The organism is Nonomuraea sp. NPDC049158 (assembly GCF_040648335.1).
Classification (GTDB): domain Bacteria; phylum Actinomycetota; class Actinomycetes; order Streptosporangiales; family Streptosporangiaceae; genus Nonomuraea.
The window spans coordinates 1-55,834 of record NZ_JBEZDM010000054.1 but is presented as its reverse complement, the minus strand read 5'-3'; the positions used below and the strand labels follow the sequence as shown (position 1 = coordinate 55,834).

At 68.7% G+C, this 55,834-nt stretch carries 50 protein-coding genes and 7 pseudogenes; 29 read left to right on the top strand and 28 right to left on the bottom strand.

Annotation, left to right across the window (positions count from 1 at the left end; genetic code table 11):
• Positions 1-28: 28 nt before the first annotated feature.
• From AB0B61_RS53360 to AB0B61_RS53345, 4 genes are all read right to left on the bottom strand, one after another.
• On the bottom strand, positions 29-523 hold the full coding sequence (locus tag AB0B61_RS53360; protein WP_358449270.1) for a hypothetical protein: 495 nt from the start codon (positions 521-523) through the stop codon (positions 29-31).
• Positions 520-1,299, bottom strand: a complete 780-nt coding sequence (locus tag AB0B61_RS53355) for an ATP-binding protein (protein WP_358449268.1) — start codon at positions 1,297-1,299, stop codon at positions 520-522. The genes AB0B61_RS53360 and AB0B61_RS53355 overlap by 4 nt, the downstream gene beginning before the upstream one ends.
• A complete protein-coding gene (locus AB0B61_RS53350; RefSeq protein WP_358449266.1) occupies positions 1,280-1,777 on the bottom strand; it encodes a hypothetical protein in 498 nt (165 codons plus the stop codon). The genes AB0B61_RS53355 and AB0B61_RS53350 overlap by 20 nt, the downstream gene beginning before the upstream one ends.
• 108 nt (positions 1,778-1,885) lie before the next feature.
• The gene (locus AB0B61_RS53345; protein ID WP_358449264.1) at positions 1,886-3,457 is read right to left on the bottom strand and encodes a Mu transposase C-terminal domain-containing protein; all 1,572 of its coding nucleotides are present in this window, start codon (positions 3,455-3,457) and stop codon (positions 1,886-1,888) included.
• A 506-nt stretch (positions 3,458-3,963) separates the two neighbouring features.
• Here AB0B61_RS53345 and AB0B61_RS53340 point away from each other — a divergent pair.
• The 3 genes from AB0B61_RS53340 (at position 3,964) to AB0B61_RS53330 (ending at position 7,737) form a co-directional block, all read left to right on the top strand.
• Positions 3,964-5,115 (top strand): hypothetical protein, encoded by a 1,152-nt coding sequence (locus AB0B61_RS53340; RefSeq protein ID WP_358449262.1) that lies wholly within the window; start codon positions 3,964-3,966, stop codon positions 5,113-5,115.
• Complete coding sequence (locus AB0B61_RS53335; RefSeq protein ID WP_358449260.1) at positions 5,112-6,467, top strand: transposase; 1,356 nt, start codon at positions 5,112-5,114, stop codon at positions 6,465-6,467. The genes AB0B61_RS53340 and AB0B61_RS53335 overlap by 4 nt, the downstream gene beginning before the upstream one ends.
• A gap of 1,075 nt (positions 6,468-7,542) precedes the next feature.
• Entirely contained in the window at positions 7,543-7,737 is a 195-nt protein-coding gene (locus AB0B61_RS53330) for a hypothetical protein (protein WP_358449258.1), read from the top strand.
• 80 nt (positions 7,738-7,817) lie between these two features.
• On the opposite strand, the pseudogene AB0B61_RS53325 reads toward AB0B61_RS53330, so the two are convergent.
• Positions 7,818-8,603, bottom strand: a pseudogene (locus tag AB0B61_RS53325) (IS256 family transposase); the annotation flags it as partial.
• Between the two features lie 102 nt (positions 8,604-8,705).
• Positions 8,706-9,971 (bottom strand): hypothetical protein, encoded by a 1,266-nt coding sequence (locus AB0B61_RS53320; protein WP_358449256.1) that lies wholly within the window; start codon positions 9,969-9,971, stop codon positions 8,706-8,708.
• Positions 9,972-10,062: 91 nt separating this feature from the next.
• Between AB0B61_RS53320 and AB0B61_RS53315 the strand changes: the two genes are divergently transcribed.
• Positions 10,063-13,251 (top strand): Tn3 family transposase, encoded by a 3,189-nt coding sequence (locus tag AB0B61_RS53315; RefSeq protein ID WP_358449254.1) that lies wholly within the window; start codon positions 10,063-10,065, stop codon positions 13,249-13,251.
• 27 nt (positions 13,252-13,278) lie between these two features.
• On the opposite strand, the gene AB0B61_RS53310 is transcribed toward AB0B61_RS53315, so the two are convergent.
• A complete protein-coding gene (locus AB0B61_RS53310; protein ID WP_358449252.1) occupies positions 13,279-14,787 on the bottom strand; it encodes a hypothetical protein in 1,509 nt (502 codons plus the stop codon).
• Positions 14,788-15,026: 239 nt separating this feature from the next.
• On the opposite strand from AB0B61_RS53310, the gene AB0B61_RS53305 reads away from it, so the two are divergent.
• Positions 15,027-15,692 carry a recombinase family protein gene (locus AB0B61_RS53305; RefSeq protein WP_358449250.1) on the top strand — a complete coding sequence of 222 codons (666 nt, stop codon included), beginning with the start codon at positions 15,027-15,029 and terminating at the stop codon, positions 15,690-15,692.
• A 72-nt stretch (positions 15,693-15,764) separates the two neighbouring features.
• On the opposite strand, the pseudogene AB0B61_RS53300 reads toward AB0B61_RS53305, so the two are convergent.
• A pseudogene (locus AB0B61_RS53300) lies at positions 15,765-16,223 on the bottom strand (transposase); the annotation flags it as partial.
• 44 nt (positions 16,224-16,267) lie between these two features.
• Here AB0B61_RS53300 and AB0B61_RS53295 point away from each other — a divergent pair.
• Complete coding sequence (locus AB0B61_RS53295) at positions 16,268-16,423, top strand: substrate-binding domain-containing protein (protein ID WP_358449276.1); 156 nt, start codon at positions 16,268-16,270, stop codon at positions 16,421-16,423.
• A gap of 273 nt (positions 16,424-16,696) precedes the next feature.
• Here AB0B61_RS53295 and AB0B61_RS53290 read toward each other — a convergent pair whose 3' ends face one another.
• The 3 genes and pseudogenes from AB0B61_RS53290 to AB0B61_RS53280 all read right to left on the bottom strand — a co-directional run bounded on the left by AB0B61_RS53290 (position 16,697) and on the right by AB0B61_RS53280 (position 19,098).
• Positions 16,697-17,704, bottom strand: a complete 1,008-nt coding sequence (locus AB0B61_RS53290; RefSeq protein ID WP_358449274.1) for an allantoate amidohydrolase — start codon at positions 17,702-17,704, stop codon at positions 16,697-16,699.
• Between the two features lie 35 nt (positions 17,705-17,739).
• Positions 17,740-18,408, bottom strand: a pseudogene (locus AB0B61_RS53285) (urocanate hydratase); the annotation flags it as partial.
• A gap of 237 nt (positions 18,409-18,645) precedes the next feature.
• A complete protein-coding gene (locus AB0B61_RS53280) occupies positions 18,646-19,098 on the bottom strand; it encodes an Lrp/AsnC family transcriptional regulator (protein ID WP_358449248.1) in 453 nt (150 codons plus the stop codon).
• 124 nt (positions 19,099-19,222) lie between these two features.
• Between AB0B61_RS53280 and AB0B61_RS53275 the strand changes: the two genes are divergently transcribed.
• The 3 genes from AB0B61_RS53275 to AB0B61_RS53265 all read left to right on the top strand — a co-directional run bounded on the left by AB0B61_RS53275 (position 19,223) and on the right by AB0B61_RS53265 (position 21,689).
• A complete protein-coding gene (locus AB0B61_RS53275) occupies positions 19,223-19,843 on the top strand; it encodes a LysE family translocator (RefSeq protein WP_358449246.1) in 621 nt (206 codons plus the stop codon).
• A 38-nt stretch (positions 19,844-19,881) separates the two neighbouring features.
• The gene (locus tag AB0B61_RS53270; protein WP_358449244.1) at positions 19,882-20,337 is read left to right on the top strand and encodes a PaaI family thioesterase; all 456 of its coding nucleotides are present in this window, start codon (positions 19,882-19,884) and stop codon (positions 20,335-20,337) included.
• A gap of 122 nt (positions 20,338-20,459) precedes the next feature.
• Positions 20,460-21,689 (top strand): IS256 family transposase, encoded by a 1,230-nt coding sequence (locus tag AB0B61_RS53265; protein ID WP_358449272.1) that lies wholly within the window; start codon positions 20,460-20,462, stop codon positions 21,687-21,689.
• 191 nt (positions 21,690-21,880) lie between these two features.
• Here AB0B61_RS53265 and AB0B61_RS53260 read toward each other — a convergent pair.
• Positions 21,881-22,363, bottom strand: a pseudogene (locus tag AB0B61_RS53260) (tyrosine-type recombinase/integrase); the annotation flags it as partial.
• Between the two features lie 78 nt (positions 22,364-22,441).
• On the bottom strand, positions 22,442-22,633 hold the full coding sequence (locus AB0B61_RS53255) for a hypothetical protein (protein ID WP_358449242.1): 192 nt from the start codon (positions 22,631-22,633) through the stop codon (positions 22,442-22,444).
• Between the two features lie 161 nt (positions 22,634-22,794).
• Between AB0B61_RS53255 and AB0B61_RS53250 the strand changes: the two genes are divergently transcribed.
• The 7 genes and pseudogenes from AB0B61_RS53250 to AB0B61_RS53220 all read left to right on the top strand — a co-directional run.
• The gene (locus AB0B61_RS53250) at positions 22,795-23,442 is read left to right on the top strand and encodes a GntR family transcriptional regulator (RefSeq protein WP_358449240.1); all 648 of its coding nucleotides are present in this window, start codon (positions 22,795-22,797) and stop codon (positions 23,440-23,442) included.
• Positions 23,439-24,533 (top strand): threonine aldolase family protein, encoded by a 1,095-nt coding sequence (locus AB0B61_RS53245; RefSeq protein WP_358449238.1) that lies wholly within the window; start codon positions 23,439-23,441, stop codon positions 24,531-24,533. The genes AB0B61_RS53250 and AB0B61_RS53245 overlap by 4 nt, the downstream gene beginning before the upstream one ends.
• On the top strand, positions 24,530-25,747 hold the full coding sequence (locus AB0B61_RS53240; protein ID WP_358449236.1) for a Xaa-Pro peptidase family protein: 1,218 nt from the start codon (positions 24,530-24,532) through the stop codon (positions 25,745-25,747). The genes AB0B61_RS53245 and AB0B61_RS53240 overlap by 4 nt, the downstream gene beginning before the upstream one ends.
• 5 nt (positions 25,748-25,752) lie before the next feature.
• Complete coding sequence (locus AB0B61_RS53235; RefSeq protein ID WP_358449235.1) at positions 25,753-26,559, top strand: NAD(P)-dependent oxidoreductase; 807 nt, start codon at positions 25,753-25,755, stop codon at positions 26,557-26,559.
• Positions 26,560-26,574: 15 nt separating this feature from the next.
• Positions 26,575-27,864: an MFS transporter gene (locus AB0B61_RS53230; protein WP_358449233.1), complete on the top strand. Its 1,290-nt coding sequence runs from the start codon at positions 26,575-26,577 to the stop codon at positions 27,862-27,864.
• A 12-nt stretch (positions 27,865-27,876) separates the two neighbouring features.
• Positions 27,877-28,905 carry a hypothetical protein gene (locus AB0B61_RS53225; protein ID WP_358449231.1) on the top strand — a complete coding sequence of 343 codons (1,029 nt, stop codon included), beginning with the start codon at positions 27,877-27,879 and terminating at the stop codon, positions 28,903-28,905.
• Positions 28,905-30,818 (top strand): annotated as a pseudogene (locus AB0B61_RS53220) (FAD-binding and (Fe-S)-binding domain-containing protein); the annotation flags it as partial. The gene AB0B61_RS53225 and the pseudogene AB0B61_RS53220, both read left to right, overlap by 1 nt.
• A 77-nt stretch (positions 30,819-30,895) precedes the next feature.
• On the opposite strand, the gene AB0B61_RS53215 reads toward AB0B61_RS53220, so the two are convergent.
• Positions 30,896-31,732 carry a hypothetical protein gene (locus AB0B61_RS53215; RefSeq protein WP_358449229.1) on the bottom strand — a complete coding sequence of 279 codons (837 nt, stop codon included), beginning with the start codon at positions 31,730-31,732 and terminating at the stop codon, positions 30,896-30,898.
• Positions 31,733-31,815: 83 nt separating this feature from the next.
• Here AB0B61_RS53215 and AB0B61_RS53210 point away from each other — a divergent pair, with 83 nt between their 5' ends.
• Both AB0B61_RS53210 and AB0B61_RS53205 read left to right on the top strand, forming a co-directional pair.
• Positions 31,816-33,249, top strand: a complete 1,434-nt coding sequence (locus AB0B61_RS53210) for an NAD-dependent succinate-semialdehyde dehydrogenase (protein WP_358449227.1) — start codon at positions 31,816-31,818, stop codon at positions 33,247-33,249.
• 114 nt (positions 33,250-33,363) lie between these two features.
• Positions 33,364-34,203: a site-specific integrase gene (locus AB0B61_RS53205; RefSeq protein ID WP_358449225.1), complete on the top strand. Its 840-nt coding sequence runs from the start codon at positions 33,364-33,366 to the stop codon at positions 34,201-34,203.
• Between the two features lie 11 nt (positions 34,204-34,214).
• Here AB0B61_RS53205 and AB0B61_RS53200 read toward each other — a convergent pair.
• Positions 34,215-34,358: pseudogene (locus AB0B61_RS53200) on the bottom strand (hypothetical protein); the annotation flags it as partial.
• Between the two features lie 41 nt (positions 34,359-34,399).
• Here AB0B61_RS53200 and AB0B61_RS53195 point away from each other — a divergent pair.
• Positions 34,400-34,672: a hypothetical protein gene (locus AB0B61_RS53195; RefSeq protein WP_358449223.1), complete on the top strand. Its 273-nt coding sequence runs from the start codon at positions 34,400-34,402 to the stop codon at positions 34,670-34,672.
• Positions 34,673-34,852: 180 nt separating this feature from the next.
• Positions 34,853-37,921: a Tn3 family transposase gene (locus tag AB0B61_RS53190; RefSeq protein ID WP_358449221.1), complete on the top strand. Its 3,069-nt coding sequence runs from the start codon at positions 34,853-34,855 to the stop codon at positions 37,919-37,921.
• 142 nt (positions 37,922-38,063) lie between these two features.
• On the opposite strand, the gene AB0B61_RS53185 is transcribed toward AB0B61_RS53190, so the two are convergent.
• Complete coding sequence (locus tag AB0B61_RS53185) at positions 38,064-38,522, bottom strand: MarR family transcriptional regulator (RefSeq protein WP_358449219.1); 459 nt, start codon at positions 38,520-38,522, stop codon at positions 38,064-38,066.
• A gap of 166 nt (positions 38,523-38,688) precedes the next feature.
• Between AB0B61_RS53185 and AB0B61_RS53180 the strand changes: the two genes are divergently transcribed.
• The 5 genes and pseudogenes from AB0B61_RS53180 to AB0B61_RS53160 all read left to right on the top strand — a co-directional run bounded on the left by AB0B61_RS53180 (position 38,689) and on the right by AB0B61_RS53160 (position 43,659).
• Positions 38,689-40,302: a CocE/NonD family hydrolase gene (locus AB0B61_RS53180; RefSeq protein WP_358449217.1), complete on the top strand. Its 1,614-nt coding sequence runs from the start codon at positions 38,689-38,691 to the stop codon at positions 40,300-40,302.
• Positions 40,299-41,303 carry an NAD-dependent epimerase/dehydratase family protein gene (locus AB0B61_RS53175; RefSeq protein ID WP_358449215.1) on the top strand — a complete coding sequence of 335 codons (1,005 nt, stop codon included), beginning with the start codon at positions 40,299-40,301 and terminating at the stop codon, positions 41,301-41,303. Before AB0B61_RS53180 ends, AB0B61_RS53175 begins: the two co-directional genes overlap by 4 nt.
• Positions 41,304-41,319: 16 nt before the next feature.
• The gene (locus AB0B61_RS53170; protein WP_358449213.1) at positions 41,320-42,465 is read left to right on the top strand and encodes an FAD-dependent monooxygenase; all 1,146 of its coding nucleotides are present in this window, start codon (positions 41,320-41,322) and stop codon (positions 42,463-42,465) included.
• 151 nt (positions 42,466-42,616) lie between these two features.
• Positions 42,617-43,269: pseudogene (locus AB0B61_RS53165) on the top strand (DUF998 domain-containing protein).
• Positions 43,270-43,272: 3 nt separating this feature from the next.
• Positions 43,273-43,659 (top strand): hypothetical protein, encoded by a 387-nt coding sequence (locus AB0B61_RS53160; RefSeq protein WP_358449211.1) that lies wholly within the window; start codon positions 43,273-43,275, stop codon positions 43,657-43,659.
• 23 nt (positions 43,660-43,682) lie between these two features.
• On the opposite strand, the gene AB0B61_RS53155 is transcribed toward AB0B61_RS53160, so the two are convergent.
• The 6 genes from AB0B61_RS53155 to AB0B61_RS53130 all read right to left on the bottom strand — a co-directional run bounded on the left by AB0B61_RS53155 (position 43,683) and on the right by AB0B61_RS53130 (position 46,532).
• The gene (locus tag AB0B61_RS53155) at positions 43,683-44,657 is read right to left on the bottom strand and encodes a site-specific integrase (protein ID WP_358449209.1); all 975 of its coding nucleotides are present in this window, start codon (positions 44,655-44,657) and stop codon (positions 43,683-43,685) included.
• A gap of 131 nt (positions 44,658-44,788) precedes the next feature.
• The gene (gene mihF / locus AB0B61_RS53150) at positions 44,789-45,112 is read right to left on the bottom strand and encodes an integration host factor, actinobacterial type (RefSeq protein WP_358449207.1); all 324 of its coding nucleotides are present in this window, start codon (positions 45,110-45,112) and stop codon (positions 44,789-44,791) included.
• Between the two features lie 81 nt (positions 45,113-45,193).
• Complete coding sequence (locus AB0B61_RS53145; protein WP_358449205.1) at positions 45,194-45,613, bottom strand: hypothetical protein; 420 nt, start codon at positions 45,611-45,613, stop codon at positions 45,194-45,196.
• 23 nt (positions 45,614-45,636) lie between these two features.
• Positions 45,637-45,780, bottom strand: coding sequence for a hypothetical protein (locus tag AB0B61_RS53140; protein WP_358449203.1), 144 nt, complete (start codon positions 45,778-45,780; stop codon positions 45,637-45,639).
• Entirely contained in the window at positions 45,780-45,932 is a 153-nt protein-coding gene (locus AB0B61_RS53135) for a hypothetical protein (protein ID WP_358449201.1), read from the bottom strand. Before AB0B61_RS53135 ends, AB0B61_RS53140 begins: the two co-directional genes overlap by 1 nt.
• Before the next feature lie 276 nt (positions 45,933-46,208).
• On the bottom strand, positions 46,209-46,532 hold the full coding sequence (locus AB0B61_RS53130; RefSeq protein WP_358449199.1) for a hypothetical protein: 324 nt from the start codon (positions 46,530-46,532) through the stop codon (positions 46,209-46,211).
• Positions 46,533-46,710: 178 nt separating this feature from the next.
• Between AB0B61_RS53130 and AB0B61_RS53125 the strand changes: the two genes are divergently transcribed.
• Positions 46,711-47,052 carry a hypothetical protein gene (locus tag AB0B61_RS53125; RefSeq protein ID WP_358449197.1) on the top strand — a complete coding sequence of 114 codons (342 nt, stop codon included), beginning with the start codon at positions 46,711-46,713 and terminating at the stop codon, positions 47,050-47,052.
• A gap of 123 nt (positions 47,053-47,175) precedes the next feature.
• Here the strand turns inward: AB0B61_RS53125 and AB0B61_RS53120 are convergent, their stop codons facing one another.
• The 3 genes from AB0B61_RS53120 to AB0B61_RS53110 all read right to left on the bottom strand — a co-directional run bounded on the left by AB0B61_RS53120 (position 47,176) and on the right by AB0B61_RS53110 (position 48,937).
• Positions 47,176-47,406: a hypothetical protein gene (locus AB0B61_RS53120; RefSeq protein WP_358449195.1), complete on the bottom strand. Its 231-nt coding sequence runs from the start codon at positions 47,404-47,406 to the stop codon at positions 47,176-47,178.
• A gap of 295 nt (positions 47,407-47,701) precedes the next feature.
• On the bottom strand, positions 47,702-48,046 hold the full coding sequence (locus AB0B61_RS53115; RefSeq protein WP_358449193.1) for a hypothetical protein: 345 nt from the start codon (positions 48,044-48,046) through the stop codon (positions 47,702-47,704).
• Positions 48,047-48,304: 258 nt separating this feature from the next.
• A complete protein-coding gene (locus AB0B61_RS53110; RefSeq protein WP_358449191.1) occupies positions 48,305-48,937 on the bottom strand; it encodes a TetR/AcrR family transcriptional regulator in 633 nt (210 codons plus the stop codon).
• 100 nt (positions 48,938-49,037) lie between these two features.
• Here AB0B61_RS53110 and AB0B61_RS53105 point away from each other — a divergent pair, with 100 nt between their 5' ends.
• Together AB0B61_RS53105 and AB0B61_RS53100 are read left to right on the top strand one after the other, a co-directional pair.
• The gene (locus tag AB0B61_RS53105; RefSeq protein ID WP_358449189.1) at positions 49,038-50,303 is read left to right on the top strand and encodes an FAD-dependent oxidoreductase; all 1,266 of its coding nucleotides are present in this window, start codon (positions 49,038-49,040) and stop codon (positions 50,301-50,303) included.
• 17 nt (positions 50,304-50,320) lie between these two features.
• Positions 50,321-51,928: an FAD-dependent monooxygenase gene (locus AB0B61_RS53100; RefSeq protein ID WP_358449187.1), complete on the top strand. Its 1,608-nt coding sequence runs from the start codon at positions 50,321-50,323 to the stop codon at positions 51,926-51,928.
• A 124-nt stretch (positions 51,929-52,052) separates the two neighbouring features.
• On the opposite strand, the gene AB0B61_RS53095 is transcribed toward AB0B61_RS53100, so the two are convergent.
• The 3 genes from AB0B61_RS53095 to AB0B61_RS53085 all read right to left on the bottom strand — a co-directional run bounded on the left by AB0B61_RS53095 (position 52,053) and on the right by AB0B61_RS53085 (position 54,250).
• Positions 52,053-52,799, bottom strand: coding sequence for a site-specific integrase (locus AB0B61_RS53095; RefSeq protein ID WP_358449185.1), 747 nt, complete (start codon positions 52,797-52,799; stop codon positions 52,053-52,055).
• 17 nt (positions 52,800-52,816) lie between these two features.
• Positions 52,817-52,984, bottom strand: a complete 168-nt coding sequence (locus tag AB0B61_RS53090; protein WP_358449183.1) for a hypothetical protein — start codon at positions 52,982-52,984, stop codon at positions 52,817-52,819.
• Positions 52,985-53,239: 255 nt separating this feature from the next.
• A complete protein-coding gene (locus AB0B61_RS53085; RefSeq protein ID WP_358449180.1) occupies positions 53,240-54,250 on the bottom strand; it encodes a DUF4158 domain-containing protein in 1,011 nt (336 codons plus the stop codon).
• A gap of 201 nt (positions 54,251-54,451) precedes the next feature.
• Here AB0B61_RS53085 and AB0B61_RS53080 point away from each other — a divergent pair, with 201 nt between their 5' ends.
• Complete coding sequence (locus AB0B61_RS53080) at positions 54,452-55,129, top strand: GIY-YIG nuclease family protein (RefSeq protein WP_358449178.1); 678 nt, start codon at positions 54,452-54,454, stop codon at positions 55,127-55,129.
• The last annotated feature ends 705 nt before the right edge of the window (positions 55,130-55,834 follow it).

Genomic DNA, 55,834 nt, shown 5'->3' with positions numbered 1-55,834 from the left:
GGAACCTACCTCCGGCCATCTATGAAGATCAGCTTGCTAGGATGACGTCACTGGCTGCATGAAACCGGGTGTCCACACCCCGGGGGGAACGCCACGGGAAACAGGCCGCCCAGTCCTGTTCGGGCCGGGCATGCCAGACGACGATGAGTTTCGCACCGCTGTCGCACGCCAGTCGCACCAGGCGCGCCCGCTGGGCCGGCGAGAGCAGGTGGCCGCGTAAAACGATGATCAGCCAGACTCGGGCGCCGTCCAGCCACGCGGTGGCCGCGGCTGCGGCCTGCTCGCCGCTGGCGCGTCCCGACAAGCTGGCGGCCTGATGAGCCGGTTTGCCGAGCGCGATGAGCACATCCAGGCACAGGTGACCGTCCGTGGTGGTGCCGGGTGTGGGATGCACGGTGATGCATCCGCCGGCGGGGTCATGGGCGGCCAGCGCGTGATGGAGGCAGTCGGCATCATCGCGCGGATCGAGAACGATCGTCACCGGGGAGGGGACGACCGTCGGCTCCGGCAGGGCACGGCTCATATCAGGTGACCGCCCAGACGAGCGAACACCTTTCGGATCGCCACACGGTCAACACGTTCCTGACCATGCTGGGACAGCATGCGCAACAGCTGATGCGTGATCTTGGCCCAGATGCGGAAGTTGCCGCGCGCCGCGTGGCGGTAGACGAAGTCGATGTCGGCCCGGTCGGCTTCCGCCCAGAGCGGATGCCACGCCGGAATGACCTCCCGGACCTGCTTCTCGGTCAACTGCCGGTATTCCTGCCAGACGTACATGCGTGAGGCGAGCATGGGCTGGGAGTCCAACACCTCGTAGCATTTGTCTCCCCCCACGAACACGACCGCGAGGTCGGTATCGCGGTCATCCCACAGGTGACGCCAGTACTCGAAGCATTCGGTGGACAGCCATTGCGCTTCGTCGCAGACGAAGACACGGAACTCTTCGGCCAGCACGTTCCTGAGTAGCTTGTCGAACTCGGCCGGCCTGCTGGGCATACGGCCACCGATCTTCAGCGTCTCGAACAACTTGTGCCGGATATAACGCGGGGTGGGCCGTTCACGGAATTGGATGCGATGGGATTGGCCGGGCGCAAGGTCGCGCAGCGAGGCGTTGACCGAGAAGGTCTTTCCCAGCCCGGCATCGCCGTGCACGCACATCATCGCCCTGGCGTCGATCACCTCACGCAGGTTGCCTCGCGTCGTGAGGAGCGCGTCGGTCGCCACCACTTGCGCATGAGGAAGGTTCAGGTAGTGGTCGCTGGCTTCGGCGGGAAGCACATCAGGCACTTGCATCGGCATGGGGGTCTCCCGAAGCGGAATGGACGACGGAGATGAACAGGGTGTCGGCACGTTCACACAGGTAGTGCACGTATTCGGACCCCGTGGAGTGCAGATGTTGCGCCTGGTCGAAGACGACGACCCGCGATGCTTCCGCAAGGGCGTTGTGGATCAGGCGATCAACCGGGTGCGGGCGCCCGCGCACCGACCGATCCAGTCTTAGAGCCTCACACAACACGGTCCGAACCTGGACGGAAGAGGCGTAAGGCGGCAGCTTGCAGTAGCACAACCCCTGCGCGGCGTGCTCACGCAACCGGCTGACGATGCCTGCCCGCTGCTGGGCGTCTCCGTGAATGAAGAGCATCTTCCGGTCCTGCACAGCCAGGTCGAGCATGCCATCGGTGAGCCGCTGGATGGGAACGGAGAGCACTGGACCGTGCGGCAGGACCAGTACCTCACCGAACGAACGTGTCAGGAAGTGCACGTTGCTGGGCAGCATCGGGGGGCGGGGCACCATCATGGATCAGCCCTTCGACTCACAGCGGGTCGACACGAAGAAGCAGGCAACGGGGCAAGCAAACACCCGACCTCGGCAGCCCTCGCTGCTCTAGGCGGACGCCGCCTTCCGCTTACCACTAAGCGGGGACACCCACCCTGCGGGAAGGTCTTCATCGCGAGGTGGCGGCTCGACGATGGCCAGCGCGGCCATCGCGTCCTGGTTGGGCTCTTCACCCTTCTTGTTGGTTTCCTCGGCAGCAAGCACCGTCATGCGGCGCGGCGGTTCAGCCGAGGTGACCGGGCGGTAGCGCATCTTCATCACGCTCGCGGCCGTCTGCTGCGTGTTATTAGTCCGGCGCGTTGTCTTCGCCCGGGCGCGGTACATTTCCGCTCGATCGTCGGCGTTGGACCGGTCGGACAGGAACGCCGCCCCGAGGTAGCGGTCGTCGCGCGCGTCGAACACCTCCACCTCGTCCTCGTAGTGAGGCAGCAACCGAAGCTTGACAATCAGGCCCACCTCGTCGGTCATCCACGGTGCGACATAGCGGCGCTTCTTGCCCCGGTGGATGCCCTTGGAGGTGATGGTGCGCACTTTGCGGTCGTCCTCCAGCGTCAGCAGGCGGAGCTCCTCACGGCTGACCTCGGTGATCGGGGCAGGATCGTCGTGCCAGGCCTGGGCCGGCGTGGTGCCAAGGGTGTCGTTGACATGCTTGTTATTCCACCCCTCGACCCACTCCATCAGGAGGCCGACGAATGTGGTGAAGGGCAGCGGCGGCTGATCAGGGTCGTAGTGCTTACCGTTGATCAAACGCTGGCGGTGCGTATGGCGCGGCAGACCGGCGAAGAACATCTTCTCCACAGCGCCGTTCAGTGCCTCCACCGTGCCCTTGAGATGGGCCCGGTAGCCGGGCAGGGGATCGAGAACCACCGCGAGCTGGCCCAGCGCGACGGCCACGGCCTTGGACCCGAAATCCTTTCCTTGGTCAACGCGGATGCGTTCAGGCAACCCGCCGAACGGCAGGTGGGACTCGTCGGTCGACAGGGCGCTGCGCAGGGCGAGCAGCACGCTGGAGCGGTTGGGAGTGTCCGCACTCACCGCCAGCCCCGTTATGATCTTGGTCTTGGTATCGATGAACCAGGTCACCCAGGGCTTGAGCAGGCGTCCATCGAGCTCGACCTCCACCGAGGCCTCCACATGGTCGCCCTCCCACGCCGCGTTGCGGTGTAGCGCCGGACGCTGCAGGTAGACGAAGTGGGCTCGCTGGGCTCGCTCCCCATCGCGCAGCCCTGCCCGCTCGCCCGGGCTCAGATCGCGCATCACCGCCCGCCGCAGGGTACTCAGGCTGAAAGCGGGCGGCCCGCCGGCGTTGGCCTCCTCGACCAGTTCCCGGTGCACCGCCGAGACGTTCCCCTGCCAGAAGGCGTACTTGACCCGGATAGCTTCGGTGGCCTCGAACCGGGGGCGTTGCTTCCGCTTGGCCGCATTCGCCTTCTTCAGCCAGTTGTAGACGGTTCGCTCGCACCGGCCGAAACAACAGGCAACCGTGCGGACCTGCTCACTGGTCAAGCGGCCCTGGTCCTGGAGCGCAAGCAAGTGCCGCACCGCCGACGCGCGCAGCTCGTCTGCTTTCACCGCGGACGCGTCCTTGGCCGACTGGTCCACCGGCGTCGTGCGATTCATTCGTCCTCCTTCCCGGCCTCTGTGGCGAAGGATGCGCACCTGAGTCAATGGGCGGAGATTTATGCCATCGTTCTACCGTATTTCCCGAGCGCAGCATAGACCTTATACAAGATTTTTCCGGCGAAACCTCTCGATTTCCGCTCGCACCCGTCCGAAGATAAGAGCGGCCGTCTAACGAGCGCCTGGCACATGAAACTGAATTACATTCATTTCCACTGCGTGGACAGAGGGATCGGCGTGAAACGTCGCGAGTTCCAGAAAAGAACACGAAAGATAATCGTCTCTGCGCAACAGAGCGGAAAGCGCTCGGCAAAGCAAAGGGCGCCGGGCATCAACCGGTCCCCGGCCACCACATCGCTCGCCCGGCGGCCGATGCCGAAACTTCACCGGCCACCTGTCATCGAAGTCGCCCCGGTCCGCTCATCTCGCAGTGCCGCGCACGCTGGACGAATGCCGTGCCCAGCACCTCCTTGCCCAGTACCCCCGCGCCTCGCCCGCCGGGTGTCATGATGACGAGCCGTGGCTCACTGAAGGTGCTCGGCCCCCAGGCATCCTCGCCTGTCAAGACCCAGCCGTCGCCACCATCGCGCCTCGATCAGCGCCGCGCCGAAGACCACGACGCGATCGGCCAACTCGCTGACCGCTGGTGCCTGGCCGCGGTGCCCGACCTACCGCTTCGTCTTCCCCGCAAGGGAAGCGCGATTCCCGCCCGCACCGCTGGGGTACTGAACGCCCTCCTGCGCCGTATCGCGGTTCCTGATCTACTCCGCGCTGCTGGCCGCACGTGGCTGGGCTCGGACGAACATGGCTCCCGCACGACCCAGGCGAGCCACACGCGGGCCATGTCGTGGCGGTTGTGGTCGGTGCAGAGGCGAGGACTGCCCCTTGCCGATATCCCCCAGCAGGAGGCGCTGTCATATGCGGCCGGCACCTATGCCGCCGGGCTGTCGGCGGCCTCGTGCCGGCTGCGCATCGAGGTCGTGACCTCCTGGTACAGCTTTCTCCACGCCTGCGGCCTCACCACGCGCAATCCGTTCACCAGCATCCAACACCCGCCAGGTTCGCGTGCGGCCACCGGGCGGTACCCGCCTGCGGAACACCTTCACGACCTGCTCGCCTGGGCCAGCGTCCATGAAAGCCGCCGACAGCAGGCCTGGCTCGGCCTGTTGATCGGCACGGCCTGCAACGTCAGCCCGGCGCGAACCTGCTCACTTCACGACCTCACGCGCGGGGGTACACACCACCGCCTGCGTCGACCGGCACCTGATGGTAGGCATCGCCAGCGCGTCTACGACCTCGGACCCCACGTTTCCAGCCTGCTCAGCGCCTGCCTGCAACCGGGACGTACTCTCGGGCCGCTCTTCGTCGCCGCCCACGGGACGCTGCTGCGACCCTCGTACACCGGCGAGCTGCTCTGGCGCCTCGCACGCCAGGCCGTCATCCCTCTGGACGGTCCGGCCTCGCCAGCGGTCATGCGGCATAGCGTCGCCGCAGCGCTGATACGCGCCAGCAAGCCCTCGGCCGTGATGCGTGCCCTCCATGGTTGCGCAGCAGGGGACGACATCGACCGTGCCCTTGTCTGCAACGCGGCCCTGCAACGCTGGGACACCCACCTGGCCGCCGGGGTCGCACAACGCCAGAAGCGGTATCGGCGATGACTGACCCCGGCAGCCTGCAAGCATCGTCCTTCGTCAGCGCTTCGCCCGGAGCCCCGGCTCCCCTCATCCAGCCTCGAAATTCACCACCCAATTCACGCAACGGTCAAGGCGAGGCCGGTATCACCGAAATCATTGAGGCCCATGGTGGCCCGTTTTACTCCTTCGGCGCCATTCCCGGGCTTCAGCCGACTCGCGATTCCGCCAGCGATACGTTAACAGAAACGGTCCACCATGTTAACGCCCTCCTGTCATCCAGCGATAGGCGCATCAAACAAGCCCTGCATGCCTGGTTGCTTACCTACAAGTCCGCTACCACCAGACAAAACTATCTCAGAGGCTTAGCCGCTTTTCTGAGCTGGCTGCACGACACCACCATCGGATCGGATCTGTTCGGCCTCACCGCACACGACTTGGCAGCATATCGAGACCACCTCGTCCACATCCGGGCCACGCACCGATTAGCTGTCATCAGATCGTTCTACCAATTCAGCCTTCGCCATAGCCTTGTACCGTTTAATCCGGCCGCCGGCCTGGCCGTGCCCCCCGCTCTCCCCAAGGCCAAGTCGCCGCCCCTCAGCCCAGCCGAACGCCAACAGATACAGTCGGGATGCGCCCGTCTTGCGAGCAGATGGCCGAGGCACGCTGCGGCCATCGCCCTGCTCAATGACAACGACCTCACCATCACCCTCCTCGCCGGACTGGACACTAGCCAGGTCCTCGACGTCGCTACCCCGGACGGCGACCTCCGCGCTGTCATCGTCATCCCGCACAGCGACGAGCACGACGAGGTAATCCCCATCTCTGCCTCCACACGCGCCGTGCTGCAGTGCCTCCTGGCCACCCGAAGACCAACCGACCCGCTGATTCGACAGAGCGACGGCGGTCTCATCACCTACGAATGGATCAAGGCCGCCCTCATCGACATGGCCCGCGCCGGCGGCCTTCCTCGCGATCGAGTCAAGCAACTGCGCCCATCCATGCTCCGGCCAGCCCCTTCCGCCCCTAAACCGAACCATCCGCGACCACGCGCCGCGCCCATCTCCAAGACCTTGTGGAAGCAAGTGGCTGCCGTGCTGCCCCAACCCCAGTCCCGTCGTACCCAAGGCGGACGCATCGACGACCGCGTCGTTTTAGCCGGCATCCTCTACCTGATGGCCGGCGATAGGCCCTGGCACGAGGTTCCCACCTCCGCTATCGGATGCTCTTGGGCCACCTGCCGGCAACGCATCCTTGCCTGGACCGACGCCGACGTATGGCCCCGCATCCACCACCTCCTACGCGACGAACTCCGCATGACAGGCCGCCTGCCTCCAGGCTCCGCAACCACCGACGGACAGCCGCCCGGCATATGACGGCCCCAAGAGCGATCTTGGGTTGCCGCCCTCTTCCCGCAGTTCAGAGCCCCAATGAACTCTTCGGCACATTAGGCACGCACTGACTTCCAAGGCACGTGCGGTCGGGCTGTTGCGCTGGCGAGCGGGTGCCGCATCGTCAGGATGGGGCGAAGCGAGCCAAGAGACGTATCGCGATTGCCTCGACCCCGCTCCGGACCGATAGCCACCTCAGTTCGTGTGAGTGACTTTAATCGGCTTGGCGCCGGTGGCAGCGTCCCAGACCAGGCCACCTTTGCCGCCCGGCGCCCACATTGCGCTGTCACCAGTCGTTGCTCAGCCCCTGTTGATGATCCCATCTCGCCGGACTGCCTGCAAAGTGATGACCAACGCCAATGAAGCCATCGTGACCGTTTGGCCTTTGACATGCAGGTGTTCACAGGGCTGCACCGGGAAACGTCATCGAGACTGCAGCAGCGAGGAATACACACCAGAAGCGATCATTAGTATTGGATCACTGGAACCAGAGAACTAGCCGTTTGACCTGCGCACTGAAACGCTGTGACCAATGGCCATTGCAACTTTGCCGACCAGTCCCAGGGGCTATGGGTAGCGGCGAACGGACCCAGTGAAGCGCGGACCTATGACAGCGACCGCGTCACCCTGTGGCCCCGAACGCGTTCACGAACGTTTTCGCAGTCGTGCTTGGTACCGCTCTGTGAAGCGCTCTCCTCTCGGAGCTGGCTATCACCGGCCGACTTCCACCCGAAGTGCGCAGTCGCGGTCACCGTGAGGTTGTTGGGGGTGGACGTGCGGCAGGAGGCTTCCCTGACCCTCCTCGAGAACTCAGGGTGAAGGGGTGGCATGGACGACCGCGCGCTCATAGATCTGTGCCGCTCGTTGCCAAAGCTCTGCGTCTCGCGTGCCGTTGTTCTGCGTCACCCAAGACATGGGTGGTCTTCAGGCTCTCCTGCGGCTGTGGCTGTTAGCGTGGACGGCATAAGCCCCGGGATCGCCTCTGGCTTCATGCGTCCCGGGGCACCGCTGTGTTTGGTGCTTCGCTGCTGATGCGCGGTGGTCCCGTTACGGTGGCCTGGTGACCAAGCGTGGAGAGCCTGCGAGCGACGGACAGGTGCCCGTCCTGGGGGATAACGCGGTCCTGCACGCCTGGCGGCACTGTCCCGGCCGGGTGCGGACGAGCCTGGAGGAGTTCCTGGCCGTGTCCGGGCTGTCGGATCGTGAGCAGCACCTGCTGCGAGGGCACTACCGCTGGGACGACAGCGAGGCCTGACCCGCCTGATGGCCGCCCCTGGGCTGGGCCGCGCCCAGGGAGATGGTGTTTGAGAAGGCCACCTGTAACCCGGTGGACTATTAGGAGGCAATCGCCTCAATATTCACTTTAGCATCGTTTGTCTCATTTTTGGAATCGGTCTTCTTCCGGCATTCGGCGAGGATCTCCCGGCCCAGGTAGCGGCGTTGCTCGGTCCATTCGTCGTTCTGCTCGGCCAGCACCGCGCCGACGAGCCGGATGATCGAGTCGCGGTTGGGGAAGATGCCGACGACGTCGGTGCGGCGGCGGATCTCCTTGTTCAGGCGCTCTTGGGGGTTGTTGCTCCACGTCTGGCGCCAGACGGCTTTGGGGAAGGCGGCGAAGGCGAGAATGTCCTCGCGCGCCTCGTCCAGGTGCTCGGCCGCGGCCGGATACTTGGCCTCCAGCGTCTGCACGACGTGCCGGTGCTGGGCGTAGACGGACTCGGCGTCGGGCTGCTCGAAGACGGTGCGCAGCATGGTCGCCACCCACGGCTGCGCCGACTTCGGAACGCGGCAGAGCAAATTCCTCGCGTAATGGGTGCGACACCGCTGCCAGGAGGCGCCGGGCAGGGTGGAGGCGATCGCGTCGCGCAGCCCGGCGTGACAGTCGGAGGTGACCATGTGAACCCCGGACAGGCCACGGGCGACCAGGCCGCGCAGGAACGCCAGCCAGCCCGCGCCGTCCTCGCTGGAGACCACGTCCAGGCCGAGGATCTCCCGTTGCCCGCCGGCGTTGACGCCGGTAGCGACCAGGGCGTGCACCGTCACCGTGCGGCCACCCTCGCGCACCTTCTGGGTCAGCGCGTCGATCCACACGAAGGTGTAAGGGCCGCCGTCCAGGGGCTGGGAACTGAATACGTAAGAAAGGGGCCATGACCCGATCTTGGTAGTGCTTCCCCGCAGGTCGACGCCGGTTTCTGGTCAGGTAATGCTGCGCGGGTGAGAAGCTCAGGGACTGATGGCCAGGACCTGCAGTTTCGTGTTCGCGGCCTCATGAACCTCAGGTGCCAGGGGATCGGCAGTCAACTCCCGCAGACGCGAGCGGACTGCGGCCGTATCTGGCGCTGCCTCACACGCGCGCTGCTGAACCGTTGGCTCGCAATCGTCAAGTCCCTCGACCATGACGGCTTCGGCTTCATGCGGCGCACATCCCCGAAGCCCGTCCAGGAAAGCTTCCCGGGCAAGTGAATGAACCGTGCCTTCCCACGCGGCCATGAGCTCGCTCGCGGCTTCATGGATCCCCAACCGGCCCAGGCCTCGTGCTGGAACCTCGGCAGCGCACCATTCCCCAGCGACGACTGTGCGGTGCAACGCGGCCAGCAACACCGGCGCATCGCCCCGGTCACCGACCTCTGCCACCACACGCTCCCCGAACGCGACGAGTGTGTCGTCGCCGCTGCCGATCCACGTGCGGGCGCGTGGCAGCGCGTCTGGCCCAAGGTGGTGGAGCGCCTGTGGGATACCCGGCAGCCACCCGGCCGCGTTGCGTAGGCCGGGGTCTTCGGCGAAGTCGAAGACGATGCGATCGCCGCGCCTACCCAGTTCCTCCAGCGCCCGCCGCCGCTCGGAGCCGCCGGCAGCGACAAGCCCGATCAGGTCTTCGTTGTCGATGGCGACGATTTCGGGTCGTGTGCCGTGCCTGGCCGGTCCGGGTGAACGGGAGGCCTTGAGCTCGTCGATGATTCGCCGGACCCGTGGCTGGGACTGCGCGAACGTCGTCCACGGCTCCGTGTCGCACCAGATCGCCTGTGCAAGCTGGGCATCGTCGCGGTTGGCGATGATGTCGTCAGCGAGCCCGTCCCAGATGGCGGGAAGCTTCGTCGCCCCGCTGTCGCCGATCGCCTCCAGTGCCGTGGACCAATGCGGCCCATCGATCGCGTACCCGCGCAGCACGGCCGCCGCGTCGAGTCGACCGACCATCGGAAGCAGGGCAAGGACCTGCAAGGCAAGCTCAACCGGTTCGGCGTCCTCGCCGTCGTACGTGAGCAGGTGCTGTTGGATCGGTGCCAGTGGCAGGTCGAGCCGAGCGATGAGACCGGCGAGGTAGCTGTCGCGTTGATCAACTTGTCGGTCCCAGCGCGTGTCCGTAATCACGCACTCATACACCGCGTCGGCGGCGCCGGGGGCGGTCGACGTGCGATGCACTGCGGCACCGCGTCCCCGTTGGAGCTGACCGCGGAACGAGGCTGGACTGTCATATTCGATCATCGACATGCAGTATCCCCGTGGTGGAGGCGCTGAGCGAGCGAATAGCGGCCATGGCTATGATGCCCGGGGTCCTGTCGGTCGTATCTTCGAGGTGCGTGTGACGTCGATCGATCGCACCGCCTACCCGACGTTCAAGCGGATGGCGTCGCGTGATCTGGCCGACGCGTTCACCCCGTCGGACGACGAGATCGAGTGGGCGCGGGACAAGTCCTCGACCGACGCGCATCTGCTGGCCCTGATGGTGTGGCTCAAGAGCTACCGACGCCTGGGCTACTTCCCAAAGCTGGAGGACGTGCCGGACGCCGTTGTCGAACACGTCCGCGACGCGCTGAACCTCCCGGCCAGCGTCGCTGCCGAAGTGGATGCCGTGCGCACGGCGAAGCGTCAGCGCGATCTGGTTCGCAAGCGGCTGGGGGTGAAGTACAACTCCGCACAGGCGCGGGGCATCGCCGAGGAGGCGATCGAGCAGGCCGCCCAGACTAAGGACAACCCGGCTGACCTGATCAACGTGGCGTTGGACGTGCTGGTGAAGAAGGGCTGTGAGCTTCCCGGCTACACCACGCTGGACCTGTCGACGAAGACCATCCGGGCCCGGGTCAACCGGGGCTTCTTCGACGCCGCGGCGGGCCGGATCGATCCGGCCCAGCGTTCGGGACTGCACGCTTTGATGGTGGTGGATCCGGCGACCAGGCGCAGCGGCTTCGACAAGCTGAAGGATCCGCCGAAGGCGGCGAGCCTGAGGAAGTTCAAGCAGCGCCTGGAGCACACGCAGTGGCTGGACTCCTTCGGCCCCACCGAGAGGTGGCTGGACGGGATCCCGCCGGGGAAGGTCGGGCATTTCGCCGGGGAGGCCAGGACCACTACGGTCGAGGACTTCGTCAGGATCGGCGAGGCCAAGCGCCTGACCCTGCTGGCCAGCCTGATCCACGTGCTGCGTGCGGCGGCGCGGGACGAGGTCACCGACATGTTCTGTAAGCGGTTGGCGATCATCCATCGCAAGGGCAAGGACCGGCTGGAGGAGCTGCGCGAGCAGCACCGCGCCGAGTCCGAGCGGCTGCTGGAGGTCTTCGGCGAGGTCCTTGCGGCCGCCAAAGACGCGGCCGCCCCGACCGGGCCGCCGCCGGAGCCGGACCCAGAATCCGCCGACCCCGATACGGAAGACGCACGGGCCGAGGACGGCGAGGAGGTCGCCGACGACGCAGAGGATGACGAGTCGGCTGTCGTTGATGATGGCCTCGGTGAGGAAGGTGCGTCGCCCGACGTCAGCGGCGCGGACGAGCTCGCGGCACGAACCGGTCGGCTGGTGCTCAAGGCGCTGGAGTCCGCCGGCGGCCTGGAGCGCCTGGCGGCCGCGCACCAGGCGGTGGCCGCCTACCACGGCAACAACTACCTGCCGCTGCTGGAGCAGTACTACAAGTCCCACCGTGCGGCCCTGTTCAGCCTTGTCGACTCCGTCGCGTTCGAGGCGACCAGCGAGGACCGTTCGGTGCTGGACGCACTGGAGTTCGTGCGCGCCGTGCGCGCCCGCCGCGGGGACTGGATCGAGGAGACCGTCGTCCTGGGCTGCGGCAAGGACAAGACCGAGGTGTCCATCGACATCACGACGTTCGCCTCGGACATGTGGCGCAAAACCCTGCGGGACAAGCGTCGGCCCGGGATGCTCGCCCGCCGGCACCTGGAGGTCTGTGTGTTCTCCTACCTGGCCGCCGAGCTGCGCAGCGGCGACATCGCCGTGGCCGGCTCCGACTCCTACGCCAACCTGCACGCCCAGATGATGACCTGGGAGGAGTGCCGGGACGAGGTCGCGGACTTCTGCGCCCAGGCCGGCATCCCCACCGACGCCAAAGCGCTGGTCGCGTTCTATAAGAAGAAGCTCACCAAGATGGCCGCAACAGTGGACTCCGGCTACCCGGCGAACACCGACCTGCGCCTGGAGGGCGGACGTCCGGTACTGGCCCGGCGCAAAGGCGCCGAGCGGCGGTCCTCGGCGATCGCGCTGGAGGGCGCGGTGCTGGACCGGCTGCCCGATCGCAGCCTGCTGGACATCCTGGCCCGCACCGCGCACCTGACCGGCTGGCACCGGCACTTCGGCCCGGCCTCCGGATCCGACCCGAAGATCCGCGGCGACAAACTGGGCCGGTACGTCGTCACGGCCTTCGCCTACGGCGGGAACCTCGGCCCGACCGAGGTCGCCCGCCACATGCGCGGCGTGTCAGCACACGAGATCTACACGGCCGGCAACAAGCACGCCGACGGCGACCGGATCCACCGCGCCTCCGGCGACGTCATCAACGCTTTCGCGGCCCTGGACGTGGCGCGGATGTGGGGCGACGGATCGGTGGCCGCGGTCGACGGCTCGCAGATCGAGACGTGGGAGAACAACATCCTCGCCGAGACCTCGATCAGGTACGGCGGGTTCGGAGGCATTGCGTTCCGCCTGGTCTCCGACACCTACATCGCGCTGTTCTCCCACTTCATCCCCTGCGGGGTGTGGGAGGCGGTGTATCTGCTGGACTCCCTGCTGGCCAACGACTCGGACATACAGCCCGACCAGGTCCACGCAGATACCCAGGGCCAGAGCTTGCCTGTTTTCGGGCTCGCGGCTCTGCTCGGGTTCGACCTGCTCCCCAGGATCCGGAACTGGCACGACCTGAGTTTCTACCGGCCCACGGCTAGCACGATGTACAAGCACATCGACTCGCTGTTCGGCGACAACATCATCGACTGGGAGCTGATCGAGAAGCACTGGCCGGACCTGCTACGGGCGGGCATCTCGATCCGGGAGGGCCGACTGTCCTCGGTGACGCTGCTGCGTCGCCTGGGCAACCACTCCCGGCGAAACCGGCTCTACAAGGCGCTGCGCGAGCTGGGGCGGGTCATCCGGACGATCACGCTGCTGCGGTACCTGTCCGAACCCGGACTGCGGGATCAGATCGCGGCGGTCACCAACCGGACCGAAGCGTTCCACAACTTCTCCCAGTTCCTGATGATCGGCGGGCGTCTGATCGGCCACAACGACCCCGAATACCAGGAGCGGGTGGTGAAGTTCAACGAACTGGTCGCCAACTGCGCGACCTACTCCACCGCCCTGGACATCACCGACGCCGCCAACGCCCTGGCCGGTGAGGGTTATCCGGTCGACACCGACGACCTGGCCACGATCTCCCCATACGTCACTCCGACGATACGCCGCTTCGGCAGCTGGGTCGTCGATCTCACACCGCCCGCCCAGGCCCCGGCCACCCGCTTGGACCTGGAGTCCCGTGTCCTGTTCCGCGTGAGCTGAGCCGCACGCCCGCACAGACCATCTGGATCAGGGAATAAGCTCTCGCATCGCGGCGAGCGGCAACGACGGGTTAGCGGCCGCGGCCTCTACTACCTGCCAGTCTTCGTCGTGGAGTAGTTCGACGATCGCCGAGAGCGGCAAGGCGGGGTGGCGGGCGGCCAAGGGTCTGGCCTGGCGATCGTCGAGGCAGGCCAGCAGCGCCACGGCCGTGGCGCTGGGATGCCGAGCGATCTCGCGGAACGCCTTCTGCACCGGCGGCCGGTGCTGAGCAAGGTCCTCCAGCAACTGGGCCGTGGCGTCCGGGTTGACGGCCACTTTCGCCAGCACCCGCGCACCGTGGCGCGTGACCATCGCACGGAGCTGCGCCTCGGACAGGCCCGGGTGCGGCGCGACGGACTTGACCACCTTCGCATCGGGATCGTCGGCGAGCGCGTCACGGATCTCGAGTGACAGGTCGCGCCGCTGGGCGAGCAGCATGCGTACCGCCGGGATCGCTGACGCGGCCAGTGCCGTGACTTCGGCCCCAGAGGCAGATGCGATGCGCGGCAGGAGTACCGGGCCGATCCGGGTGTTGCCTGCGACGTCGGACAGAACGTCGAGCGGCAGCTCGGGATGGTGGGCAAGTCGACGCTGGACGTCGTGGCCGCGATCGGTGGCCAGGGTGCGGATCAGGTTCTCGCTGATCGAGGGGTTGTCCGCGAGTGTTGCGCGCACCCACGGGATGGGATCCTCGGCAAGCTGCGCGTACACCTGTGCGGGCAGATCGGTGCGGGCCGCCAACTCGACGCGCATCAGAGTCGAAGGATGGCTGACGAAGCCCACAACGGCGTCGACCGGGGCAGCCGGGTTCCGAAGCGCCATCTGCTGAATCTCCTGCGCAGCCGACTCATGGGAGCCATCGCAGGAAGCGCCCGGCGGCAGTGAGCAGTCAGATCGTTCGCAGCTCGGATCGTGAACGAACGGGACCGGTTCTCGATCACAGACCACGCAGGACCGCGCCGACGGCAGCCCGTCACCGGTCAGCAACGACGCCAGTACAGTTGCCGGCGTCCCTTCGTTGGCCGCCACCGAACGACGAACATCGGCATGCGAATGCGCCGCAAGCTCGCCAGCGATGTCCGCGGGCGCCCACAGCGCGAGCTCAGCGACCACCCGGACATCGGGGTCGGAGCCGAGTGTCTGCATCACATCGTGTGGCAGGCCGGGGCAGGCCGCCAGCTTCTCCCGCGTCTCCACCAGAGGATCGGCAGCGAGAAGTCTCGCCCACTCCGGCCTGCCGGAACGTTCTTCGAGGAGGGCGAGTGCGACACGTGGCTGGGCTACCGGATCGACGTCGTCGGCCGTGAGCCGCCCTTCGTGGGCGAGTCGTATGGCGGCTCCCTCGAAGCGTGACAGCGCGGCTACCTGCACGCGGCTGAGATCCGACCGGCAGGCCACGGCCTCGGCGACGTCCGCGTCCGCAGTCGCGATGAGCTGATCGATCAATTCGGGCGGTAGCGCCGTGTTCTCGGCCAGCCCGAGGAGAGCATGTCGCACAGGAGGAATCCTGCCCGAGCAGGAATCGAACGGCCATCCGAATACGACGCTTGCGCGGACGTTCCGCACTGCGAGCTCCCGTGTCCGAGGCCCGCGATGGAATCTAACGATCGTTAGATGCACGATCGGCCAGGCCCTACCGGATGCCCGATTCGACCCAGCCCGGCTGTGCATCAACGCGTGCATCAAAGGTGCTCGCGTCGTTGATTTGATGCACGGGTTTGATGCACACTCGGGCTATGACGAGGCGCCCTGCGAAGTCCGACGCCCGCCCGATCGACCACGGCCGCTTCGGATACGCCCGCGTGTCCACCCGAGGCCAGACCCTGGAGGTCCAGCTAGCCGCGCTGAACGAGGCCGGCGTCGCCGCGGCCAACGTCTTCGCCGAGAAGAAGTCCGGCAAGGCAGGCAGCCCCCGCCCACAGTGGGAGGACGTGCGTTCTCGACTTCGCCCCGGCGACACACTGGTGGTGAGCAGGCTGGACCGCATAGGCCGCGACATGCGGGAGATTATGGAGACCGCCTGGTCCCTGCAAGACCTCGGGGCCAAGCTGGAGATCCTTTCCGGGCCGCTCGCCGGCATCTACGACCCCCGCGGCATGGGACAGATCTTCTTCGCCGTGCTCGCCGGTTTCGCCCAGATCGAACGCGAGATGATGATCGAACGGACCCGCGACGGGCTCACCCTGGCCGCCGCCGAAGGTCGGCACGGTGGCCGCCCGGCGGTGATCTCCAAGGACATGATGCGCGTCGCGCTCGGTCGCCGGGCCGATGGCGAGTCCGTCACCAGCATCGCCAAAGGGCTGACGTATAAGACCGCGAGCGGCGAGGAACGGACGGTCTCCCGCCGCGCGCTCTACAACGCGTTCAAGGCTCACGACGCCGAACGAGCCTCGATCGCGTAGGCCATCTGAGCAGCACGTTTATGCTTTCAAGATCGGGTCATGGCCCCTTTCTCACGTATTCAGTTCCCACCCCTCCAGCGGCCGGCAGCGGAACTGTTCCACCATGCCGTCGAGCTCGGCGGCCATCGCCGAGACCTGCGACTTGGACAGGCTGGTGATGCCCATCGCCTCGGCCAGCTTCTCCACCCGCCGCGTCGACACCCCGAGCAGGTAGCTGGTGGCCACCACCGAGGTAAGCGCCCGCTCCGCCCGACGTCGCTTGTCCAGCAGAAAATCCGGGAAGTACGAGCCGGTCCGCAGCCGTGGCACGGCCAGCTCGATCGACCCGGCCCGGGTGTCCCACGGGCGGGTGCGATAGCCGTTGCGGGTGTTGACCCGCTCGCTGCTGACCTCGCCGTAGCTGGCGCCGCACAGCTGCTCGACCTCGGCATCCATCATCCGCTGCGCGAACTCGCGAATCATCGTCCGGAGCAGGTCCGGGCTCGCCGCGGCGAGAGTCTCTTCCAAGTACTCCCCGGCAGCGGGCACAATGTCATTGGCGGCCACTTCGTCCCCTTCGTGTTGATAAGGGCCTCATCGCTGAGGCGGCCCGACCCCCGCTGACGACCGTGGATCTGGCCCTGGAGGAAATCGGCCGTCGTTCTGCCGAGCTCCTGCTGGCCGCCATCGGTGGCGATCCGGCGCCGGGGACCCATGCCGTGCCCGCCCATCTGGTCGTGCGCGAATCCTGAACACCGAACGCTCCTTCGCCCGGCGGCCGCCCGGATCCACCTGTCAATCCTGCGGTAGCAGGCAACCATCGAAGGTGGCGATAGGACCGCCTACCACCGCTGCGCAGGTCACTTAGCACGCGGCCATGAGCTGAAGGCGTGGCTGAACACCTGGCCTGCCCTTCAGCAGGTGGCGTCCTGGGAGGGCATGCGAGGGTTGGCGGCCCCGGATCATGCTGGCCTGTGCCGAGGGCGGCAGCAACGTGGCGGTGGCCGCGCGGTTTCGGCTCGGCCTCAAGACCGTGCGCCGCTGGCGCGGCCGCGGAAGTGGGCCCGTTGCTCGTCGAACATCAGATGCTGTGGGAGCGAGCACGTACTCCATTCATCGGCGTGCCCATGGCCGAGGTGAGACGACAACGCGATCACGTAGAGGCACTCGTTCGGACACCGCCAGCTGCCGGCGAGGTCACAGCCGTATGGAAACGGCACAGTCACACGGGAGGCGATGGCGTTGGTGCCGTTGGGCTCGACGGAGATCTTCCCGAAGGTGGCGAGCGCCCCGGCGAGCCTGGCCTGCTCGCGCGCGTTCAGGACGGTGGCGGCGTAGGCCAGCATCGGGTCGCGACGGTCCTCTAGACGGGTGGTGCCCGCGTGGTTGGCCTCTCCGTGAAAGTCGAAGCGCCAGCGGCCGTGCGGCCAGATCGCCGACGCGACGCCGATTGGCGCGTCGCCCAGGTTCCGGCCCTGCTCGACGTGGAGTTCGACGTAAGCGCCGATACGCGCGAGCCGTTCGTCATCACGGCCGATCGCGGCGGGGTCGTGTCCCGCACGCTCCATCGCGTCGCCGAGCAGGACGCCGTCCTGGTCCCTGAGAGCCCGCGCGTGACCCGGCTCCAGAACCCCTGCCATCAACCGGGACCCGACGCAGGCCACGCCGAACCTGGCACCCTCCTCGTCACCGAAGTTGACGATCGCGAGCGGGCGGCGGCGGTCACCAGCGGTGCCCCGATCCCGGAGCGCGTCCAGGGCCGCGAACGCCGACACGACGCCGAGCGGCCCGTCGTACGCTCCCCCGTCAGGCACCGAGTCCAAATGGGAGCCAGTGACGATGGCGTCCCCCGCCGAGGGGTCGCCGAACCAAGCCCACTGGTTGCCGTTCCGGTCGACCTCATAGGTCAGACCCCGCTTCAGCGCCTGCTCCCTGAACCAGGCCCGGCATTCGCCGTCGGCCGCGTTCCACGCATGGCGACGATATCCGCCGGTCGCGTCATACCGACCGACGGGCAGGAGCTCGCGCCACATCCCCCGGAAATTGCCCTCAACCTGCGAAGGATCGATCACGCGTCGTCGCCCTCACGCATCGGGATCCGCACACCGCGCTCCTGGGCGACCTCCGTGGCCCGGTCGTAGCCGGCGTCGACGTGCCGGATGACGCCCATGCCCGGGTCATTGGTGAGCACCCGGCGGATCTTCTCGCCCGCGAGCGCGGTGCCGTCGGCGACCGTGACCTGCCCGGCGTGGATGGAACGGCCGATGCCGACGCCTCCGCCGTGGTGGATGGACACCCAGGACGCGCCGGAGGCCACATTCACCATGGCGTTCAACAGCGGCCAGTCGGCGATGGCGTCGGAGCCGTCGAGCATGGCCTCGGTCTCCTGGTACGGCGAGGCGACGCTGCCGCAGTCGAGGTGGTCACGCCCGATGGCCAGCGGAGCGGAGATCTCGCCACGGGCCACCATGTCGTTGAACCGGTCGCCGGCCTTGTCCCGCTCGCCGTACCCAAGCCAGCAGATACGCGCGGGCAGGCCCTGGAAGTGAACCCGCTCCCCCGCCAGCCGGATCCACCGGGCCAGCGACTCGTTCTCCGGGAACAGGTCCAGGATCGCCCGGTCCGTCTTGGCGATGTCCTGGGCGTCACCCGACAGCGCCGCCCAGCGGAACGGCCCCTTGCCCTCGCTGAACAGCGGCCGGATGTAGGCGGGCACAAAGCCGGGAAAATCAAACGCGAGTCGACGATGTCACCTCACGTGCCCTGACCACACGGCAAACAGCACGTGCGAGCCGGACTTCCCCAAACGACGATGTCGCGGCGATGGTGGTGGTGGGCGGTGAGCCGGGCCGCCGTCCGGACCGCGCTCGCCGACCTGCTGCCCGGGCCCCGTCCTATCTCCTGAGCACCCCATGGGCTCGGCTGACCAGAGCTTCGGCGCTGATGCCCGGACGAATAGTCCCGCGACCCTGTCCTACAGGGGCAGCGAGCGGTTCTCCACGACGCTTTTCATGATCAGGGTGGAGGTGAGGCGCTGGACGCCGGGGAGGGGTGACAGATGCTCGTCGTAGAGCTGCTGGAAGGCGGTCTGGTCGCGGGTGATGACGCGGAGCAGGTAGTCGGGGTCGCCGAACAGGCGTTGCGCCTGCAGGACGTGGGGGATGCCGGCGACGGCCGCCTCGAAGGCGGTGAGGGTTTCGCGGTCGGCGCTGCGCATGGTGACGAAGACCAGGGCTTCGAAGGTGAGGCCGAGGGCGTGGGCGTCCAGGCGGGCGTGGTAGCCGCTGATCGCGCCGGACGCCTCCAGGGCGCGCAGCCGGCGGTGGCAGGGCGAGAGGCTGAGGCCGATGCGTTCGGCCAGTTCGGTGACGGTCAGACGCCCGTCGCTCTGAAGCTCGGCAAGGATTGCGCGATCGACATCATCCATGGGGAAGATTCTCCCTCAGATGCGTCTGTTGGAGGGAGAATTTGGAAGCCTATTTCGGATGATTCGCCATAACCTTCTTCATAGGGCTTCTCGTCGTGGGGAGGCCGGTGAGAAGGGGTGGATCATGCCGGTGAGTGCGGTCGCCGCGTTCTGGGCGGTGTCCTTGCTGTTCGTCATCACGCCGGGAGCGGACTGGGCGTACGCGATCACCGCGGGACTGCGTCACCGCACGGTACTGCCGGCGGTGGGCGGGATGCTGGCCGGGCATCTGCTGGCGAGCGTGGTGGTGGCCGCTGGGGTGGCGGCGCTGGTGGCCTCGTCTCCGCTGGTGATGACCGCGCTGACCGCGGCGGGCGCGGCCTATCTGGTGTGGCTGGGTATCAGCGCGGTGCACCGCCCCTCGGTGCCGCGGGAGAGCGAGCCGGATCGGGTGGCCGACTCGTGGGTCCGGCAGGCGGTCAAGGGGGCGGGCGTCAGCGGACTGAACCCGAAGGTGTTCCTGCTGTTCCTGGCGCTGCTGCCGCAGTTCACCGTCCCGGGCGCGGCCTGGCCGGTGGCGGCGCAGATCATGGTGCTGGGCCTGGTGCACGTGGCCAGCTGCGGCGTGGTCTACATCGGGGTCGGAGCGGGGGCGCGCCTGGTGCTGGGCGCCCGCCCGGCGGCGGCCCAGTGGGTGACCCGCTTCTCCGGAGCCGCGATGATCGTCCTTGGCGGGGTGCTGCTGGTCGAACAGGTGGCCCCCTGACCGAGACCACAGCCCGCCCGGACGAAAGCGATAACAAGATGCAGGACGAGCAGGCCACCCCCGAGGTGCAGGCACGCATCCAGGAGAGTTTCGAACGCCAGGGCCTCATGCGCCACCTTGGCGCGCAGCTGACCCACATCGGGCCTGGCCGGGTCGTCATCACCCTGCCCGCCCGGCCCGAGGTGACCCAGCAGGACGGCTACATTCACGCCGGCGCCAGCAGCGCCATCGCCGACAGCGCCGGCGGCTACGCCGCCTACACCCTGTTCCCCGACGAGACCGCAGTCCTGACCGTCGAATACAAGATCAACCTGCTTGCGCCCGCCATCGGCGACCGCATCGAGGCCATCGGCACCGTCCTCAAGCCCGGCCGCACTCTGACCATCTGCCGGCTGGAGGTCTTCGCCGTCCACGACCAACAACGCACCCTCGTGGCCGCGGGCCAGCAGACCCTCATCCGCCTACCCCAACGCCCCACACCCGAAGACCGCTGACCCCGGCCGCGGGACTGTAAAACTAACGGCGGATCTGATGATCAAGGGAGACACACTTGATGTCCGAGACTGCCGTGGAGTCGCTGTCTATGAACGAAGTGCCTGCCGAGCCGGACCGCTCAATGACGGACGAGCAACTGATCTCGATGCTGGTGGGTCGAGCCCGCAGCGAGGGTCTGCAGCTGACCGGCGAGGGCGGGTTGCTGCAGCAGCTGACCAAGCGGGTACTGGAGTCGGCGCTGGAAGGCGAGATCACCGATCACCTCGGCTACGACCGGCACGACCCGGCCGGGAAGAACAGCGGCAACAGCCGCAACGGCAGCCGCACCAAGACCGTGGTGACCGACGTCGGCCCGGTGGAGGTGCGGGTACCACGCGATGTGGCCGGCACCTTCGAGCCCCAGCTGGTCCGCAAGCGGCAGCGCCGGCTGTCCGGAGTGGATGAGATGGTCTTGTCGCTGTCGGCCAAGGGCCTCACGCACGGCGAGATCTCCGCGCATCTGGCCGAGGTGTACGGTGCCCAGGTCTCCAAGCAGACCATCTCCACCATCACCGACAAGGTCATGGACGGCATGGCCGAATGGCAGAATCGGCCGCTCGATCGCGTGTACCCGGTCCTGTTCGTGGACGCGATCAACGTCAAGATCAGGGACGGTCATGTCGCCAACCGGCCCATCTACCTGGTCATGGCCGTCACCGTCGACGGTCACCGCGACATCCTCGGCATCTGGGCCGGCGACGGCGGCGAGGGCGCCAAACACTGGCTGGCGGTGCTGACCGAGTTGAAGAACCGCGGCGTGGACGATGTCCTCATGCTGGTCTGCGACGGCCTCAAGGGCTTGCCTCAGGCGGTGGAGGCTGTCTGGCCGCGCACCATCGTCCAGACCTGCGTGATCCACCTGCTGCGCAACTCCTTCCGGTACGCCTCCCGCCAGGACTGGGACAAGATCGCACGTGAGCTCAAGCCCGTCTACACCGCCCCGACCGAGGAGGCGGCGCTGGAGCGGTTCTACGAGTTCTCCGAGCTCTGGGGGCAGAAATACCCGGCCATCGTGCGCCTGTGGGAGACCAGTTGGGCAGAGTTCGTACCCTTCCTGGCCTTCGACATCGAGATCCGCAAGGTCATCTGCTCCACCAACGCCATCGAGAGCGTCAACGCCCGCATCCGTAAGGCGGTCCGCGCCCGCGGCCACTTCCCGAACGAGAACGCGGCCCTGAAGTGTGTATTCATGGCGCTGATGAGCCTGGATCCCACGGGCAAGGGCCGCAAGCGATGGACCATGCGCTGGAAGGCACCCTTGAACGCCTTCCAGATCGCCTTCGAAGGCCGCCTCACCCCCGCCAACCTCTGAACACTTCAACAACCAAGATCAGCCGTTAAGTTGACACTCCCCGGGCCGCCTTCAAGATCGCGATTGTGGCTTTTGGGCTTACCTTGGTTACACCCCCCGTAGTGATCGCCGAGAGCCGGGGGCGGGGTATGAGCGACTACCTGTTTGAGTTGCGTGGGATGGCGTCCAGGTGCCCGGCCTTGTGACGGGGCCTAGTGTCGGCGGCGGGGTGGGGCGGGGTGCTCGGTGACCTTGGCGATGGCTTTGGGGCCGGGTTTGACGTAGCGCATGGCGGTGCGGGGGTTCTTGTGGCGGGTCTTGCCCATGATGAGCTGCAGCGGTACTTCGGCGTCGCCGAGGTGGGTGGCGGCGCTGTGGCGCAGCTGGTGCAGGTCGAGGCTGGCGTATTTGTCGAGCAGGACGCGGGCGCGGTCGTAGCCGAGGCGGGCGCGGCCGGTGTGCGGGCAGATGTCGGCGGGGGCCGGGTGGCGGGCGGGGACGGGGCGGCGTTCGGACAGGAACAGCGGGCCGCGGGTGCGCGTGCCGCCGTCGGGGAGCCGGAGCAGGCGGGGCAGCAGGTGGGCGGTGCCGCTGTCCCAGTACACCCACTCGACGGCGCCGCCCTTGGACCGGACGGGGGCGCGGCGGTGCTCCAGGTCGAGGTCCTGAACGTTCAGAGCCAGGATCTCGGCCGCTCTGGCCGCCGTTTAATAGAGCATCCGCCACAGCGCCCGCTCACGCAGGGGGATGTCACGGCGCGCCAGCCCCAGCACTCAGCTGACCTGCGGCTCAGCGCTTATCGAGAAGTCTCGCGAGAAGTCTCGTCGGAATATGACCACGACCTCGACATAGGCCGGATACCACATGTTGAACATGACGCCCTGACCGTCGATCTCGTAGAAGCGAGGCGTGAACGCCTGGGCGAAGACCCCATCGAGGTCTGCCGAGCGCCCGATCTGGTTCATGGGAAGCCCTTCTCGGGGGCCGCGACTGCGCCGGATGTCGGCGAGTTGTCGATCGCGGGGGCCGTGGTGGCGAGCAGCCTTGCCAGGTCAGCGGAACTACCCGACAAACGGGACGGCGGCGACCATTGACCATCGGATGTACTTCATACAATATATTGTCTATGGATCTGGAGCATTCAGTTACGTCAGCACGGGATGCGGCGTATGCGTACCTCCGCAGCGGGCTGGTAGAGGGACGCCTCCGCCCTGGGGAAATCCTCGACGACGCCACGATCGCCCAGGAGATCTCCATCAGCAGGACTCCGGTCCGAGAGGCGCTCATCCAGCTGGAGCGCGAAGGCATGGTGACCGCCGCGCCGCGTCGCAGGCCCAAGGTGGCCGGGGCCCAGCCGGATGACCTGGCATCGATCATCGCGCCGCTTGGCACGCTGCAGGCGCTGGCCGCTCAACTGGCCGCGCCGTACGCGACCGACGACGACGTGGTCGCTATGCGCAGCCACAACGACGAGCTGCTGCAGGCGATCGAGGACGAGGACACCCGCAGGGCACGCCTGGCGGACATGGCCTTTCATCGTGTGCTGGTGAGCAGGGCGGGCAACCGGTTCCTCACCTCCTATATCGACTCGCTGGAGATGCACACCAGCCGTGTCATGTCTCTGTATTTCCGCAACCGCGGACCTGATGGACAGTCCGCCCGCGAGCACGCCGAGATCATCCAGGCCGTTCTCGATCGTGACGCGGGCGCGGCAGCCAAGGCTACGCGCAGCAATTACCTGCGGGGGCTCAGCCTGGTCGGGGAGGAAGAATGACGGTTCGCTCAGTGATCAGGGTCGTCGAGGACTTGCGGGCCGACCGCCGCACTGACCCCGATGCCGTCAATCTATCCTCCGACACCCAGACCAGGCCGACCGGCGGCATGCGGCAGGCCATCGCGCAGGCGGTCGTCGGGGACGAGCAGACGCGCTCCGATCCGACGACTTTAGCCCTGGAGGAACGGGTCGCTGACCTGCTCGGCCATGAGGCGGCCGTCTTCCTGCCCTCGGGCACCATGTGCAACGAGATCGCGGTGCGGCTGCACGTGGGTCATGCGGGTGACGAAGTCCTGGCCGAGGCGTCGTCCCATCTGATCAACGCCGAAGCCGGCGGTCCGGCCGTGCTGTCGGGTGCGGTGCTCACTCCTGTTCAGGGTGAACGTGGCGTCTTCACTGGTGACCGATTGGCGAGCATGATCCGGCCGCCGGGCAACCGGTACGCGCCAGTCACTCGGTTGGTGTGCGTCGAGCAGACCGCCAACGCCGGTGGCGGGCGCGTCTGGCCGCTGGACGTCATGCGGCAGGTCGTCGAGGTCGCGAGGGAGCGCGGGATCGCCACCCACTTGGACGGTGCGCGCCTGCTGAACGCCTCAGTCGCCGACGGGGTCGACCCGCGCACATACGCGAGCCTCTTCGACACCGCCTGGATCGACTTCTCCAAGGGCCTGGGCGCGCCGGTGGGCGCGGTGCTCGCGGGCAGCGCGAGCCTCATCGAGCAGGCCTGGCGGTACAAGCAGATGTGGGGCGGCGCGCTTCGCCAGTCGGGCATGCTCGCCGCCGCGGCCCTGTACGCGCTCGATCACCATGTCGAGCGGCTGGCCGTGGACCACGCCAACGCCAGGGCGCTGGCCGAGGGGCTGGCCGGCATCGACGGCATCGACATCGACCCGTCACACGTGCAGACCAACATCGTGTATTTCGAGGTCGACGACGCCCCCGGCTTCGAGGCGGGACTCGCCGCCCACGGTGTGCTCGTCGGCGCCAAGGGACCCCGCCGCGTCAGAGCCGTCACCCACCTCGACATCACGGCGGACGACATCGCCACCGCAATCGCGGCGGCCGAGGCAGTCATGGGAGAACGACGATGATGCACACGGACCCCAGGCCGGATTCGGTGGCGAACCTGCCACGTCTGGCCGCGGTCTTCGCGGAGGCGGGAGTGGACGCGCTTGTGGCCTCCAGCGTGGAGAACGTCATCTACCTCACCGGCTATGAGCATTGGCCACTGCACGTCTTCCGCGAGCACAAAGTCTTCGCCGTGGTGCGGGCCGACGGGCGCCGCGCCCTGATCGCCCCCCGCAACGCGGGCGAGTACCTCGCCATGTCCCCACCTGACGACTGCGATCTGTACACCTACGGCGACTTCTTCGTCGCGTCCGCCCCCTTCGAGGAGCTCTCGACGGTGGACCGGGCGCTGATGGCCGTCAGGCAGGAGCCACCGCACGAGGACACTGCAGGCCAGGCGCTTCGGCGGGCCCTGCGTGACCTGGGCGTCGACAGCCGGCGGGTGAGCATCGACGGCCAGGCGATGAGCGCGAGCGCGCGATCCTGGCTGGCCGAGAGCCTGTCAGCGGTCGCCGATGTCGACGGCAACGAGCTGATGCGCGCCGTACGGCGGGTCAAGACGGCGACCGAGATCGAGCGCCTTCGCGAGGTGGCGACCGCCACCGAGGGCGCGATGCGCTTCATGCTGGAGAGCGTGTCGGCCGGCGACTCCGAGCTCGACCTGGTCCGCCGCTTCCAGCACGCGGCGCTGGAACGCGGCATCGAGCCGGGACACTGCGAGACCAACATCGGGGAGCGCGCGGGCGGCTGCTTCCCACCCGACCGCGACATCAGGGTGCGCAAGGGGGTGGCGATCAGGTCCGACTGCGGCGGACGGCTGCGCGGCTACTGGGCCGACACCGGACGCAACATCTTCGTCGGGGACGTGCCAGGCGAGCTGGTCAAGGCGCTGGACGCGACGCGAGCCGGCATGGAGACCCTGGCCGAACTGGTCAGGCCGGGCGCAGTCGTCTCGGAACTGGCGGCGGCGGGCATCGACGCTGTCCGCCGAGCGGGGCTCCCCGAGTACCGGCGTCACCACGTCGGGCACGGAATCGGCCTGGAGATGTACGAGCACCCCATCCTCAGCCCCCGACCGGGCGGCGAACGCCACACCCTGATCGAGGGCGAGGTCATCAACCTCGAAGTGCCCTTCTACGCCGTGGGCGTCGGCGGTCTCCAGTTGGAGGACACGGTGGTCGTCACCGCGAAGGGCCCCGAGTTCCTCACCTCCGGCCCGAGGACGTGGGCACCGTGAGCGGCATGCCGGCCCGCGTCCTGCTCACCGGAGCCGGGGGCGCCATCGGCACATCGCTACGCGGAACCGTGCTCCGCAGGATCGCTCACGTCCGCCTCTCCGACATCCGCCCCGTCGGCACAACGGCAGGACACGAGGAGTTCCTCCAGGCCGACCTCACCGACCTCGACCAGGTCAGGGCGGCTGTCCGCAGCATGGACGCGGTCATCCACCTCGGCGGCGTCGCCGACGAGACCAGTCTCGCCGCACTCAAGGGCCCGAACCTGGAGGGCGTCTACAACGTGTTCGAGGCCTGCAGGCTCGAGCGGGTGCCACGGGTCGTCAACGCCAGCTCCAACCGGATCACCGGCTTCCACCCCGTGGACCGGACACTCGACGGGACGGAGGCCGTCCGCCCCGACGGCCTGTACGGCGCGGCCAAGGCGTTCGGGGAGGCGCTGGCGAGCCTGTACGCCGACCGGTTCGGCCTCGACGTCGTCTCGGTCCGCATCGGCTCCTTCGAGGAGCGGCCCTCCGAACCGCGCCACCTGCACACCTGGTTCAGCCCCGCCGACGCGGCCCGGCTCTACGAGGCGTGCCTGGCGGCGGAGGCCGGGTTCGGCCACGTCATGATCTACGGGGTCTCACGCAACACACGCTCGTGGTGGTCGCAGAACGCGGCCGCCAGAGCGCTCGGCTACGAGCCGCAGGACGACGCGGAGCACTTCGCGCACCTCCTGCAGCCGTACACCGAGCATCACCAGGGGGGTCAGTACACGCACTACGAATACGGAGGCTGGGCCGCCAGACCGGGCGCCGACTCCACTCTCTGATCGAAGGATCGCACCATGCTCCCACCCCCCGCCCAACCCACTGCCACGCGTAAATCGCGGGTGATCGCCGCGGCTGCGGTCGGCACCATGCTGGAGTGGTACGACTTCTCCGTCTACGCCGCGCTGGCGACCTGGATCGCGGCCGCCTTCTTCCCCACCGGCACTCCCGGCGTCTCGCTGTTGAGCGCCCTGGCGGTGTTCGGCGTCGGCTTCCTGTTCCGCCCGCTCGGCGCCGTGGCCTTCGGCCACATCGGCGACCGGTACGGGCGCAAGGAGGCGCTCGCGCTGACCATCATCGTGATGGGCGTCTCCACCGCCCTGCTGGCCGTCGCCCCCACCCACGCGACCGCCGGCATCCTCGGACCCGTGGTGCTGGTCGTGGCCCGCTGCGGGCAAGGCTTCTCCGGCGGCGGCGAGTTCGCGGGCGGCGCCTCCTTCCTCATCGAGCACGCGCCGCAGGGCCGCCGGGGCTTCTACGGCGCCATCCACTACATGGCGCTCATCGGCGGCAACCTGGTCGGCGCCGGCATCGTGGCGGGACTGAGCTTCTCCCTCACCCAGGCGCAGATGGAGACCTGGGGATGGCGGGTGCCGTTCGTGATCGGGGCCGTCGCGGCCTTCGCCGGTGTCTACATCCGCCGCCGCCTGGGCGACACCCCGGTCATGGAGGGGGCCAAGAAGCAGGACGACATCCCCCGCTCACCCTTCATCGAGGCGCTGCGGAGCGACGGCCGCGCCGTCCTGCGCGGGATCGGCCTGGTCGTCGGGTTCACCATCATGAGCTACACCTACGTCAACATGCAGTCCTACATCGTCACCGTCTCCGACCTGTCGCAGGGCGCGGCGGTGGCGCTCTACAGCCTCTCGCTGATCGTCCAGCTCGGGGTGATCGGCCTGTTCGGCCGCCTGTCCGACCGCATCGGCCGCAAGCCGGTGCTCATCGCGGGAGCGGCGCTGATGGTCGTGGCCACCTACCCGAGCTTCCTGCTCATCTCCTCGGGCTCCACCGGCTTGATCCTCGCCGGGCTGATGCTCATGGCGGTGGCGATCGCGGTCTACGCCGGCCCCTTCACCACCGTCATCACCGAGCTGATGTCCAGGCGCACCCGCTACACGGCTCTGGCGGTCAGCTACGGCTTCGCGGTGGCCGTCTTCGGCGGCACCGCCGGCTTCGTGGTCGCCTGGCTGCGGCAGGCGATGGGCTCCAGCCTCGCGCCCGCCCTGTTCGGCGTCGTGGCGGCGGTCATCACCCTCATCACCGCGCTCACCACCCGCGAGACCCGGTTCGCCCGGCTCGAAGACTAGGAAAGGCCCGCCATGACATCCGGATCGCCGGCCGGTGAGACGGTCATGACGATCGGTGGCCCCGTTCCCACTGCCGACCTCGGCATCACCCTCATGCACGAGCACCTGTTCATCAACCAGATGCGGGAACAGCGGCGAGCGGGGCTCGTCAACGACCTGGACATGATCGTGCGTGAGGTCGGCAGGTTCGCCGGTGCGGGCGGCGGCACCATCGTCGAGCTGACCGTGGCGGAGCTGGCCGACGGCGCCGCTCCCGACCCGGCGGGCTCCCACAACCGCGAGGAGGCGGGCACCGGCTGCTCGTACGGCAGCGCCCGCCCCCTCGCCAACGTGACCGCGCTGGCCGAGGTCGCGGCCAGGACCGGCGTCCGCCTGGTGCTGGGAACGGGCCACTACCGCGACCCCTACCTGGACCGAGACTGGTTCGACCGGCACTGCGCCGACAGCATCGCCGACGAGCTCGTCCGGGACATCAAGGAGGGCATCCCGGGGACCGGCGGCGTACGCGCCGGCATCATCGGCGAGATCGGCGCCGACAAATGGTATCTGTCGGCCGCCGAGGAACGTTCCTTCCGCGCCGCGGCCCGGGCGCACCGCCGTACCGGTGTTCCGGTGACCACGCACGCCGCGCGGTGGCCGGTGGGCCTGGTCCAGCTCGACCTGCTGTGCGGGGAAGAGGGGGTGCCGCCGGAGCGGGTGATCATCGGTCACGTCGACACGGTGAAGGCGCCCCTGGAATACGCGCTTGAGCTGGCCGCCAGGGGAGCCTGGGTGCAATTCGACAACCTGCGCTCACGCCGCCCGCAGGACCTCGACCACCTGGCCTCCCGCGTCCTGGGCTTCGCCAGGGCCGGGCGGCTGGGCCGGCTGCTGCTCTCGCACGACCTGTGCACCACCGCCGACTGGCCGGACGAGGGCGGGGTCGGGCTCACCCACCTGCTCACCACCGTCCGACGGCACCTGGTCGCCGCGGGCCTGGAAGAAGAGGAGTTCGACCAGCTCATGATCGACAACCCGCGCCGCGCGCTGGCGGGCGCGTGATGGACGCCGCCACAACTGCCGTGTCCGCGCTGCGGGAGAACGGGGTCCAGGTCGAGACGGACGAGCGGCGGATCGCGGAGTACTCCTACGACGCGTCCAACTACCGCGTGCGGCCCGCCGCGGTCGCCTTCCCCCGCGACGCCGGCGAGGTGGCCCTGATCGCACGGCGGTGCCAGGCGGCGAACCTGCCCCTGACCGGCCGCGGCGGCGGCACGTCCATGGCGGGCAACGCGATCGGCCCCGGACTCGTCATCGACTTCTCCCGGCACCTGAACAGGATCCTGGAGATCGACGAACGGCAGGCGACCGCACGCGTGGAGGCCGGTGTCGTGCTCAGCGACCTGGCGCGCGAAGCGGAGGCCGCCACCGGCGGGCGGCTGACGTTCGCGCCCGATCCCTCCTCCAGGACCAGGGCGACCATCGGCGGCGCCGTCGGCAACGACGCCTGCGGCAACCGCTCCGTGCGGCACGGCAGGACGTCCGACCACGTGCTCTCGCTGGACGTGGTGACCGCCGACGGCCTGCGGCTGACCGCGCACCGCGGCGGCCTGACCGCGACCGACCCCGACGACACGGCGTCCGTGCGCAGGGCCGCCGAGCTGTCGGCCGGGCTCGGCGAGTTGGCCCGCCGCCACCTGGCCGCCCTACGCACCGAGCTGGGCCGGATCCCGCGCCAGGTGTCCGGCTTCCACCTGGGGCACCTGCTGCCGGAGAACGGCTTCGACGTGGCGCGCTCCCTGGTCGGCAGCGAGGGAGCGTGCGTGCTGGTGGTCGCCGCCACGGTCCGGCTGGTTCCAGTGGCGCCCGCGACACGGCTGCTGTGCCTGGGCTACCGGGACGTGGTGGAGGCGGCCATGGACGTCGAAACGATCTTGCGGTGCCGGCCCACCGCCGTGGAGGGCATGGACCAGGTGATCGTCGACACGATGCGGCGGCGGCGCGGGCACGAGTCGGTCAGCGGGCTGCCGGAGGGCGAGGCGTGGCTGTACGTCGAACTCGACGGCGACGACCTCGCCACCGTCGCCAACTCCGCCGCCGACCTGATGCGCCGCCTGGCCGCGGCCGGCCGGCTCGTCGACGGGCGCGTGGTCGACAGCGCCGACGATCGCGCCTCGCTGTGGCGGGTGCGCGAGGACGGCGCCGGGCTGTCCAGCCGGCTGCCACCGCCGTCGCAAGACGAGCCGTCGCGGGATGAGTCGTGGCCCGGTGAGGAGTCATGGCCGGGGTGGGAGGACTCGGCCGTCGCACCGGAACGCCTGGCGGCCTACCTCGCCGATCTGCGCGAGTTGCTGTCCGAGCACGGGCTGCGAGGGGTGATGTACGGGCACTTCGGGGCCGGCTGCGTGCACATGCGGGTCACCTTCGACCAGCGCACGAGCCAAGGCAGGCGCGTGATGCGCGACTTCCTGCGCGCCGCGGCGGAGCTCGTCGTCTCCCACGGCGGCTCCCTGTCCGGTGAGCACGGCGACGGGCGGGCCCGATCCGAGCTGCTGCCGCTCATGTACTCCGCCGAGATGATCGCTGCCTTCGAGGAGTTCAAGGACCTCTGGGACCCCGACGGGCTGCTCAACCCCGGCACCATCGTGCGCGCGGGCAGCCCGACTGTCGGGCTCGTGCTCGCCGAGGTGCCGGACCGGCGCTGGGACACGGCTTTCGACTTCGCTCCCGCCCGCGGCGTCGCCCCCTTCGCCCATGCGGTCCAGAGCTGCGTGGGCGTGGGCCGCTGCCGTACCACCGGCGGGGGTTTCATGTGCCCGAGCTACCGCGCCACCCGCGACGAGAAGGACTCCACCCGCGGCAGGGCACGGGTCCTGCAGGAGATGCTCAGGGGAGGCACCGGCTGGCGCTCGGACGACGCGCGCGAGGCACTGGACCTGTGCTTGTCCTGCAAGGCATGCTCCAGCGACTGCCCCGCCGGGGTCGACATGGCGACCTACAAGGCCGAGTTCCTCCACCACTACTACCGGGGACGGCCACGCCCGGTCTCCCACTACAGCCTCGGCTGGCTCCCACGGTGGCTGCGTGTCACTGGACGGCTCGCGCCTGCGGTGAACGCGCTGCTGGCCACCCGGCTCGGACCCCACCTGGCCCGGCTCGGCGGCGTGGCGCCCGGCAGGGCCCTGCCCCGCTTCGCCGGAAAGCGAGAGCTGAGCCGCGCGCTCGGCCGGCCGGGCCCGTCCGGCGGGCGCGACGGGCTCGTGCTGGTCGTGGACAGCTTCACCAAGGGCTTCCGCCCGCACGTGGCCGGCGCGGCGGCGCGAGTGCTGCGCACCGCCGCGGACTCCGTCGAATGCCGGAGCGACGTATGCTGCGGCCTCACGTGGATCTCCACCGGGCAGTTGCGCGCCGCCGCCGAACGGCTCAGCCGGACGGTCGCGCTCCTCGACGACGGCACCGACCGGCCCATCATCGTGCTCGAACCGAGCTGCGCGGCGGCTCTGACCAAGGACCTGCCCGAGCTCGTCGGCACCGCAGCCGCCCGCAGGGTAGCCTCCCGCGTGCGCGGCTTCTCGGCGACGGTGACCGAGCTGGTCGCGGCAGGCTGGCGGCCCCGGCCCGCCGCCGACCGGGCGCCGGACGGCGTAGCGGTCCAGACCCACTGCCACGAGTACGCGATCCTCGGCGCAGCCCACCAGCGCCAGGCTCTCCAGGCGGCCGGCGTCACAATCGTGCAGGAGTCGGCCGGCTGCTGCGGCGTGGCGGGCAACTTCGGCTTCGAAGCCCAGCACTTCCAGATGAGCATGCGGGTCGCCGAGCAGTCCCTGGCCCCCGCCCTGCGCGCCACACCCGGCCTGCCGGTGCTGACCGACGGATTCAGCTGCCACATGCAGGTGCGCCAGCTCGACCCCGGCCGAACGGCCATGCACCTCGCCGAGCTGCTCGACCCGCTCCAGAAGAAAGGCACCACCCATGACCACACACGGCCTGTTCATCGACGGCACGTGGGGCCCGTCCGCGTCCGGGCGGACCTTCGCCGTGGAGAACCCGGCGACCGGCGAGACCATCGCCATGGTCGCCGACGGCGACGGCACCGACGCCCGTCGCGCCATCGAGGTCGCGGGCGCACGGCAACCCGACTGGTCGCGGAGCGCACCGCGCGAGCGCGGAGAGATCCTACGCCGCACCTACGAGATCATCGTGGACCGCACAGACGAGCTGGCAGCCCTCATCACAGCCGAGATGGGCAAGCCTCTGGCCGAAGCGCGCGGCGAGGTGATGTACGGCGCCGAGTTCTTCCGATGGTTCGCCGAGGAAGCGGTCAGGATCGGGGGCGACCACACTCTCAGCGGAGACGGCCGCACCCGCATCCTGGTGACCAAGGGCCCGGTCGGGCCGTGCGTGCTGGTGACCCCGTGGAACTTCCCGCTCGCCATGGGCGCGCGCAAGATCGGCCCGGCCGTCGCCGCCGGTTGCACCATGGTGTTCAAGCCGGCCGAGCAGACGCCGCTCACCTCACTCGCCCTGACCCGCATCCTCACCGAGGCGGGACTGCCGGCGGGAGTGCTGAACGTCGTCACCACCTCCGGCCCCGGCGGCGTGGTCGGCCCGTGGATGCGCAGCGGCATCGCCCGGAAGATCAGCTTCACCGGGTCCACCGACGTCGGCAGGCTGCTGCTCGCCCAGGCCGCCGAGAACGTGATGCGCTCGTCCATGGAGCTGGGCGGCAACGCGCCCTTCCTCGTCTGCGAGGACGCTGCCCTCGACCGCGCCGTCGAGGGCGCCGTGACCGCGAAGATGCGCAACATGGGCGAGGCGTGCACGGCCGCCAACCGGTTCTTCGTCCACCAATCCGTGGCCGGCGAGTTCAGCGCCAAGCTGGGCGAGCGCATGTCGGCGCTCAAGGTCGCCGACGGCACGACCCGAGGAGCCGAGGTCGGGCCGCTCATCGACCGGGCCGGGCTGGAAAAGGTCGAACGGCTGGTGGACGACGCGGTACGGAGGGGCGCGTCGGTCATCGTGGGCGGATCGCGGCTCAGCGGCCACGGCTACTTCTACGCCCCCACGGTGCTTGCCGACGTGCCCACGGACGCCTCGCTGATGTCCACCGAGATCTTCGGCCCCGTGGCGCCGATCATCCCGTTCGACGACGAGGACGAGGCCGTGCGGCTGGCCAACGACACCGACTGGGGATTGGTCGGCTATGTGTTCACCACGGACCTCGACCGCGCCTTCCGGCTCGGCGAGGCGCTGGACGTCGGCATGGTAGGTGTCAACACCGGCCTGGTCTCCAACCCTGCGGCCCCCTTCGGTGGTGTCAAACATTCCGGCCTGGGCAGAGAAGGCGGACGAGCCGGCATCGAGGAGTATCTGGAGAGCAAGTATCTGGCCATGCCCCGTTCCTGATGGCACCGTCAGACCGCTGCGAAGGAACACCCTCGAACAGCTAACAAGGCGAGCTGGGCTGGAACCGGGAAGCTGATTTCCCAGTTCAGGACCTATATGGCGGCTGGTGCCACGTTGGTTAACGACACCCCAACAAACACCTGGAACGCCCGCCGCGCCGCCGTACTGTCCTGGCTGGCCTGGTGCCGCGACCGCGGCCACGCCGCCCCGGCCGTACCCGCCTGGGCCAGGCGACTGGCCGCACCTGACAGCCAGACCCCCGCCCGCTCCAAGACCGCGATCGACCGGCTGATCATCCGCCGCGACGTCGGCGTCCGGGAGAAAACCCTCTACAGGCTCCTGTATGAGACGGCCGCCCGGGCCGAGGAAATCCTCACCCTCAACATCGAGGACCTGGACCTGACGGCCCGCCAGGCACGGGTCAAGGCCAAGGGCGCCCACGCCAAGACCCGCCGCCGCGGTCAGGCCCGCGAGGACTTCGTGCTGGAGACCGTCTACTGGGACGCCGGCGCCGCTCGGCTGCTCCCTCGCCTGCTCAAAGGCCGCACCCGCGGCCCGGTCTTCGTCACCCACCGCCGCCCCGGCCCCGGCAAGGTCGTCAGCCCCCGCGACGTCTGTCCCGACACCAGCCTGGCCCGCCTGTCCTACGGCCAGGCCCGCGCCCTGCTGGACGAGCACACCGCGCTGAACGGTCCCGGCACGGGGTGGGACCTGCACGAATTCCGCCACTCGGCGCTGACCCACCTGGGCGAGGCGGGCACCAGCCTGCTGATGCTGATGGCCAAATCCCGGCGCAAGAAACCGGAGAACCTGCGGCGCTACTTCAAGCCCTCACCGGACGCCATCGCCGAGATCACCAGCCTGCTGCCCCTCGGACCAGCGGCTGACCCGCTCGACTTGCTCAAGCAAGATCGCGATTGTGGGTTTGGGCTTACCTTGGCTACACCCCAGTAGGGCGCCACGATGACGGCGCCGGGCCGGCACTGCTCGATCCAGGCGTACGGCAGCGTGTGGATGCCGCAGGTGACGTGCACGCCGTCGAAGGGGGCACGGTCAGGGCAGCCCGGCCTGCGAGTAGGAGCGGTACGGCGAGCCGGGGTTACTGTCACATTCGTTGACAGTTGACGTCTGAGCAGGCAAGTCTTGCCCGATGGCGGAGTCTGAGGGTGTCGCGTTCGTCCGGGCGGATGTTGAGCGGTTCTGTGCGGAGCTGGTGGGGGTGGCGCCGGCGATCAGGCTGGCCAGGCTGGCGGAGTTGCGGGTGATGCTGGAGGACGTGGTGGCGACGGCCTCGGCGGAGGCGATGGCTGATGCGCGGGATGAGGGGTGGGGGCTGCGTCGGATCGGCCGGCAGATCGGGATGTCGCATGAGCAGGTACGACGGACGCTGACCGAGCCGTCGCCCGAGCCGGAGCGCGCCTGAACCTCCCCTGCGGAGACCGTGAACGCCTCGCCCTGCCCAGGCTGGGGGCGAACATCTCGTTTCATGATCAATATCTCAGATTCGCTCCGGCCTGACACCTCGAAGATCATCTCGGTGTCACACTTTCGGCAGATAACGGGCCGGCGACCCAGCCTGGCCCACAAGCGTCGGGAGTCTGTGATGCCGGTCAACTTCCTCACCGAGGACCAGCGCAGCAGGTGGGGCAGATTCAACGAGGCCCCCGACTTCACCCAGCTGGGCGGGTTCTTCCATCTGGAGGCTGCTGACCGGCGGCGGGCGATGGCGGCCAACGGTGCCCGTAACCAGCTCGGCTACGCCATCCAGCTCGGGACGGCCCGGTTTTTGAATTGCTTCCTGCCCGATCCGGAGGATGTGCCGGCTGTGGTGGTCGACTACGTCGCCGAGCAGCTCGGCCTGGACTCCTCCGCGCTGAAGGGGTACGGGGAAAAGGAGGCGCGCTGGGATCATCAAAAGCAGATCCGTGAGGCCTACGGCTTTGAGGTGTTCGAGGAGCACGCGTTCGCGCTGGCGTGCTGGATCTACCGGCGCGCCTGGTCGAACAACGAACGCCCGATCGTGCTGCTGGACCTGGTCACCCACCGCCTGGTCGAGGCGAAGATCTTGCTGCCCGGGGTCAGCACGGTGGAGCGGATGATTTCGGAGATCCGCGAGCGGGTCGCACTACGCCAGTACAAGATCCTCGCCGCTCTGCCCAGCCCGGGTCAGAAGAGTGTGCTGGAGGAGCTGGTCACCGTGGCCGAGGGGCGGCGGATCTCCGGGCTGGACCGGCTGCGTAAAAGTCCCACCGACGTGTCCGGCGCGGGAGTGGGCAAGGCGCTGGAGCGGCATGTGGAGTTGCGCGGCCTGGGCGCGGCGGGGTGGGATCTGTCGGCTGTCCCGGCCGGGAAGGTCGCTGCCCTGGCCCGTTTTGCCAAGGCCGCCCGCGCCAAGGCGGTCGCGGATTTGGCCGGGGACCGCAAGCTGGCCACCCTGGTCGCCTTCGCCGCGGTGATGGAGCCGGTCTCGGCCGATGAGGCCATCGAGGTGTTCGATCTGGCGATGGGCGATCTGGTACGCACGTCGGCGTTCAAGGCGGGCAAGGAACGGCTGCGTACGCTCAAGGACCTGGACACCGCCGCGATTGTGCTGCGCGAGGTGTGGCTGGCGATCCGGGATGTGGCCGCCGACCCCGATGGCGACGTGCGGGCCGCGCTGGACGGCATGGATCTGCCGGCCATCCATGCCGCGGCCGACACGATCGGCGAGCTCGCGCAGGAACCCGATGAGGACTTCCAGGACCAGCTGCTGCAGCGCTACGCCACCATCCGCCGGTTCTTGACCAAGCTGCTGAAGGTCATCGACTTCCACGCCGGCGCGGCCGAAGCCGAGCGCTCCGGCGCGGGTCAGGGCACGCGCCGCGGCTTTGAGCTGCTGGAGGCGATCGACTTCCTCAAAAGCCTGGAGCGGCGCCGCAGCCCCGTACGCCCGGAGGAGGTGCCGTCGGCGCACCTGACCTCCGCCTGGCACCGGCGGGTCTTCCCCAAGCGGGGGGAGAAGGCCGGCGAGGTTAACACGCTGGCCTACACGGTGGCCACCGTCGAGCGGCTGCGCGAATGCCTGCGCCGTCACGAGGTGTTCGTGCCCGGCCTGCCCAAGTGGGGCGACCCCACCGCCGGGCTACTGGCCGGACCGGCGTGGGAGCGGGCCCGCGCCAAGGTCTGCCGCGATCTGGGCCTGTCGGCCGAGCCGGGCGCCGACACGCAGCGGTGGGCGCGCACCCTGGACTTCGCCTACAAGCAGCTGGCCGCGGGCCTGTCCGGGGAGGAGGGCGTCCGCAACGAGTGGCTGCGCATCGAAAAATCCCCCGAAGGCAAGGACCACCTGGTCCTGACCGGGCTGGAGGCGCTGGACGAACCCGCCACACTGACCGCGCTGCGCGCCGACGTCGAGACCCGCATGCCCATCGTCGACCTGCCCGAAGTGCTGCTGGAAGTGCATTCGTGGACCGGCTGCCTGGATGCCTTCACCCACGTGTCCGGCGAGGTGCCCTCCAGACGAGAGGACATGGTCAAGTCGATCGCCGCCGTCTTGGTCGCCCAGGCCATGAACGTCGGGATGCGGCCCGTGGCCAGCGACCACGAACCCGCGCTCGCTCTGGACCGGCTGTTTTGGGCCGAGCAGAACTACATCCGCGCCGCCACGCTGACAGCCGCCAACGCCACCCTGGTCGACTACCACGCCCAGCAGGAGATCGTGCAGACCTGGGGCGGCGGCGAACTGGCCTCAGCCGACGGGCTGCGCTTCGTCGTCCCGGTCAAGACCATCAACGCCGGACCGAACACCAAGTACTTCGGCAAGGGCAAAGGCGCGCGCGGCGTCACCTACTACAACTTCACCTCAGATCAGTTCACCGGCTTCCACGGCATCGTCATCCCCGGCACCCCCAAGGACTGGTACTACATCCTGGAAGGCCTGCTGGAACAGGAGACCTCGCTGCGGCCCACCGAGGTCGTCTCCGACACCGCCGGCGCCTCCGAGCTGGCCTTCGGCATCTTCCGGCTGCTGGGCTGGCAGTTCTCCCCACGCCTGGCCGACGTCGGCAGCGCCACCCTGTACCGGGCCGATGCGGCCGCCTTCTACGGCCGTCTCAACACCATGATCAAAACCCGGGTGAACATCGGCCTCGTCAACGACCACTGGGACGACCTGCTGCGCGTGGCCGGCTCGCTGCACACCGGCGCGGTCCGCCCGGCCGAGCTGTTTCGCTACCTGACCGGCGGCGGCACCCCCACCCCGATCGGCCGCGCCCTGATGGAGCTGGGCAAACTGGATCGCTCGGTCTACCTGGCCTCCTACTTCAACGACGAACTACTGCGCCGCCGGGTCAACACCCAGCTGAACCGGCAAGAAGCCCGCCACACCCTGGCCCGCAGGATCTTCCACGGGCAGAAGGGTGAGCTGCGGCAGAAGTACAAGGAAGGCCAGGAAGATCAACTAGGAGCTTTGGGCTTGATGACCAATGTCTGCATTTTGTGGAACACGGTCTACACGGCTCGGGCGCTGGAGCAGATCCGCGCCGAGGGCAAGAAGATCGCCACCGTGGACATCGCCCGCCTGTCCCCGCTCGGTTTTGAGTGGCTGAACTTCCTGGGCCGCTACAACTTCTCCCTGCCCGAAGCCGTCCGCGAGGGCAACTTCCGGCCGCTGCGCGCCCCCGGCCAGCAATAGCTTGCGGTGAGGCGTTTCGAGCGGCAGGCCGACAGCCACATGATCTGGTTCGGCCCTGACTACTCCCGCAGCGCCACGAAGATCCGCGAATTCCTCGCCGCGGGCTGAGCGCGGCTACCGCTTCTCGAGTCTCGGACTGGGGTCAGCCGGTCTGCTGGTGCCAGCGGTGCAGCAGGGCGGGGAGCTCGCCGAGCAGGAATTGGTAGAAGGCGTGCATCTGCGCCAGGCGCTGATGGGCGGGGTCGCCCTCATGGGTGGCGGCGATTCCGGCGGTCGCGGCCTGGAGCATGGCCTGGATGACGGTGTTCTGGCTGGTGAACAGGGTGGCCCAGGCGTCGTCGCGGAGCCGGTAGTGCTCACGGCGGCTGCCGGGTGCGGGCAGGCGTTCGATCAGCCCGACCGTGAGCAGCGATTTGATCGCGCCCGAGACCGACCCCGCACTGGCCTCCAACCGCTCGGCGATCTCGCCGGCGGTGACACTGTCCTGGTCGGTGAACAGGAAGACCGCCAGGGTGCGCGCGGCCATGCGCTGGAGCCCGCCCTCGATCAGCGTCAGGGCCAGCCGTTCCGCCGCGCGCCACTGTTGAAGCCTGTCGTTCACATGCGCCTCCGTCACAGCAGACAGAGTATCGAACACACTGACCCTTCAGAAATTTCTGAAAAGCCGGTATGGTCCTCGTATCGGCCTCTCGCGAGGTTCGATGGTGTGCCGGGAAGCCTGGTCGGCGACGTGAGGACCCTCACGTCACGACGAGGAGATGATCCCGATGACCTTGCTCAGCCGCTTGTACGGTGTGCGCCCCGCCCCGCGTCACCGGGTGCGTGTACGCCGGAACGTGGAGATCCCGGCCGCCGATGGTGTGCGGCTGCTGGCCACGCACTACTACCCGGCGGGCCAGCGGCGGCCGCCGCTGGTGCTGCTGCGCAGCCCGTACGGCCGGGGCAACGCCCTGGACGCTCTGCCGGCGCTGCTGGCCGAGCGCGGCTACCAGGTGCTGTATCAGAGCCTGCGCGGCACGGCAGGCTCCGGCGGCCGCTTCGACGGGTTCGTCATCGACCCGGCCGACGGCGATGGCACGCTGAGCTGGCTGCGCGCCCAGCCGTGGTTCGGCGGCGAGCTGGCCACGTGGGGCGCCAGCTACCTCGGGTTCGTGCAATGGGAGCTGGCCGCCCGCGACATCCCGGAATGGAAGATCGCGCTCATCCAGGACGCGCCGTCGTCGTTCGCCGAAGGCTTCATGTACCCCGGCGGCGCCTTCGCGACGGGCAACGCGCTCGGCTGGGTCCAATTGGTGGAGCGGATGTTCACCGGCGGGTACGGCATCACCCGACAGCTGGCCGGCTTGGTCGGTGCCGTGCGGCGCCTGTCGCGGGCCACGCTCACCCTGCCCTTGCAGGAAGCCGACCAGGCGCTGACCGGGCACCCGGTGACGTGGTTTCGGGACTGGGTCGGCCACGCCCCGGGCGAGCCGTACTGGGCGAGCACCGACCACCGCGCCAACACCGCGCGCATGCCGCCGGCGGTGCACTTGCAGGGCGGCTGGCACGACTTCTTCCTGCCGAGCATGCTGGCCGACTACGCCGCCCTGACCGGGGCCGGGCGGCAGGTACGGCTGTTGGTCGGCCCGTGGGGGCACGGCCGCGGCCTCTACACCCGCCAAGGGCTGACGGACGCGCTCACGGCGCTGGATGCCGCGCTGCTCCGACGGCAGGCGCCCTCGGGCGTGCGGCTGTTCGTCACCGGTGCGGGCCGGTGGATCGACGCCCCCGGCTGGCCGCCCGCGCACGAGCCGACCCCCTGGTACCTGCATCCCAAGGGGCAGCTCAGCCGCACCCCGTACAACAGCCCGGCGGAGCCCAGCCGCTACCGCTACGACCCCGCCGACCCCACCCCGACCGTCGGTGGCACACAGGTGGGCCTGTCTGCCGGGGCGAAGGACAACCGCGCCGTAGAGGCCCGAGCCGACGTGCTGACCTTCACCACCGCGCCCTTGCCCGACGACGTCGAGGCAGTCGGCCCGGTCCGCGTGCGCTTGCACGCGCGCTCAGGCAACCCCAACGTCGACTACTTCGCCCGCTTGTGTGATGTGGACGCGCGAGGCCGGTCGATCAACGTCTGCGACGGGATCGTGCGCCTGCGCGACCCGGGCGACATCCGCGCCGTCGAGATCGTCTTGTGGCCGATGGCGCACCGCTTCCGGCGCGGCCACCGCATCCGGCTGCAGGTCTCCAGCGGCGCCCACCCACGCTTCGGCCGCAACCCCGGCACCGGCCAACCGCTTGCGACCGGAACCAGCCTGCGCGCCTCCGATCACGAGATCTTCCACGACCGCCAGCACCCGTCAGCCCTCTGGCTGCCCCTCACCCTTGGAGCGTCATGAAACTGCTCGTCCTCGGCGGCACTCACCATGTGGGCCGCGCCATCGTCGAGGCCGCGCTGCAGCGCGGCGACGAGGTAAGCACGCTGAATCGCGGCCTCAGCCGCGAGCCCGCGCCGGGCGTGCGGGCGCTGCTCGCCGACCGCACCGACCCCGAAGCCGTGCGGCAGGCGCTGGCGGGTCAGGAGTGGGACGCGGTCATCGACACCTGGGCCTGGGCACCCTGCGTGGTGCGCGAGAGCGCCCAGCTGCTGGCCGATCGCGCAGGCCACTATGGGTATGTCTCCAGCCGCGGCGTGCACCGCTGGCCCTGGTCGCCCGGAGCCGGCGAGCACGCTCCGCTCGTCGACGGCGACCCCGCCAGCACCGACGACGCCGACTACGCCGGCGCCAAGCGCGGCGGCGAACTCGCCGTCCTCGAATCCTTCAGCGGACGCGCGTTGCTGGCCAGGGCCGGGATGATCCTCGGCCCGTACGAGGATGTCGGCCGTATCCCGTGGTGGCTGCGCCGCCTGGAAAAGAGCGGACGCGTCCTGGCTCCCGCGCCCGCCGAGACGCCGCTGCAGTACCTCGACGTCCGGGACCTGGCCGATTGGATGCTGCGCTCGGCCGAACGCGGCCTGAGCGGCGCCTTCACGACCACCGGTCCCCCCGGCGTGATCACTATCGGCGACCTGCTCACCACCGCGCTGCAGGTCACTGGGTTCGACACCGAGCTCGTGTGGGCGCCACCAGAGCTGCTCGGCCAGTACGGGCTGCCGCTGGGCATGGAGCTCGGGCTGCGGCTGCCGGACGGCAGCGCGCCGAGCGGCATACACGACGCCGACGTCAGCGCCGCCTTGGCCGAAGGGCTCACCATGCGGCCGCTGCACGAGACCCTCGCCGACACCTGGGCCTGGCTGCAGGCCGAAGGCGACCCGGTGCCCCGCGCCGACGCGCCCTCCCCGGACACCTGGCTGGATGCCGCTGCCGAACAGCGGCTGCTCGACCACCTCGCACGTTAAGGAAGATACGACTTTCATGCGCGCCATCATCATCGGAGCCGGCATCGCCGGCCTGGCCACCGCCCTGCGCCTGCACCAGATCGGCTGGGAGACCCTCATCGTCGAACGCGCCCCCGCCCGGCGCGGCGGCGGCTACGCCGTCACCTTCGGTGGCATCGGCTACGACGCCGCCGAACACATGGGCATCGTGGAAGACCTGCTGAAGAAGGGCTTCGTCACCGACGAGCTCGTCTACCACAAGCCCAACGGCGAGCGCCGCTTCTCCCTGGACCGCGCCACCATCGCCGCCACCACCGGCCCCCGCTCGATCACCATCCTGCGCGGCGACCTCGAAAGCGTCCTGTACGAGAAGGTCGAGGCCCATGCCGAGATTCGCTTCGGCGCCACCCTGACCGCCGTCGACCAGGACGAGCGCGCCGTGCGCGTGACCTTGACTGACGGCAGCGTCGAGGAGGGTGATCTGCTGGTCGGCGCCGATGGCCTGCACTCGGCCACCCGCGCCCTGCTGTTCGGCCCGGAGGAGGAGTTCCTACTCGACCTGGAGCACAAGGTCGCCGTCTACATGCTCGACCAGCGCCCCGCCACCATCGCCCCCGGCGCCACCGGCACCCTGTCTTCCGGTGGCCGCACCGCCGCGGTCATCAGCATCCCCGACGGCCGCAACGTCGCCTTCTTCGGCTACCGCACCGACCACGCCCGCCCAGGCGAGGACGTGAGCACCGAACTGCAGCGCGTTTACGGCGACCTCGGCTGGGTCATCCCCGAAGCCCTCACCGGCCTGCAGCGGGCCGAATCGGTCTACTTCGACACCATCAGCCAGGTCGTCGCACCGTCCTGGAGCAAAGGCCGGGCAGTCCTGCTCGGCGATGCCGCCTGGTGCGTCACCCTGTTCGCCGGATACGGCTCCTCCCTGGCCGTCGGCGGCGCCGACCGACTCGGCACCGAACTGGCCGCCCACCCCGGCGACCTCCCCGCCGCGCTGGCCGCGTGGGAGGCCGCCATCCGGCCCGAAGCCGAACGCAAGCAGAAACTCGGCCGCCGGGTCAAAGGCGTCTACGCCCCCACCAGCCCACTGCTGCTGTGGCTGAGCCTGCTGCCCTTGCGCCTGGCCGCACTCCCGCCGGTGCGCCGCTACATGACCCGCCGCTTCATCAAAGGCTGACGTCGTAGGGCATCTGGCCGGGTGGGCGGCCAGGTGCTACCTTTCAGACGACTGCAGGAACGCGCCCCGAACGGGGACGCGCACGTCGGTGAGCCGGGAAGCCTGGTCGGCCCGCGATCTTCCAATCGCGGAGCTTGGAGGCTGCTCCCCGATGCGCCCGACCACCACCCTCCTCGGCTGCGGCATCGCCGCCGGAGTCCTCGTCCCGGTCCTGATCCTTGCCGATGGCGCCACCCGGCCCGGCTACAGCCTCTGGCATCACGGCGCCAGCCAACTCGGCACCGGCGAACGCGGCTGGCTGCAAACGGTCAACTTCGTGATCGGCGGACTGCTGCTGCCCGCCTTCGCCGCGCGCTGCGCCACACGCAACCATCCGCACGCGTGGCCGCCTGGGGGCCGATCCTGCTGGCGGCCGCCGGCTTGGCGCTGGCCGCGGCCGGGATCGTACCCACCGATCCCGCCCTCGGCTACCCGCCCGGGCAGCCTGAGACGGTCACCGCCGCCGGACGCGTCCACGGGCAGGCCGGTCTGGTGCTGTTCGCCGCCTTGGCGGCCGCGCCGTTCACGCTGGCGCGGCCCCTGCGCGGTGGCAGCCGCGCGTGGGTGGCCTACTCGCGCTGGTCTGGCGGCCTGGTTATCGTCTGCGCGCTCGCCGCCGGCGTCGTCTTCCGCCTGGATGTGCAGGGCGTGCTGCGGCCCGCGCCCGCCGGGCTACTCGAGCACGCCGCCCTGCTGGTCGGCTTCGCCTGGATCATCGCCGCCGGCGTCCGCCTGCGCAGCTCCAAGACCGCCGTGGAGGTGTGAGCAATGGAGATCACGCTGAAGATCCTGCTCGGCCTGTACATCCTGCCCGGCTGGTCGGTGCAGGCGGTCACGGGCGGGGTGGTGCGAATCATCGTCGCGGCCGCGCTGGCGGCCGTGCTCATCGCGCCGCTGGCGCTGGCTGCCAGCATCGGCCGCGGCTACCTGGCCGCGGTCGGCGTGCTGTTCGTGCTGGCCTTCGCCGCCCAGATCATCGCCGCGCTCGGCTTCGGCGCCTGGTTCCCCTACTCGGTACCCGGCCTATACGCAGGCATCGCCGGCCCCGGCCACGACCCTCCGGGACCCATCAGCATCCTGCTCGTCCTAACCACCGGTGCGGCCGGCGTGACGGGCACCCTGGCGTGGTGGCGCAACACCGACCACGACCGCTAATGGGAGCTGATGCTGCCCATCGTTCAGCGCCTGCTGTCGCCGGGGGCGAGCAGGCTGGTGAGCTCGGCGATCGCTTCTGGAGAGGGCTTGAAGTAGCGGCGCAGGTTCTCCGGCTTCTTGTGCCGTGACTTGGCCATCAGCATCAGCAGGCTCGCTCCGGCCTGCCCGAGATGAGTCAGGGCCGAGTGGCGGAACTCGTGCAGGTCCCAGCCCGTGCCCGGACCGCCGATGGCCGTGTGCTCATCCAGCAGGGCACGGGCCTGCCCATACGACAGCCGGGCCAAGCCGGTGTCAGGGCACACGTCTCGCGAGTTGACCACCTTCCCGGGCCCGGGGCGGCGGTGGGTGAGGAACACCGGGCCGCGCGTGCGGCCCTTGAGCAGACGAGGCAGCAGCCGGGCGGTGCCGGCATCCCAGTAAAGAGTTTCCAGCACGAAGTCCTCACGCACCTGGCCGCGACGGCGGGCCTTGGTCCGCGCACCCTTGGCCTTGACCTGACATCGGCGCCCCGCAAAGTCCAGGTCCTCGATGTTCACGCCCAAGATCTCTTCCGACCGCCCGGCGCTCTCATACAGCATCCGATAGAGCGTCTTCTCCCGCAGGTGCACCTCCCGGCGGGCGATCAACCGGTCGATGGCGGCGCGCGAGCGGACCGGGGTGTCGGAATCCGGCACCGTCAGCCGCTTGGTCCAGGCCGGGATCACCGGCGCCTCATGGCCGCGCTCGCGGCACCATCCCAGCCAGGACAGCACCGACGCGCGGCGGGCGTTCCAGGTGTTGACTGCCGCGGTGCCCCACAGCGCCTCCAGGGCCTCACCGACCTCGTCGTCGGCGACCGAGGCCAGCGGCCGGTCCTCGCCCAGCCGCAGCGCGGTCTTGCCCACCCCGATCCCGTAGGTGCGGATCGTGTTCGCGTTGCCGAGCGAGTCGAGGAAGGCATCGGCCGCGGTTCGGACGGAGAGCGTCTTGCCGACCGGTAGATGGACGACGGCAGGCACCGCTTCCCCCTTGCCACGGATAACAGGACCGCTTCACGTCGCTGGCGGGAGACGCCACCGCAGGTGGCGAATCCCGTTGGCACGGATAATAGGGCATTATCCGTGGCAGCACCCGACCACCGACCCGAGCGTCAGCCCAACTCCCGCGCAAGCGCTATGAGCAGCCGCTCGCGCTGCGCCTCCCCCAGATCGCCGACCCGTCGCTGCACCTCGACCCCGCAGGTCGCCATCAACGCGGCGACCTTCGCCGGACCATAACCAGGCACCGCTCGCAGCACCTGAACGACCCTCGTCTTGCTGACAACGGTCTCCTCGTTCGCCCGGGCGAACACCTCCGCCACCGCGACCCTCCCGACTCGGACCCCGGCCAACAGCTCGCTGCGGGCTTTCCGTGCCTCGGCTGCCTTAACTACGGCCACGGCCTGCTGCTCGGGGGCGAACGTCGGTACCGCCATGGAAGGCCTCCACGCACATCAGCAATCCCGTCCCACGCCATGGGCCTGGCGAGGGTATCGGCCCACCATCATGGAGCACTGTCAACAGATGTGACAGTAACCCCGGCTCGCCGTACCCCTCCTACTCGCAGGCCAGCCCTCGGCGCCATCGCCGACGAGGAGGTGCGGGTGCGCGCCGGCCCCGCCGAGGTTTTTGGCTGCCTGCTCGGCGATGGCCGCGTCCACTTCGATCGAGGTGAGGCTGCCGTGCTCGCCGAGCAGGTGGCAGAGCAGGGCGGCGCTCCAGCCCGTTCCCGTGCCGACCTCGAGAATGCGCTGCCCCGGGGCGGGATTGAGAAGCTCCAGGAAGTTGGCGACCGTTCCCGGCGCGCTGCTGGAGGAGGTGTAGCCGCCGTCGCCTTGCCCGATGGCGGTGGCGCCGTCGTCCAGCTGGGTGACGATGGGTTCGGCGGAGTAGACAGCGCTCCACCAGGCGTCGGGGTCGGTGTCCCGGTCGATCACCGTCTCGTCGCCATCGGCGCAGACTAGGGCCCGCGCCGGAAATGGCGCGGGACGGCCTGGAACGCCGCCTTGACCGGAATGGCCAGGTCGGCGCGATCACGGGTGACCGCGCCGATCAGCACGCTTATCAGCGGCCCGATGCGCGTCTGCGGAGGGAGGAAGGTCACTACGTCTCGTTGCCCTCGTGCGCTCCGCCACCGGTGGGCTTGCCATCAGGATCCTTCGGCGCATTGTCGGTGTCGATTTCCTCGTAGGTGTGCGGGTCGCCTTCGTGCGTGCCGGCCATTCCAGAGGTCTCCTCCCCATCGATAATGCTCACCGCGACCGTAGGGCTACAAAGCGTAGGACGGCAAGGGCGGAGACGGCAGCGGGAGCCCGTCCACTGAAGGGTCAACCGGCACACCCAGGTGCTGCACCGGCAGGCCGCGCCTGAATCCCGCCGGGCGGGCTCGGTAGGTGGGCTCAGCTTGGCCCCCGGCCAGGTCGCAGCAGGTGACCGGGGCGCAATTCAGGTGCGGGTTTCGGGCGGAACGATCGGGGATGAGTCCGGCGTTCGCAGCCCTGACAACGCTGTAGGGCCCCGTTGGGTGGGTGTTCAGGTGATGTCGGGGTTGGCGAGGTCGTCATGGGCGATGACCACGCGGGTGGCCTTGCCGGCCTTACTGGCGGTGGTGGTCGGCGGCAGGACGCGGACGTGGATGAAGTACACCCGGACACCGGCCAGTTCGGCGTACGGCGGCCAGGCGCCGGGGGTGCCGTCGGTGGGCAAGTCGAGGAGCTTGTCGGTGAGGTTGTAGATAACGAGGTAAGCGGTGTGCTGCCCGTAGTCGTGCGCGTACTTGACGATCTGGTGCAGGCCCTTGATGAGGTAGGACTTGCCTCGCCCGTCTCCGTCGAAGATCTTTCCGTCGCAGATCAAGGCTCGCCACCGTCGAGGTCGCCGATCAGGTCCGCTTCGCCTGAGGCTGATCGCGGCTTGGCGTGCGTGATGTGATCGCCTTCGAGGAACAGGAAGCGCTGAAGGTCGAGGTTGTAGATCTCCTCACCGTTGCGGGTGTCCGCCGTGTATCGCGCGTGCCACTCTCGTCTGGGAGCTGATGCGGGACATCGCGGCGAAGGACGAGCACGACCCCCAGGCCGGGTTCCGGACCGCCATGGACTACAGCACGAAGACCAACCTCCAGGACAGCTGGCGGGAGTTCACCGAGGACATCCTGCAGCCGCTGTTCGACTTCCTCAGCGAGCGCGTCGGCGCCGAGAGCAGCATCCTGCACACCCTGCAGCGCTATCGGACCCGCATCGAGTGGTTCGATCGCGAAGACGTCCTTCCTCGGTCCTGCTGGTCCAGACGAACGGGCCGCTGCCGGTCAAACCGTGACGGAACCGCTCCCGGTCCAGTCCGGGCTCGGCTCTGCCCGCCTCCTCCAGCAGCCCCCTGAGGGCTGGCTGGCCTTTGATCCACGTGACCGTGAGATGTACCTCGTGGCCGGCGCTGGAGAATGGAGCGGTCATGAGCCGGCGAAGCCGTTCGCGTACGGCCACTTGCAGCTGCTGCTGGTACTTCATCGGAGGAGGCCTTTCAGGGCCTGTGCGATCTGCTGGTCGACGACCTCGCCCGCGTTCTGGGCGCTGCCGGTGTCGTCGACCAGCAGGACCTGGAGGAAGCAGCAGGGACAGGTGACGGTGGCCTGAACCACAACTTCTGAGTACCTGATCCACATCGGGTAACCGCACTGAGTGCAGGCAATCTCGAGATCTGCTTTGAGGAACTGCGTCGCGAGGGACTCACCCATGACGGCATTCTTCCGTACGGGGTCTGACATCGAGTGCCTGATCTCAGCAGAGAGAAGCCGGACCGGACCTAGCGCTGGCCTGCGTTGGCGCGCTGCCTGCGCTGAGGGAGGCGGCGACGTCCGCCCGCATCGCAGGGTGTTATCGCGGCCGTGACCGCCGGCTCGTCCCCCGCCATCCCGGTCGAAACCGCACCTGATCTGCTCCCCCGTCACCTGCTGTGACCTGGGACGACATTCCCGCTTTGGGGCTGGTCGCACGGACCCGGGCGGAGGGCCTGGTGCCTTGCCCGACGCGCTATCGCGACTCGTCTTGCAAGCGTGCACGCACGTTCTCGGCGTGCAGTTCCAGCAGTTCCAGGTGGCGGGCGTTGCGGACACGGTGACGGCGTGGGCCGGTGTGGATCTCGTTGCGCAGCCACGTGCGCATCGTGGTGATGGTGGTGAAGGCCGTGACGTCGTCGCCGTCGGCCAGGAGGCCATCGAGACGGGCTCGGGCGTCGCGGAAGGTGCGGCGGTCGACCACTACCGTCAGCCCCCAGGTGGTACGGCGGGCATTGACCAGGCGGGTGATGCCGATGGTCGCGCCCATCACGACGACGAACAGCGTGATGGGGAGGGCTGCGATGATCAAAGGGCTCATGGCAGGGTTTCTCCTTTGTGGCCTGTCGTTAACGAAGCTGTCACCAGGTACACGCAAGGGGCGTTGGCGCTGGTTAGCGGGCACTTCTCGGTATGGGCGAGATGCCGGGTCGCGAGTTGCGCGGATATTCCTCTGGCGGGGTCGGCCCAGTACTACGGGAAGTCGGCCGACCACGGCCTGCCGTTGCAGCCTTTGTGGTCCGGTGCTCCGTGGTGATCGTCACCGTGCGCCGTCCATCTCACCTGGCACGAGCCGGGATCAAGCCCCGCTGCCGCCCTCCGATCGGCCGGGCTCGGCGAGCAGGGGCATGAGGACGGCGTCCACGATCCGGGACAGCTCTGCGGCCGCCGGTGGCATGCCGGTGAGCAGGAACGTCTGCATGACCAGGGCGGGGCCGGTCCGGGCGATCAGCGGGAGCTCCGCGTCGGCCCTGAGTTCACCGCGCGCGGCGGCTCGGTGCAGGATGGCCTCGACGAGGCGCAGCCGCGGTTCGACGACCCTGGCGCCGAATGCCTGTCTGAGCTCCGGCTCGCGGAGCATTTCCAGCATGACGCCGAGGCCGGGGGTGGCCATCTCGCCGGCGAGGGTGTCGGACATGATCGTGAGTGCGGCGATCAGGTTGTCCCGGGCGGAGTTGGACGCGGTGATCTCGCGGGCTTGGGGCAGCGTGTGGAGCAGGGCGTCGAGGACGAGGTCCTTCTTGGACGGCCAGCGGCGGTAGAGGGCTGCCTTGCCGGTCTGCGCGCGTCGCGCCACGCCCTCCATCGTCAGGCCGTTGTAGCCGAGGGTGGTGAGTTCGCGCAGGGTTGCCTGGTAGATCGCCTGTTCCAGCACGGCGCCGCGGCGGCGGCTCTGCGTCGCTGTCTGCTCTCGGGTTCCGCTGTCGGCCATGCCGGTAATAGTAGACGCTTGCGTCTTCAATCCTGCCATGGTTATTCTGCTCCCAGCATAAGGAACGCTTACGTCTACTAATGTGAAGAGGTGATGCGGAGTGACCGGATCGACGACGACGGCGACCGTCTGCGTGGCCGGATGCGGCCCGGCCGGCGCCGTGCTGGGGCTGCTGCTGGCCCGGGCAGGGGTCGAGGTGGTGGTGCTGGAGAAGCACGCCGACTTCCTGCGTGACTTCCGCGGCGACACCGTTCACCCGTCCACACTCGACGTTCTGGACGAGCTGGGGCTGATCGACCGGTTCCTGGCGTTGCCGCACCACAAGGTGTCGACGGTCGGGTTCGTCCGCGACGGCCGCCGGCTGGACGTGGCGGACTTCTCCACGCTTGGTCTGCGATATCCGTACATCGCGTTCGTCCCGCAGTGGGACCTGCTCCACCTGTTGACCTCCGAGGCCGCCCGCTATCCTCACTTCCGCCTGCTCCTGCAGGCAGAGGCCCACGACGTCGTGCGGCAGGACGGGCGCGTCACCGGCGTGCGCTTCCGTGACCCGGACGGCGAGCACGAGGTGCGGGCCCAGCTGACGGTCGCCGCCGACGGCCGGCACTCCGCGGTGCGCCGGGCGTCCGGCCTGCGTCCGCGCGAGTTCGGCGCGCCGATGGACGTGCTGCAGTTCCGGATCTCCCGCCGCGACACCGATCCGGACGAGGGCTACCACCTGCGCATGGGCGCGGGGAAGTCCGTCGCGGTGATCAACCGGGGCGCGTATTGGAACATCGCCTACATGATCCGCAAGGGCGGCCACGACGACCTGCGCAGAGCCGGAATCCAGACGCTGCGCGACGATGTCGCGAGCCTCGTCGGTTTTCTCGCCGACCGGGTCGGCGAGGTGACCGGCTTCGACGACACCCGGTTCCTGGAGGTCCGGCTCGACCGGCTGCGCCGCTGGCACGCGCCGGGGCTGCTGCTGATCGGCGACGCCGCCCACGCCATGTCGCCGATCGCGGGGGTGGGCATCAACCTCGCGGTGCAGGACGCCGTCGCCGCAGCCAACCTCCTGACCAGGCACCTGCGACGGGCGCAGGCCAAGGGTGAGCCGGTCCCCGAGCGGGCGACCGCCGCCGTGCAGCGGCGCAGGTGGGCGCCCACCGTGGCGACCCAGGCGCTGCAGCGCACCGCCCAGCGGTTCGGCATTGATCGCGCGCTCCGCAGGCAGGCGGAGCCGCCCGACTTCAGCGCGATCGCCCGGCTACCGTTCGTGCGGTCGCTGATGAGCCGCCTGCTCGGCGTGGGCGTCCGGCCCGAGCACGTACGCGTCCTGCCCATGTCGCCGCGCGGTCAGAGCGTTGAAGAACAGGGCCGATGAGGGACGGTGGCGCTGCCATGCGCACCCAGGTGCTCGTCGCCGGCGCGGGGCCGGCCGGGCTGGTGCTGGCCGCGGTGCTCGCCGACCACGGCGTGGACGTCACAATCGTGGACGCCAAACCCGGGCCGGTCACCCACTCCCGCGCGGCCATCCTGCACGTGCGCACGCTTGAGCTGCTCGACCGGCTGGGCCTCGCCGATCGAGCCGTGGCGCAGGGGGTGCCGATGACCGGCGTCGAGATCTTCGAACAGGGACGCCGGGCAGGCGGCTTCTCCTTCGCCGGGCCGTGGGCCCGCACGCCGTTCCCGTACGCGCTGGGCCTGGAACAGGACCGCACCGAACGGCTCCTGCTCGAGTGGCTGGCCGAACGCGGCCACGACGTCTCCTGGAACACCGAGCTCGTCGCTCTGGCCGAAGACCCGGACGGAGCGCGGGCGACGGTGCGCAGGGCGACCGGGGAGCACGCCACCATCGCAGCCCGATGGCTGGTGGGCGCGGACGGCGCCCGGAGCACGGTCAGGCACGCCCTCGGCCTCGCCTTCGCCGGCCGCACCTACGACCAGACCGGCCTGCTCGCCGACGTGGACCTCGCCTTCCCCACCGGCTCCGGCCCGGATGCGGGCACGCTGCGCCTCAATCTGACGCGTGACGGCTTCGTCGGCCTGTTCCGCCTGGCCGGCGGCCGATACCGGCTCTTCGGCGCCGTCCCGCCCGGCCTCGCCCCGCCGACCCGCCGCGCACCCGGCGCCCGGGGCGAGATCTCCCACGAGCCCTACGGCGAGGTGCCCCTCTCCCAGATCCAGGACTGGTTCGACACCTATTTCCGCCTCGACGCCCGGATCACCGCCGCCCCGTGGACCGCCCTGTTCCGGGTGCACAGCAGGACCGCCGGACGGTTCCGGGTCGGCGACGTCTTCCTCGTCGGCGACGCCGCGCATATCCACAGCCCGGCTGGCGGGCAGGGCATGAACCTGGCCGTCGGCGACGCGTTCAACCTCGGCTGGAAGCTCGCGCTGGTGGCGCGCGGGCAGGCGCACGAGCGGCTGCTCGACTCCTACGAGGCCGAGCGCCGTCCGGTCGCGAAGGCGGTGCTCCGCGGCTCCGACCGCGGCTTCGCGCTCGAGACCCTGCGGCACCCGGCCGCCCGCTGGATCAGGTCGCACCTCGCCGGTCGTCTCATCGGACCGCTGACGCGGCTGCCCGCGGCCCGGTCCGCCGTCTTCCGGCTGTTCTCGCAGACCTGGATCGGCTACCGGGGCAGCCCTGCCGTCGCCGGAACCTCCGGCAGGGGGCCGCGTCCCGGCGACCGGGCGCCGTACGGCCATCTCGGCTCCACGGGCGAAAGCCTGTTCGACGTCATCGGCGGCACCCGGCACCACGTGCTGCTGTTCGAGGGCCCCGAACCCGGCCCGGCGGCCGCACACCGGAAACGGGTCGAGGACGTGCTCCGCCGCCACCCGATCGACGTACGCGTCCACACCGTGCCCGCGGCGGAGGCGGCGCTGCACACGCTCTACGGCGCCCGCCAGCCCCGCCTGTTCCTGATCCGGCCCGACGGCCACATCGCGTACGCCGGGTCCCCCGACGAGACCGGCCGCTTCGCCGCTTACCTGGACTGCCTCTGAGCGTCAGCCCGCCCTCGACACCTCGGTCGACCGGCCCCGGAGGTAGCGGCGGCCGGCAGCGGATGGCCCACGAGCGGCTCCTCCAGCGGGGGACCTGCGGAAACACTGAGCGTGTGGGGATGGGTCAGCGGCGGCGGGCAGGGTCCTGCTTGGCCAGAGCGGCGGCGATGGCTTCGGGACCGGGATTGACGTAAATGCCCAGCGTGCGCAGGTTCTGGTGGCCGGAGAGCGCCATCAGCATGGGTGCCGACCAGCCATCCTCACCCAGGTGGGTCAGCCTAGAGTGACGCAGCTGGTGCAGGGTGAAGCCCTGCCCGCTCGGATCGTGGCGCTTGGTGACTTGCTTGAACAGGTATTCGGCCCGCTCGTACGACAGCCGGGCCCGTCCGGTGTCTGGGCACAAGTCGGCGCTGGCCGGAGTGCGCCCGGGTCCCGGCCGCCGGTCGGTGACGAACACCGGACCGCAGGTACTGCCGGCAAGAAGGCGGGGCAGCAGCCGGGCGGTACCGGACTGCCAGAAAATGAACGCTGTGTCGCCGCCCTTGCGCACCACCCGGGCGCGCTTGTTGGCCAGGTCCAAATCGGGGACATCCAGGCCGAGAATCTCCTGAGCGCGGGCGGCGCTTTCGTAGGCGAGCTGCCAGAGCGTCTTGTCCCGGATCGCGGTGTCGCGGCGGGCCAGCAGCGCGGCGATGCGGTAGCGGGCGATCGCCTTGGTCCGGTCGGTGGTCTCCTTGCGCCGCTCCACCAGAGCGGCCAGGTCGGCGGTCGGCCAGCAGGCCGCGGCCCAGGTGGTGAAGGAGCGCACCGCCGAGCGGTGCCGGTTCCAGGTGCGGGCGGCCAGGTGCGGCCAGACAGTGGTAAAGACCACGGCAACCTGCTCGGGCGTCAGGCCGGCCAGCGGCACCGCGCGGCGCCGAGCTCGGTGCACAAGCGGCCGAGCGTCTGGCGGTATGAGCGGGCGGTGTCGCGGTCGAGCTGTGGGCGGGCGAGAAACTCCTCGACCGCCTCGCCCACACTCGGGCCGGGAATCAGCGAGACGATCGGAGCGGTCACCGCGATCTCCCTCGATGTGACAGGGAAGTGACCATTCCCTGTCACATCGATCAGGCCGGCTTCCGTCTCGTGGTTTGTTTGGTGGTGGACTGTTTCCAGGTGAGCGTTCCAGTGCCGTCTGGTTCCTGCTTGACGACCCATCCGGGAGGCCAGGTGCTGGGTTTCTTGGTGACCTCGGGACTTACCGCGTTGAGATCTTGGATGTGCGCGCCCTCTAGATGGATGGCCTTGGCGCCAGCCTCGTGGGTGGCCTCGTCAAAGTCCGCGCTCCCGGAGAAGGTCGCCCCATCGAACCGCGCGCCCTTGGCGAAGGCGACGTTCTGGAGTGCGTCGATGATCTCCCGCTGGCGGCAGTACAGGTAGGCCGCCAGCAACGTCACCTTGATCTCCTCCGGATGCGCGCGCAGATGACTGGGCGCCTCGGCCGCGACCCTCGCCCGCCAGGCCGCCAGCACGCCTGGCGCGACGTCGTCGAACACTTCCCCGGGCAGGTCCACCGCCCTGATCGCGCCGAGCTTGAACACCTCCCGCTCCATCCCGCTCCATCGTCTTGACACTGACGTTGCCGGGCTCCTCCCGGATCGCCGCGAACACGTCCGCGCCCTCGGGATCCGCTTCACCCTGGTCCTCGGCTTGGTCATGGCCCGCCTCCGATTGGCCGGAGGCGGTCTCATCGGGGTCGCTGGTGTCATCGTCGTCGCTCTGACCCTCGCGCCGGGCGATCAACGTGAGCATGCGCTCGATCACCTCTGTTGGGATCCGCGAAGCGATCCGCAACGTCAGGGTCTTCTCGGCCTGGTCAAGCCCGGAGCCGACGATCCGCAGCAGCCGTAGCTTGGACGGCGGCTCGATCTGTTCTTCCTTCAGGTGGTTTAACAGCGCCACCCGGACCCGATCTGGGCGCCGCTCGGCCGTACAGACGTTGCTGGCCAGCCACTCGGCTGCCTTCTCAGCATCGTCCACCCCGCACCCGCGGAACCCGGTGAACTTCCGGATGTCAGCGCGGTGGTCCTTGCTGGTACGCCCGTCCCACTCGTAGAACGCCAGGTCCAGGGCGGGCACTTTCACCGCCCGGGCAACGTAGTCGACCGCGTCATCGGGCAGTTCGGTCCGGCCACGGGGGAACCGGCCATGGAGCTGATGAAACTTGAGCATCAGCGCGAAGGCCAACTTTGTCGGCCCTCGCCGACCCGCCAGCAGCGCCATCTCCTCATCGAGGAGCGTCCAGTTCCCGACCAACTCGTTTTCGTCGACGACACGCGCCACGTCGCATCCGGCTTTCTCGCGGGCTCACGGCCATCTGGCCGCCGCAGGACCAACCCCCGAAACCGGATCAATACTGGCCGTACACGACCGGGCACGTCTCCGATTCGGCGAAAGATCCGGCAGAAGCCGACGAAGACCTCACTGACCAGGCTCAACACGCTCGCGTGTACTTGGTGACAGCTTCCTTGACGACAGGCCACTATGCACCCTAGCTACGTCTACCTAATCGGTGGCGACGAATGCCCCCGAGTGAAGATCGGGCATTCGAAGTCGCCCGAGCATCGCCTAGCGGAGTTCAAGACCGGCTTCCCTTATCGCATGCGAGCGCTGTGGCGACATGGAGGGGGCTCACGGCTTGAGTACGCGCTGCACAAGCGCTTCGAGCGTCAGCATCGCGAGGGCGAGTGGTTCGGGTTCGGCGAAGCAGACGCTGTTGCAGCCGTATCGACCGCGACGGCGGAACTATGGGACGGCGGCGCCATCGACGGCAACGTGCAAAAAGACTTCCAACCGCCCTCAACCTCAACGGCCTGTTCATGGCTTTCATGGCGCCCGGGAGCCTGGAAACCAACCCTTCATGGCCCGGGTCGCGCCAATACGTACCAGGGCTCTTCGCAGGCGCAGCAGCCTGTACAGCAGTCGATGAGGCCGGCCAAGGATGCAGCAATACAGTTGGAGGATATGGCTATAGGCCTAATGAACCGCGCGTGCCATATCCCAAAATCGAAGCAATTGAGTTCCAGAACCGCTGGATCCTGCGTCCCCAATTGCAGCTCAACGTGGTTGAGCTTGACCGCTGGCTTCGGCAGCGGTGTCGTGTACATGCAAGTCCCCTCCATCACATGTGATGCCTACCAGAATGGGAACCGCTGGACGTAATCAAACACCGAATACTGGCCTTCGATAAAAAACCAGAATGGCCCCCGCAATGAACGACTGATTTGCCGCCAACCGGACTTTCCGTGCAATCGTGAGGAGTAACGTCAGCGCATTCTCCTGCAGTTGAAATGAGGTGTTCCCGAGCCGGATATGCCTCTGAAAGTATGCCGTTTCTACTCGAGGGCGGCATCGCAACTCTGCGAGAAGCAGGGCTGCAACGCTCCTGACCGCCGACGTGCTGACAGACCCCAGCGGTGAATGAGCTCCGCCGAGAGTACCCCCGCCGGTATGCATCGCTACTGACAGCTTGGTGGCACGATGCGCTGACCTGGTACGGCAAATCCCCAGATCAGTGCACTCCAGGAGCTGTCAGTTAGTGGCAACACGTGCCACAAATGTCAGTGCGGCGTGGGGATCACAAAGCTGACGAGAGTGGCTGACCTAGGCCCAGTGGCCACAAAGGAAGGGCAAAGTCGGACCCGAGAGTGGGATAGTTGTCTTTCGCGATGTTACCGCGACCATCGACTACGCGCTGACCAGCGCACTGACACCCTCACGGCAAACGGGAACTGACAGTTTCGTGGCAATTTGCAGGCCCCCTGCGAGGGGCCAGGGCCGAAGCGTTCTCAGGTCGTGAGACCGAGTAGGTGCATGCCATCGGCTGGGTGGCTGCGGTAGTAGTCGGCGGCGGAGGCGATGTTGGTC

What these genes read in the sequence shown, in the direction of transcription:
- AB0B61_RS53125 (WP_358449197.1), top strand. Translation starts at nt 46,711, where the DNA reads ATGCGGGACATCGCGGCGAAGGACGAGCACGACCCCCAGGCCGGGTTC.
- AB0B61_RS53360 (WP_358449270.1), bottom strand. Translation starts at nt 523, where the DNA reads ATGAGCCGTGCCCTGCCGGAGCCGACGGTCGTCCCCTCCCCGGTGACG.
- AB0B61_RS53235 (WP_358449235.1), top strand. Translation starts at nt 25,753, where the DNA reads ATGCCGGCCCGCGTCCTGCTCACCGGAGCCGGGGGCGCCATCGGCACA.
- AB0B61_RS53270 (WP_358449244.1), top strand. Translation starts at nt 19,882, where the DNA reads ATGCAGGACGAGCAGGCCACCCCCGAGGTGCAGGCACGCATCCAGGAG.
- AB0B61_RS53340 (WP_358449262.1), top strand. Translation starts at nt 3,964, where the DNA reads ATGATGACGAGCCGTGGCTCACTGAAGGTGCTCGGCCCCCAGGCATCC.
- AB0B61_RS53100 (WP_358449187.1), top strand. Translation starts at nt 50,321, where the DNA reads ATGCGCACCCAGGTGCTCGTCGCCGGCGCGGGGCCGGCCGGGCTGGTG.
- AB0B61_RS53345 (WP_358449264.1), bottom strand. Translation starts at nt 3,457, where the DNA reads ATGAATCGCACGACGCCGGTGGACCAGTCGGCCAAGGACGCGTCCGCG.
- AB0B61_RS53170 (WP_358449213.1), top strand. Translation starts at nt 41,320, where the DNA reads ATGCGCGCCATCATCATCGGAGCCGGCATCGCCGGCCTGGCCACCGCC.
- AB0B61_RS53180 (WP_358449217.1), top strand. Translation starts at nt 38,689, where the DNA reads ATGACCTTGCTCAGCCGCTTGTACGGTGTGCGCCCCGCCCCGCGTCAC.
- AB0B61_RS53265 (WP_358449272.1), top strand. Translation starts at nt 20,460, where the DNA reads ATGACGGACGAGCAACTGATCTCGATGCTGGTGGGTCGAGCCCGCAGC.
- AB0B61_RS53230 (WP_358449233.1), top strand. Translation starts at nt 26,575, where the DNA reads ATGCTCCCACCCCCCGCCCAACCCACTGCCACGCGTAAATCGCGGGTG.
- AB0B61_RS53320 (WP_358449256.1), bottom strand. Translation starts at nt 9,971, where the DNA reads ATGTCGATGATCGAATATGACAGTCCAGCCTCGTTCCGCGGTCAGCTC.
- AB0B61_RS53280 (WP_358449248.1), bottom strand. Translation starts at nt 19,098, where the DNA reads ATGGATGATGTCGATCGCGCAATCCTTGCCGAGCTTCAGAGCGACGGG.
- AB0B61_RS53350 (WP_358449266.1), bottom strand. Translation starts at nt 1,777, where the DNA reads ATGCTGCCCAGCAACGTGCACTTCCTGACACGTTCGTTCGGTGAGGTA.
- AB0B61_RS53250 (WP_358449240.1), top strand. Translation starts at nt 22,795, where the DNA reads ATGGATCTGGAGCATTCAGTTACGTCAGCACGGGATGCGGCGTATGCG.
- AB0B61_RS53195 (WP_358449223.1), top strand. Translation starts at nt 34,400, where the DNA reads ATGGCGGAGTCTGAGGGTGTCGCGTTCGTCCGGGCGGATGTTGAGCGG.
- AB0B61_RS53255 (WP_358449242.1), bottom strand. Translation starts at nt 22,633, where the DNA reads ATGAACCAGATCGGGCGCTCGGCAGACCTCGATGGGGTCTTCGCCCAG.
- AB0B61_RS53240 (WP_358449236.1), top strand. Translation starts at nt 24,530, where the DNA reads ATGATGCACACGGACCCCAGGCCGGATTCGGTGGCGAACCTGCCACGT.
- AB0B61_RS53355 (WP_358449268.1), bottom strand. Translation starts at nt 1,299, where the DNA reads ATGCCGATGCAAGTGCCTGATGTGCTTCCCGCCGAAGCCAGCGACCAC.
- AB0B61_RS53120 (WP_358449195.1), bottom strand. Translation starts at nt 47,406, where the DNA reads ATGGGTGAGTCCCTCGCGACGCAGTTCCTCAAAGCAGATCTCGAGATT.
- AB0B61_RS53225 (WP_358449231.1), top strand. Translation starts at nt 27,877, where the DNA reads ATGACATCCGGATCGCCGGCCGGTGAGACGGTCATGACGATCGGTGGC.
- AB0B61_RS53160 (WP_358449211.1), top strand. Translation starts at nt 43,273, where the DNA reads ATGGAGATCACGCTGAAGATCCTGCTCGGCCTGTACATCCTGCCCGGC.
- AB0B61_RS53080 (WP_358449178.1), top strand. Translation starts at nt 54,452, where the DNA reads ATGCACCCTAGCTACGTCTACCTAATCGGTGGCGACGAATGCCCCCGA.
- AB0B61_RS53175 (WP_358449215.1), top strand. Translation starts at nt 40,299, where the DNA reads ATGAAACTGCTCGTCCTCGGCGGCACTCACCATGTGGGCCGCGCCATC.
- mihF (WP_358449207.1), bottom strand. Translation starts at nt 45,112, where the DNA reads ATGGCGGTACCGACGTTCGCCCCCGAGCAGCAGGCCGTGGCCGTAGTT.
- AB0B61_RS53210 (WP_358449227.1), top strand. Translation starts at nt 31,816, where the DNA reads ATGACCACACACGGCCTGTTCATCGACGGCACGTGGGGCCCGTCCGCG.
- AB0B61_RS53290 (WP_358449274.1), bottom strand. Translation starts at nt 17,704, where the DNA reads ATGTGGCGCGAGCTCCTGCCCGTCGGTCGGTATGACGCGACCGGCGGA.
- AB0B61_RS53275 (WP_358449246.1), top strand. Translation starts at nt 19,223, where the DNA reads ATGCCGGTGAGTGCGGTCGCCGCGTTCTGGGCGGTGTCCTTGCTGTTC.
- AB0B61_RS53190 (WP_358449221.1), top strand. Translation starts at nt 34,853, where the DNA reads ATGCCGGTCAACTTCCTCACCGAGGACCAGCGCAGCAGGTGGGGCAGA.
- AB0B61_RS53245 (WP_358449238.1), top strand. Translation starts at nt 23,439, where the DNA reads ATGACGGTTCGCTCAGTGATCAGGGTCGTCGAGGACTTGCGGGCCGAC.
- AB0B61_RS53335 (WP_358449260.1), top strand. Translation starts at nt 5,112, where the DNA reads ATGACTGACCCCGGCAGCCTGCAAGCATCGTCCTTCGTCAGCGCTTCG.
- AB0B61_RS53110 (WP_358449191.1), bottom strand. Translation starts at nt 48,937, where the DNA reads ATGGCCGACAGCGGAACCCGAGAGCAGACAGCGACGCAGAGCCGCCGC.
- AB0B61_RS53305 (WP_358449250.1), top strand. Translation starts at nt 15,027, where the DNA reads ATGACGAGGCGCCCTGCGAAGTCCGACGCCCGCCCGATCGACCACGGC.
- AB0B61_RS53115 (WP_358449193.1), bottom strand. Translation starts at nt 48,046, where the DNA reads ATGAGCCCTTTGATCATCGCAGCCCTCCCCATCACGCTGTTCGTCGTC.
- AB0B61_RS53215 (WP_358449229.1), bottom strand. Translation starts at nt 31,732, where the DNA reads ATGTGGCAGCTGAATCCGTCGGTCAGCACCGGCAGGCCGGGTGTGGCG.